This window comes from Eubacterium oxidoreducens, from assembly GCF_900104415.1.
Lineage (GTDB): Bacteria > Bacillota > Clostridia > Lachnospirales > Lachnospiraceae > Eubacterium_C > Eubacterium_C oxidoreducens.
In genome coordinates this window covers 172771-230441 of record NZ_FMXR01000006.1, presented here as the reverse complement: position 1 = coordinate 230441, position 57671 = coordinate 172771, and the positions used below count along the sequence as shown (strand labels likewise).

The following is a 57671-nucleotide window of genomic DNA, read 5'->3' as shown; positions in this document are numbered from 1 at the left end:
CAGGTATAATCAAAGAAATAAAGGTAAAGGTATGTAAAATGGCAACTGTACATAAAATAGGAATTGCCGATTTGGCAGTAGCAAAAAGTCCGGACATTCTAACGACGTTAGGGTTGGGTTCGTGTATCGGGATAGCACTTTACGATCCGGTAAAAAAAGTTGGCGGATTGGTTCATATTTTGCTTCCTGATAGTACACAAATTAAGAATAATGCCAATAAAGCAAAATTTGCGGATACAGGTATCGATTTATTGTTGTCAGAATTGCAAAAGCAAGGAATTGGCAAGACGCGACTTGTGGCGAAGATTGCCGGTGGAGCCAAAATGTTTGAAATGAGCGGAGGTTCTGCAATTGGTAATGTCGGAGAACGAAATGTTCAGGCTGTAAAAGCAAAGTTAAAATCACTTGGTATCCGAATTAAGGCAGAAGATTGTGGACTTAATTATGGACGAACAGTAGAGCTTCATTGTGATACCGGTGATTATTATATCAAGGCGGTTGGAAAACCGGTGAAAAAAATATAAGAGGTTGTTAAATGAAGACAAAACAGATTCCGCTTATTATTATGTTGATAGGCGGTGCTGCATCTAGTTTAATATCTGTCTTAACGGGAGTATCTTCGAAAATAATGCTGGAGAGACTCTTGATTACGCTTGTTGTCTTCTTGGTTTTAGGCGGAGTGATTAAAATCATTGTAGATAAGAATTTCAAAAACATTCTGGAACCGGATGAACAAGAAGAGACGGAAGAAATCTCAACGGAAGACGGCGATATAGCCCCGTCTGAAGCGGATTTAGAGCAAAATGTAAGCGAGCAGTCCGAAGAGCAAACAGGTGCGTTGGAACAAAATCCCGAATCGGTCGATGATGAATGGGGCTAATATTTAGGATAAGGGGAATTTTATGAAGGCTGTTGATAAGCAAAAGTTGTGGGATACTTATCGAAAGAATCCGAGCGCAGCTTTACGAGAACAGATCATAATTGAATATGCATCTTTGGTTAAAATTGTAGCAGGTCGTCTTAGTATGTATCTTGGATACAATGTTGAATATGACGACTTGGTTAGTTATGGCATTTTTGGACTGATTGATGCGATAGATAAATTTGACTTAAATAAAGATGTTAAATTTGAAACATATGCATCGCTCCGGATACGAGGAGCAATTCTGGATCAAATTCGCAAGATGGATTGGATTCCGAGAACGGTAAGAACAAAACAAAAAAAGATTGACGAGGCAATACGTGAAGTAGAAGCTAAGACAGGTTCTGTTGCAACGGATGAAATGATTGCTAAATATCTTGAAATCAGTGAAGATGAACTGAATAACTGGCAATCACAGCTTAAGGTGACGAATGTTGTTTCATTGAACGAATATGTAGAACAAGGTTCTGAACCTGTGATGGATGCAAGAAACAATTCGCATTTTGAACAACCGGAAGAAGTTATAGAAAAAGAAGAACTAAAACAAGTTCTTGCGGATGCTATGAAAACTTTAACAGAAAAAGAACAAAAAGTAATATTACTATACTATTATGAAGATATGACACTGAAAGAAATCAGCAAAGTGTTAGAAGTGTCTGAGTCGAGAGTTTCACAGTTACATACGAAAGCTCTTGCTAAAATGAAAAAGAAGATGGGACCTTACTTTAATATTTTAACGGACTGATATTTTGGAGGGACTGTGATGGATGAGTTTATGAACGTCTACATTCCGGGGGATCAGATGTTGGCTATATGTACATTTGTTCAACCAAATGAAGGTGGAACTTTAATGACGGAAGAAGATATTAGAAAGGTTCTTTCGGAAAATGGTGTTGTATACGGGATTAAAGATGATGCAATTGCAAGATTTTTAGCCGATCGAAAATACGATGAAGAATATATCTTTGCCGTTGGCGATGAAATGGAGCAAGGAAAAAATGGTGAGATACAGTACCATATTTCGACTTCTCATGAAATTGTCCCAAAGATGAAAGCGGATGGTAGCGTTGACTATAAAGATTTGAATCTTCTTAATTCGGTTCAACCAGGATTTGTGTTAGCAACAATGACAGCACCGCTTTCGGGAAAAGACGGAAAGAACGTAGTAGGCGAAGTAATACCGGCAGTCAGTGGAAAACCGGCCGTGTTTTCTTATGGGAAGAATATTAAGGTTTCAGAAGATGGAATGAAATTAATATCTGAAATAACCGGGAATGCATCTATTGTAGGAAATAAAGTTTTTGTTTCGGAAGTGCTAGAGGTTGCCGCAGATGTTGATTTGTCTACGGGAAATATAGACTTTGTCGGAAGTGTTCACGTACATGGTAATGTTAAAGGTGGTTTTTGCATTAAGGCAAAGGGCGAAGTGATTGTAGATGGTGTCGTTGAAGATGCGGTCATTCATTGCGGTGGTAATGTAATTGTCAAACAGGGCGTTCATGGAATGGGGCGCGGTGAGATTATTACAAAAGGAAATATCTGTGCAAAGTTTATAGAAAGCGCAACGGTGTCAGCCGGAGGTGTAATAGAAAGCGAATCTATATTACATAGTCAGGTAGATGCTAAGGAATTTATTAATCTTATAGGGAAAAAAGGGCTTTTGATTGGAGGTAGAGTACAGACTACGGGAAGTATTAGTGCTGTTACCATTGGAAATGAAATGGGTACTACAACATTGATCGAAATTGGATTCGACCCTAAGATGAAAAAAGAATATGATGAAATTAGAGGTCGTAAAATAGAGATTAAGGAAAGTATCGAATCGGTCGGAATGATTGTTGCGAATTATAAGATGAAGACAAAAAAAGGTGTTAAGCTAACGGAAGAACAGACGAAGGAGTTTAAACAGTGTCTTCAAAAACTGCAGTTTCAACAGAAAATACTGGCTGATATGGAGAAAAAAGAAGAGACTATAAAGGAGCTGTTAAAAAAGCAGACAACTGCAGGTGTAAGCGTTACCGGAACCGTGTATCCGGGAACTACAATTTCAATTAAAGATATAGCTTTATCGCTGAAAGCAAAAGAAGATCATACAAAATTTGTATCTGATGGTGGCGAGATTATAAAAAAACCACTATAATAGATATGCGATATTATTCCCCGCTGAGAATATCGGCGGGGAATTTTTAAGATGATGATGAAAAAGAAATCGAGGTGATAGAATGTCTATTAGACCAATTGATTTTAATGGGATGGTTCAAAATTCTCAAGATGTTACAAACTTTCAAAGACAAGAAGAAAATCGAGGAATGGTACAACAGCAAAATGTATCGACTCAGTTTGAGCAACAAGCGCAAGAAAGACCTCATAAGGTAAATGAAAAAGATGATGCCGGTTCGAGTGCGGACAGTGGTTCGATGAAAGATGCGAAAGATAAAGGTAACGGCGCATACAAAAAAAATGAAAATAATAAGAAAAAGAAAAAAGAACAAAAGCAAGATAGAATTGTGCTAAAAAGTCAGGCACAATCCTTTGATATGAAGATTTAGCGAGGCATATATGGTTGTAGTTGAAAGTGTTATGATTGTAATCGGGGTGATTTTTATGATTGGGAGTTTTTTTGTAATGGAAAAACTCTCGCCGAAAGAACTTCAAAAGATTGCGGAAATCAGTGACGAAGAAATAAAAAAAATTGTTGAAAGAGGGATGAATCAAGCACAAACTCAAGTAGACGATAAAGTGGATCTTCTTGTAGAAGAGTCTGTGGAACATGTGGAAGGGAAATTAGACCATTTGACGAATGAAAAGATTATGGCTGTGGATGAATTCTCTGAAACGGTTCTGGAGAAGATTCATGCGAATCATGAAGAAGTCATGTTTTTATATAGCATGCTCAATGATAAACATACAGAATTGATAGACTTTGCAAATGAATTGCAAACATCGATTCAAGACTTGAGGGCAGAGAAAAAAGAACTTGAAGTAATGAAAGTGACTGTGGACACAACATTACAAAATACGATCCAGGAAATATCACAAAAGGATACAAAAGAAGAAGAGGAGCCTAACTTAGAGCAAGAAGAAGCTTGTGAAAATGAGGATTTGGAAGAGCAAAAGAGTAATCATAATGAGGAAATATTGAGGCTGTATAAAGATGGAATGGATGTGACACAGATTGCACGCCAACTAGGAATTGGTCAGGGAGAAGTGAAGTTTGTCATTGATCTTCATCAGATTAACATACAAAGATAGGTAGGAGTAATAATAAATGAAACTTAAATATTACCTTCGAGGACTAGGAATTGGTATTATCATAACGGTTATAATTATGATGATAGCCTTTCATGTTCATGGTAGCGATATGACAGATGAAGAAGTAATAGAACGTGCTAAGCAGCTTGGAATGGTAGAAGCAGAAGATAGCGGAGTTGTAGCAGATCAGACCACAGAAGGCGACACAAGTGATACCTCTACAAATGAGGCTTCGGACTCTACAAGCACATCGGATACAACAAAAGAATCAACGTCAGATACGGACTCGACTTTAGAGGAGGAATCTAAGAGTGAGTCAACAGATGAGGAGGAAACAAAGTCTGATGAATCAACATCAGAGGAAACATCATCTAACACGAATGAAACAAAAAAGTCTAAAACTGTTAAGGTGACGATTAATAGCGGAGCTAGTTCGGATACGATAGCACAGTTGTTATATGAAAAAGGAATTGTAGATGATGCATATGCATTTAATGATTATCTGGTCTCAAATGGATACGCCAATGTGTTAAGGACCGGAAGTTTTGAATTGCCGACCGGAGCAAGTTATAAAAAGATAGCAAAACTGCTTACAAATAAGTAAAAAGCTCTTGCAAATGCACTTAGACCTGTGATACTATATCATAGGTCTTTTTTAGAGGGCCGTAACTATTAATCACATATGTATATGATCTGTTTGGTGCCGGATATGGTTTGGCAGATTGAAAAGCATATGGAAGGAAAACCAATTGGAGGAAAAACAATGAGCGTAATTTCAATGAAACAGTTACTCGAAGCAGGTGTTCATTTTGGACATCAGACAAGAAGATGGAACCCTAAGATGGCTCCTTACATCTACACAGAGCGTAATGGTATTTATATCATCGACCTTCAGAAATCTGTAGGTAAAGTAGATGAAGCTTACAAGGCAGTATTTGATATTGCTGCAGAAGGTGGCAAGATTCTTTTTGTCGGAACAAAGAAGCAGGCTCAGAATGCGATTAAGACAGAAGCAGAGCGTTGCGGAATGTATTATGTAAATGAAAGATGGCTTGGAGGAATGCTTACTAACTTTAGAACAATCCAGAGCCGTATTAAGAGACTTAAGAATATTGAACAGATGGAAGAAGATGGAACATTTGAAGTTCTTCCTAAGAAAGAAGTTATTGAATTAAAGAAAGAACAGGCTAAGCTTGAAAAGAATCTTGGCGGAATTAAAGATATGAAAGAAATTCCGGATGCAATTTTTGTAGTAGATCCTAAGAAGGAAAGAATTTGTATTCAGGAAGCACATACACTTGGTATTCCGTTGATTGGTATTGTAGATACAAACTGCAATCCTGAAGAACTTGATTATGTGATTCCGGGTAACGATGATGCAATCCGTGCAGTAAAACTTATCGTTTCTAAGATGGCAGATGCAGTAATCGAAGCAAATCAGGGTACAGAAGTTGAAGTAGCTGAAGAAGCACAGGAAGCTACAGAAGAATAAGATTGAAATATTAGGAGGAAATAGAAGATGGCAATTAGTGCATCTATGGTAAAAGAACTGCGTGAACTTACTGGCGCAGGTATGATGGACTGTAAAAAGGCATTAACAGAAACTGACGGCGATATGGATGCTGCAGTTGAGTTCCTTAGAAAAAATGGTCAGGCAAAGGCTGAAAAGAAATCAGGTCGTGTAGCGGCTGAAGGTCTTTGTGCTGTTGAGCTGAAAGATGATCAGACAGCAGCTGTTGTTGAAGTTAATTCAGAGACTGATTTCGTTGCAAAAAACGAGAAATTCCAGAACTTTGTTAAAGCTGTTGCTGTACAGGCGGTTAATTCAGATGCAGCTGACCTTGATGCATTCATGGCAGAAGCATGGAATGAAGATACTTCTAAGACAGTTAAGGAAGAGCTTGTAGAAAAGGTTGCAACAATTGGTGAAAACCTTACGATTCGTCGATTTGAAAAAGTAACCGCTGACAATGGTTGCGTTGTTTCATACGTTCACGGCGGTGGAAGAATTGGTGTACTCGTAGTAGCACAGACAGCAACCGTTAATGATACGGTAAAAGAAGCTCTTACAAATGTTGCAATGCAGATTGCAGCTATGAATCCTAAGTTTGTAGACAGAAGCGAGATTAGCGAAGAATATATCAAGCATGAGGAAGAAATTCTTCTTGCACAGATTAAGAATGATCCTAAAGAATCCCAGAAACCTGAAAAAGTTATTGAGGGAATGATTAAAGGACGTATTAACAAAGAAATGAAAGAAATCTGTCTTGTTGATCAGGTTTACGTAAAGGCAGAAGATGGAAAGCAGACTGTCGGCAAATATTTGGAGCAGGTATCTAAAGAAGTTGGTGCAGACGTTAAGGTAGAGAAGTTCGTTCGTTTTGAGACCGGTGAAGGAATTGAAAAGAAAGAAGAAGACTTTGCTGCAGAAGTAGCTGCTCAGATGAATATGTAATATTTTTATTACAGATAAAGATTATATAAAAACCCTTTAAACCGTGATGAAACGTTGTTTAAAGGGTTTTTTCTCAAAAAAATATTTTTAAGGGGGTTCATAATCATGGATATGGATATGGAGTTTAAACGAAAGCTTCCGGTTCCACAGGAAATAAAAAAACAATTTCCGGTAAGCGAGAAAGTAGCAAAACTAAAAGAAGAAAGAGATCGTGAGATTAGAGATATTTTCACTGGAAAATCAGATAAATTGATTTTGGTAATAGGTCCTTGTTCGGCGGATCATGAAGATGCGGTATTGGATTATCTTGGAAGATTAAAAAAAGTACAAGAACAAGTGGAAGATAAGATATTTATGATTCCGCGTATTTATACGAATAAGCCAAGAACAATCGGTGTTGGTTATAAGGGAATGCTTCATCAGCCGGATCCGTCCAAAAAAGAGGACATGCTAAAAGGAATATTAGCTATTCGTTCGTTACATACTCGTGCTGCAGAAGAAATAGGATTTACTTGTGCAGATGAAATGTTATATCCGGAAAATCACAGGTATTTGTCCGACTTGTTATCTTATGTTGCGGTTGGAGCAAGATCGGTAGAAGACCAGATTCATCGATTGACAGCAAGCGGGTTAGGTATTCCGGTGGGAATGAAAAATCCAACAGAAGGTGGACTTACGGTTATGATGAATTCCATTACTGCTGCACAACATGGTCATACCTTTATTTATCGAGGTTGGGAAGTGGAAACAAAAGGAAATCCGTACACGCATGCAATCTTGAGAGGGTATGTGGATAATGAAGGAAAGAGTAGACCGAACTATCATTATGAGGATCTTCAAGAACTTGTAGGCTTGTATGCGCAAAAAGAATACCAAAATCCGGCAGTAATTGTTGATGTAAATCATGCAAATTCCGGTAAGAAATATGAACAGCAGATTCGTATTAGTAAAGATGTAATAAGCAGTTGTAAACAATCGGCCGAAATTAGAAAACTTGTAAAAGGATTAATGATTGAAAGTTATATTGTTGATGGCAATCAATCTGTTGAAGATGGGGTATATGGCAAGTCAATCACAGATCCTTGTCTCGGATGGGAGAAAACGAAAAAGCTTATTTATGAACTGGCAGAACAGTGGTAATGCGAAGAGTATAGCAAGGGTGATTACCTTGCATAAGCTGGCCTCTCATAGTATAATTATGACATAAAAAAAGCTTTGATATTATACTTGTCAGGGGGGTGAAATAATGGCATATAAAGATACGATTTTGATTGTAGATGACCAGAAAATCAATCGAGTTATGCTTAGTGATGTGTTAGAACAAGATTATATGCTGTTATTTGCCGAGGATGGAAAACAGGCAATTGAGATTTTAGAGAATAATGCTTCTGAAATTTCTGTTATGATTTTGGATATTATTATGCCTAAAGTTGACGGATTTGAGGTGCTCAAACGAATGCAGCTTTCCTCTGTCTATTCCAAGATACCGGTAATTGTAATTACAACACAGACCAGTTATGAAAATGAAGTCAAAGCATTAAAGCTTGGTGCTGTTGATTTTATTACAAAACCATTTTCACCGGACGTTTTAACTTATAAATTGCAAAATTTGATTCGCTATAAGAATACGACCAATATGTTTAGCGTTGTCAAAGAGGATTTTTTGACAGGAGTCTTTAGTAAGGATTATTTTTATCAGTTGGTGAATGAACAATTACTGCTGTCAGAAGGTCAAAGCTATGATATGTTGGTTGCAGACATCGAGAATTTTAAATTGATTAATGATTCTTTTGGTGTTGAGGAAGGCGATAAACTCTTGCAATATTTTGCAAATGTTATTCGCGAATGCGCGCGTAGGTATCATGGAATTGTAGGAAGGATTGGCGGAGATCATTTCGCTTTGTTGCTTCCTTGTCATGAGTCCGGAAGAGAAAAGACGGAAAAACTTGAGCATGATATAGCAGATGAGATTACGGCATCTTTAATGGCTTATCCGCTTAAGTTCCGTATTTATGCCAAACTAGGTGTTTATCAATGCAATAATACAATGCTGACGATATCGCAAATCTGTGACAGAGCCATGCTTGCAGCGCAGGAAATTAAAGGGAATTATAATGTCAATATTTCTTACTATGATGATGCGATTAGACAACGTTTACTTCTTGAACAGGAAATTGAAGGAGAGATGAAAACAGCACTTGAAACAGGACAGTTTCAGGTGTTCTTTCAACCAAAGTTTAGTATCAAAGATGAGAAACATGCAGGTGCAGAAGCACTGGTTCGATGGATACATCCGGAAAAAGGAATCATTCCACCGGGACAGTTTGTTCCTATTTTTGAACGGAATGGTTTTATATCAGAACTTGATTTGTATGTAATGCGACAAACTTGTGATTTTATTGCAAATCAAAAACGAAATCATCTGCCCTATGTTCCAATTTCTGTAAATGTTTCAAGACGTGATATTTATAACGAAAGTCTTCCGCAGGTTTTATCTAAAATTGTCGAAAGTTATCAACTTGACATATCGGATATTCACTTGGAAATTACGGAAACATCTTATACGGAAAATTCACAGCAATTGATTGGCGTAATTACCAAGCTTAAACAGCTTGGATTTGTGATAGAAATGGATGATTTTGGGAGTGGATATTCCTCTTTGAATATGCTTTCAGAATTGCCGATTGATGTATTGAAACTGGATATGAGATTTTTGCAAAATTCTTTAAATGCATACAGTCAAAATTCTAGTATTTTGAGTTTTATTATATCACTTGCGAAGTGGATGAATATTTCGGTTGTTGCAGAAGGAGTCGAAACAAAGTCTCAGCTTGAATACCTTAGAAATCTTAATTGTGATTATGCGCAGGGATATTATTTTGCCAAGCCAATGCCGCGAGATGAATATTATGCTATGATGGAGCATGCGCAGGTAACAAAGGTAGAAATAGAAGATGATTTATCAAAACAGGGAATCAGGATCACCGGAGTGCAAGAAGGTGAAGTGATGATGATTGTTGACGATATGAAGATCAACCGGATTATGTTGTCGAATATTTTTCAAGACACATTCAAGATTGTGGAATGTTCCAATGGACAAGAAGCATTGGATTATCTTTCGGATTCATCACATCGGGTAGATGTAATTTTACTTGATTTATTAATGCCGCTTATGGATGGGTATGAAACGATGCGTCTTTTGAAGCTTGATCCTAATCGTAAGCAGATTCCAATTATTATCGTATCGCAACCCGGAGAATCGAATGAAATTAAGGCACTTAAGATGGGGGCTTCAGATTATATTACCAAGCCATTTAATGCATTAGTTGTAAGAAAGCGTGTAAGTAATGCGATAGCGGAGCAGCGCTTTAGAAAAATGATTTCATATGTGAATAAGGATTTTTATAAAGATTGAAGGAGAATAAGATAAAATGAAGGAAAGGGTTGAAATGACAGAAGGTAGAAGCATGATGCTTGATGCGGTTTCTGTTATGGGAACGGAGACGATAGACCTTCTTGAAGCAACAGGCAGAATTCTTGCGGAGGATGTTTTTGCACAGGAAAACATTCCTCCGTTTTCGCGGTCACCACTTGATGGATATGTTTTAAAAGCTGCAGATATTAAGAATGCATCTAAAGAACATCCGGTTACACTTCCGATTTTGGAGGAGGTTCCGGCAGGAAAGGTTGCTACGCAGCCTCTTAAAGAAGGAACTGCGATTAAGATACTTACAGGAGCACCGATTCCGGATGGCGCTGATCTTGTGGTGAAGTTTGAAGATACGGAATTTACCGATGAAAATGTAACTTTTTTCAAGCCGGGTAAAAGCGGTGATAATATTGTTCCTGTGGGAGAAGATCTCAAAGAGGGACAGCTTGTTTTAGAAAAAGGAAGCAAGATTACGGCGCCGGTAAGAGGGATACTTGCGGGACTTGGAAAAAGCAAATTGAAGGTATATAAGAAAGTGCGTATTAAGCTCATTAGTACCGGAAGTGAATTAATTGAAATTGATGCGCCATTAGCACCGGGAAAGATACGTAACAGTAGTGTTTATACGCTGGCTTCTTATCTTAGTATGTCGGGTGCAGAGGTGACAATATGTCCGAATGTAGAAGATACGGTAGAAGCAATTAGCGAAGCTGTTAGAACGGCTTCTTTGGATGCAGATGTGATTATGACCACAGGTGGCGTTTCAGTTGGCGATTATGATCATTTAAAGACCGTGATGACACAGCTAGGAGCAGATATTTTGTTTTGGAAGATGCGTTTAAAACCTGGCGGAGCGTTCTTGGCTTGCGTATATAAGAATATACCGGTGTTTTCTTTGTCCGGGAATCCGGCATCAGCAGCTATTTCGATGATTCTTACTTGCCTTCCGGCGGTAAGAAAGATGAGTGGATATACCCAGTATATGCTTCCGGAAATAGATGGAGTATTGGAAAGTGACTTTAAGAAAAAAAGTCCGAATGGAAGGATGGTACCCGGAAAATTAAGCATTCAAGAGGGAAAGGCGATGATTTGGCTTTCAGGACATTCCGGAAATGGAATGCTTCATCCTTTGCAGGGGTGCAATATAATTGGAGAACTTGCACCTTCCATGGAAGGGGTAAAAGCCGGAAGTATGGTTCATGCATATTATATCGGAGATTTTATTTAACTCAGTCGGAGAAATCCCCCACCTCTAAGCGTTATCGTAGGTGGGGGCTGTGACAAACTATACTCAGTCGGAGATAGGATAAAGTAAAAGATTGGGTATTTTGCGGGGAGAATTTGGGTTCGATAATATGATAAGAATGTAGGATGGTAAAAACATGAAAGACTTATATGGGAGAAATATAGATTATCTGCGATTGTCAATTACAGATCGTTGTAATTTTAGGTGTAAATATTGTATGCCGGCAGATGGGGCACATCTCGTAGATATGGATGAAATACTTACTTACGAAGAGGCGATTCGGGTTTGTGAAATAATGGCTCGTAATGGTCTTAAGAAAATTAAGGTTACTGGAGGAGAGCCACTTGTAAGAAGAGGCGTAGAGGGGATGATTGCAAGCTTAAAGGCAATTGATGGTATTGAACGAGTTACGATGACAACAAATGGTCTTTTGCTTTATGAAAAAATGGAAGATTTGGCAGCTGCAGGAATTGATGCGATAAATATAAGCCTTGATTCACTTAATCGTGATTTGTTTAATGATTTGAGTCGTTCGCCTGCTTCAAGCGATAATTTTGAAAAAGTCGTGAAAACACTGGATTTGCCTGAGCGTTATCCGGATATTATGTTTAAAATTAATTGCGTGCCATTAGGGATAGAAGGGCAGGACTTATTACAAATGGCCGAATTGGCAAAGGATCGACCATTGCATGTTCGATTTATCGAGATGATGCCGATTGGTGTGGGGGCGCAGTTTGAGTTTGTTTCCCAGGAGGATGTATTAAATATCATTAAAGAAAAGTATCCAAATGTGCGTTCCTATGAAAAGAAACTTGGCAATGGTCCTTGTGTTTACTATGAGATACCGGGTTTTGTTGGAAAAATAGGCTTTATTAGTGCTATGAGTCATAAATTCTGTAGTGGATGTAATCGTATTCGTATGACCTCGACAGGCTTTTTGAAGACTTGTCTGCAATATGAAACAGGAGTGGATTTGAGAGAGGCTTTAAGAAATAATGCTTCGGATGAGGTGATCGAAGAGCTTATCGCCCAGGCACTGCGAGTTAAATCAAAAGAACACCAATTCCTTGAGGTTGATAAAAAGGCGGAAGAGAAAAAAGATATGTCGCAAATTGGAGGATAATTACTCTTTTTTATTATGTATTTTATATAAATATATGATACAATAGGTTGTGATTAAAAATATGGGAGAACACTATGGCTAGCAATATTACGGATTCTAATCTCAAAAAGAATCGCGACCGAAGGAAGAGAATCAATCGTATTAAGATTGGAATGCTACTTACGATTTTCATCTGGATAATTGTTTCTATCATATTATGTGTATTTCTTGGGATTCGGGTATATTCTTTAAAAACACGTATCAGTGATATGGAGAATAACCTTACCGTTTTAGAACAACTTATTACAACTGGAGAGATTAACTATAAGACAGATTCGTCAGGAGATGATTCGGCATCCGTGAGTAAAGGTATGGAGACCGAGGATCAGGTAGAGAATATGAAAGTCTATCTTACTTTTGATGATGGCCCAAGTGATAATACGGCAGAGATTCTTGATGTTTTGGCGGAGTATGATGTGAAAGCGACATTTTTTGTAACCGGTAAGACAGATAGTGAATCTAAGAAATTATATAAGAGAATTGTAGATGAAGGTCATACTTTAGGTATGCATTCTTATTCACATAAATACAGCGAGATTTATAATTCGCTTGATGATTTTAAAGCAGATTTTACCAAGATACAGAATTATCTTGAAGAAGTCACAGGCGTAAAGCCGGTATATTACAGGTTTCCGGGAGGAAGTTCTAATCAGGTAAGTAATACAAGTATGACAACTTTTATATCTTATCTGAATGAACAAGGTGTGACTTATTTTGATTGGAATGTCAGCAGCGGAGATGCAACCAGTGAAGCTTATTCAACGGAAGATATTATTACCAATGTTATGGGAGATGTTCCGAATTATTCAACATCAATTGTGTTGTTGCATGATTCCAACAACAAGAGCACCACAGTAGATGCATTACCGTCATTGATTGAAGAATTACAGGCATCTGATGCCCAAATCCTGCCGATTGATGAGGATACCGATTTAGTTCAACATATTTATTACAAGAGTGTTGAATAAATAACTGTATCACACAGGATAGATAATAGAATTAGGAGGAATAAATACAAATGAGCTTTTTTAAAGAGTTTAAAGAAGATTTTGCGCAAGCGGCGAAAGAGTTGATGCCGGGTGAAGAACCGGCGGAGGAAATGGCGCAAGATCAAGAAGATATTGAAATCAACACCTTGGAAAAGGATGTTGATGTCGAATCAGAACTTGCTAAATTAGATGATTTTCTTGAAGAAGTTGATGAGCAGGAGATGCAAGAGTCTTCTGCTAAGACATTTGCAGCACCTCAGGAGGATGTTGCGGCTTACCAGGAAGCAAAAGACAAACAAGATGAGTCTGCTGCTGATCAGGTTGAAGCTGAAAAAATGTCTGATGAGGAGGAAAACGAAACAGATAGTGCAACAGAGCCAGATGCTACTGAAAACGTAGTTAGTATGGCCAGTGAGCCGGATGCTCAAGAGGATGTATTAGATAATGTATCAGAGCAGATGGCAGCAATAAATGAAAATGAATCAGTAACGGAGGAGAAAGAAATGGATTCAATGGAAAAAGATGTAACAGAAGAGATGAAAGAAGAAACAGCAGTTGAGACGGAAGGCAAAGAAGAACAAGTAGATCTTGAAGGTGAGATTTCCGATGAAGAAGCGGTGATCACACAAGGCATGATTATTCGCGGTGATGTTGAAACAGCTGGTTCAATTGAAATTCGCGGAAATGTTACAGGTAATGTGAAGTGCCGTGGCAAACTTGTTGTTACAGGAAAAATTGAAGGAAATTCTGATTCTTCTGAATTCTTTGCTGATTCTGCTAAGATTACAGGAGAGATTAATTCTACAGGAACGGTTAAAGTTGGCTTAGGATCTGTCATCGTTGGAAATATTACAGCAACTTCTGCTGTAGTTGCAGGTGCAATTAAGGGAGACATCGATGTTCAAGGACCGGTAGTGGTTGATACATCTGCTGTTATTAAAGGAAACATTAAATCACGTTCTGTACAGATTAATAATGGTGCAGTAATTGATGGTTTCTGTTCACAGGTTTACGCTGATATTGATATGGATAGCCTGTTTGGAGAAAACTAATATGAAAAGAGTTTTACTGAAATTAAGCGGTGAAGCGTTAGCTGGCGATAAAAAGACCGGATTTGATGAGAATACTGTAATTTCGGTTGCAAAACAGGTAAAGCAGTTGGTTGATCAAAATATAGAAGTTGCAATCGTGATTGGCGGCGGTAATTTCTGGCGAGGTAGAAGTTCGGAAAATATCGATCGTACAAAGGCAGACCAGATTGGGATGCTTGCAACTGTTATGAATTGTATTTATACTTCTGAAATCTTTCGTTCGGAAGGCATGGATACTTCGGTAATGACACCATTTGCATGCGGAGCGTTTACACAGTTGTTTTCCAAAGACGCTGTGAAAGAAGCTTTTCGTTTACATAAAGTAGTATTTTTTGCAGGAGGAACCGGTCATCCTTATTTTTCAACCGATACAGCCACTGTTCTTCGGGCTATCGAAATTGAAGCAGAAGTGATTCTTTTGGCAAAAGCTGTTGATGGAGTTTATGATAGTGATCCTAAGGTGAATCCGAATGCAAAAAGATATGATGCAATTTCGATTGATGAAGTGATTGAAAAACAGCTTGCGGTTATGGATCTTACAGCATCTATTATGAGTATGGAAAATAAGATGCCGATGTATGTATTTGCATTACAGGAAGAAGATAGTATTGTGAAGGCAATTACTGGTAGATTTAATGGTACCGTTGTTACGGTATAAGGAGGCAGATATGGACAGTAGATTAGAACAATATGAATCAAAGATGGGAAAATCTTTAAGCAATTTGTTAAATGAATATGGTTCTATACGTGCAGGTAGAGCGAATCCGCATGTATTAGATAATATTATGGTGGACTATTATGGAACACCAAGTCCGATTCAGCAGGTAGCGAATGTTTCTGTTCCGGAAGCGCGAATGATACAGATTCAGCCATGGGAGTCGAACATGGTAAAAGAGATTGAAAAGGCTATCATGACATCTGATCTTGGAATCAATCCAACAAATGATGGTAAGATGATAAGACTTGTATTTCCGGAACTTACAGAAGAGCGTCGTAAAGAGCTGGCAAAAGAAGTAAAAAAATACGGCGAAAATGCCAAGGTTGCAGTGCGCAATATTAGACGTGATGCAAATGATGCGATGAAAAAGCTTGGAAAATCATCAGAGATTTCTGAGGATGAAGTTGCAGAACTTGAAGATGAGATTCAAAAGCTTACAGATAGTTATATTAAGAAAATTGATGAAGCTGTAGAGTCAAAATCAAAAGAGATTCTTACAGTTTAAGATTGACTTGAAAGAAAAAATGAAACAGAAAAGTGTGCTTTTGGTTGTGAAAAGCACACTTTTCTTTCCATGTGGAGGAAAAGTATGAGTGTACCGGAACATGTAGCAATTATCTTAGATGGTAATGGACGATGGGCTAAGAGCAAAGGCATGCCAAGAAATTATGGTCATGTACAAGGCGCAAAAACTTTAGAGGAAGTAGTTGAATCAGCATGGGATTTGGGTGTAAAATATCTCACTGTATATGCTTTTTCAACAGAGAATTGGAAACGACCGGATAGCGAAGTAGATGCATTAATGAATCTTTTTCGTACCTATTTGAAAAAATGTCAAAAACTTTGCGTAAAACATAATATGCGTATGCGTATTATTGGAGACAGAGCCGGTATGAGTGAGGATATCCAAAAACTGATAGACAAAGTGGAAGATATCTCAAAAGATTTTGCAGGACTGAATCTTCAGATTGCGCTTAATTATGGCAGTCGTGATGAAATGCTTCGCGGAATAAAAAAATTGGCCAAGAGTGTACAAAATGGTGAAATGACAGTAGATGAGATTACAGAAGAAGCGTTTTCGTCCGTGCTCGATACAAAAGATATTCCGGATCCGGATTTGTTGATTAGAACAAGCGGAGAACAAAGAATTTCGAATTATTTACTATGGCAGCTTGCATATGCAGAGCTGTATTTTACGGATGTACCATGGCCTGAATTTCATACGGATGAGTTAAAAAAAGCATTGGATTCATATGGTGCTAGAGAACGACGTTTTGGTGGTGTCGATGAAAATGCTTTAAAATCATAGGAGGATGTTAAGATGTTTAAAACAAGAGCAATCAGTGGAGCAATTATGATCGTTTTATTGCTTCTGTTTCTGATTAGAGGAGGCGATCTTTTACTTTTTGTAATAGGAGCAATTTCTGTAATTGGAATGTATGAGCTCTATAGAGTATTTCACTTTGAGAAGAAACCGCTGGCTTATGTAGGATATGCTACAACTATTGTATATTACTTAAATTTAAAATGGAATTTTTTGCCGGATGTTAAATTTTTGTTTTTGATTTCTTTGATAGTCATGTTGTTTGTGTTTGTGTTTTCTTATCCAAAAGTACATGCAAAACAACTACTTGCTGCATTTTTTGCGATTTTTTACGTAGCTATGATGCTATCTTGTGTTTATGAAACAAGGATGCTTGCGGATGGTAAATATCTTGTATGGCTTATATTTATCTGTTCGTGGGGATGTGATACTTGTGCATATTGTGTTGGTATGCTTTTTGGAAAACATAAGATGGCTCCTGTTTTAAGTCCTAAAAAGTCAGTCGAAGGTGCTGTTGGTGGTGTGGTTGGAGCAGCTGTTTTAGCAGTGATTTTTGGCTTGGTGTTTAATGGGGCACTTCAGATGGAAATGAACCAGATCATGATTTTGCCGATTATTTGTGCAATCGGTGGATTGATTTCCATGGTTGGTGATTTGGCGGCTTCCGCAATTAAGCGTTTTTATGATATTAAAGACTATGGCAAACTGATTCCGGGACATGGAGGAATTTTAGACCGTTTTGATAGCGTTATTATAACGGCACCAATTGTATTTTATTTATGTGCATATCTTCTTTAGAGTATAAGGAGCGAATATTTCATGAGAAAAATAGCGATTTTGGGTTCTACAGGATCAATAGGGACTCAGACTTTACAGATTGTGGAAGAACAACAAGATATTGAAGTTACGGCAATTGCAGCTGGACGTAATATTAAATTATTGGAAAAGCAGATTCGAAAATTTCATCCGAAATTAGTTGCTGTATGGAAAGAAGAATCGGCTAAAGAACTTAAAAATGCAATAAAGGATATGCCAAATGTACGTATAACCTATGGAATGGAAGGCTTGATTGAGGTTGCAACTTTTGAAAAGACGGAAATTCTCGTGACAGCGATTGTAGGAATGCTTGGCATTTTGCCAACGATTGAAGCAATCAAAGCAGGAAAGGATATTGCGTTAGCTAATAAAGAGACGCTTGTATGTGCAGGACATATTATCATGCCTCTTGCTGCTAAATTAGGCGTAAAAATTCTTCCGGTAGATTCAGAACATAGTGCAATCTTTCAGTCGTTAAATGGAGAAAGACATAATCACATTGCGAAAATACATCTTACAGCTTCGGGCGGCCCGTTTCGAGGAAAGTCTCGTGATGAATTGAAAACGATACAACTTGAAGATGCACTTAATCATCCAAATTGGGTGATGGGGAAAAAAGTTACAATTGATTCGTCCACTTTGGTTAATAAAGGGCTTGAAGTGATGGAGGCGCATTGGTTATTCGGTGTAGACGCAGATAAAATCAATGTTGTTGTTCATCCGCAAAGTGTGATTCATTCTATGGTTGAGTATGAAGATGGTGCAGTGATTGCGCAGCTTGGAACTGCAGATATGCGTTTGCCAATCCAATATGCATTGTACTATCCTGCAAGGAGACCGTTATCAGGTGAACGGGTGGATTTTTTTAGATTGAAAGAATTGACATTTGAAGCACCTGATTTAGAAGTTTTTTCGGGACTTAAGATGGCTTTTGAGGCACTGAAAAAAGGGGGAAATGTTCCAACGGTATTTAATGCAGCCAATGAAGTGGCAGTTGCAAAATTTTTGAAAAAAGAAATATCCTATCTTCAAATTACAGAAATGATACAAAAAGCGATAAGCGAGATTACTTATATGCAAGATCCCACGGTAGAACAGATTTTGCAGACGGAATCTATGGTTCGAGAATTGTTGAGGTAATTAAGTGACAATTATTAAGATTATTATAGCAATTATTATTTTTAGCATTATTATTATATTTCATGAACTTGGACATTTTACATTTGCTAAGCTAAACGGTATCCGGGTAAATGAATTTTCTTTGGGACTTGGACCTACAATTTTCGGAATTAAAAAGGGTGAAACTAAATATTCACTTAAATTATTGCCATTTGGCGGAGCGTGTATGATGGAAGGGGAAGACGGTGAAAGCGATGATCGGCGATCGTTTAATTCCAAGTCGGCGCTTGCAAGATTTAGTGTGATTTTTGCCGGTCCGGCATTTAATTTTATAATGGCTTTTCTATTCTCCGTGATCATTATAGGTTGTATCGGTGTTGATCAACCGGTCATCAGCTCGGTTATGGAGGGGTATCCGGCCGAGCAGGCTGGGATTGAAAGCGGAGATGTCATTACCAAGCTGAATAATACCAGAATATATACATTTCGTGATATTTCATTATATACCCTGAAGCATTCCGGAGAGGAGATTGTGGTTACTTATGAGCGAGAAGGAGAAAGCCATGAAACAACAATTGTTCCGGTATTAGATGAAGAATCAGGTCGGTATATGATTGGGTTTTATGGTAGTAGTGCTTATGAAAAAGTTGGACCATTTAAGACAATTCGGTACAGTATACATGAAGTGAAATATTGGATTTCGTATACGTTGCATAGTTTGTTTATGCTTGTAACGGGAGAAGCTAGTATGAATGATATGTCCGGACCGGTCGGTATCATACAAACGATTGGAGATACTTATGAATCTACAGTTACAAGTAGTGGTTATTATTATGCAGTGCTTAGTTTGCTTAATATTTCCGTGTTGCTGGCGGCTAATTTAGGTGTTATTAATCTTCTTCCATTACCGGCTTTGGATGGCGGGAGAATTCTTTTTATCATAATTGAAGCAATAAGACGAAAGAAGATTGATCCGAATAAAGAAGGAATTGTTCATTTTATCGGCTTTATGATCTTAATCGTATTTATTGTCGTGGTAATGTTTAATGATATTAGGAAATTGTTTGAAAGTCTTGGCTAAGGAGGCGTTTTATGGAGCGCAGAAAAAGTAAAGTGATTCGAATTAAAGATCGGATGATTGGAGGCGACAATCCGATTCTGATACAGTCTATGACAAATACGAAAACCTCAGATGTTCAAGCGACTGTTGAACAGATTCTAGAACTTGAAAAGGCTGGATGTGAGATTGTCAGATGCGCGGCATATGATGAGGAAGCAGCTGAGGCTTTAAAAGAGATTAAGAAACAGATTCATATTCCGCTGGTTGCAGATATTCACTTTGATTATAAGCTTGCCTTAAAAGCAATGGAAAACGGGGCGGATAAAATACGGATAAATCCGGGAAATATAGGTTCTAAAGAACGTATTAAAGCGGTTGTTGATATGGCAAAGGAGTACCAGGTTCCGATTCGTGTTGGGGTAAATAGTGGTTCTTTGGAAAAGCATTTGATTGAAAAATATCATGGTGTGACTGCGGAGGGACTTGTTGAAAGTGCGCTTGATAAAGTGAAGATTGTGGAAGATCTTGGCTATGATCAGATTGTTATCAGTATTAAGTCATCGGATGTTATGATGTGCGTACAGGCGCATAAGTTGATTGCCGATAAGACGATATATCCTCTTCATGTTGGAATCACTGAAGCTGGTACGGTATATGCAGGAAATATAAAATCGGCGGTAGGACTTGGATTGATTTTGGGTCAAGGAATTGGAGATACGATAAGAGTCTCACTTACCGGAGATCCGGTCGAAGAGATTCGCTCCGCAAAGATGATTTTGAAGACATTAGGTCTTAGAAAAGGCGGTGTGGAAGTGGTTTCTTGTCCGACCTGTGGACGTACAAGGATTGACTTGATTTCTTTGGCAAATCAGGTGGAAAGATTGTGTGAAAACTATTCAGCCGATATAAAAGTTGCAGTGATGGGATGCGTGGTAAATGGTCCGGGAGAGGCGAAAGAGGCGGATCTTGGGGTCGCCGGTGGAATCGGTGAAGGAATTGTATTTCGCCATGGTGAAGTGCTTCGTAAAGTACCGGAACAAGAACTTTTAAGTGCTGTTCAAGAAGAACTTGATCGAATTACTAAGATGAAATAAATGTGGGTGATTGGATGGAAAAGGCATTTACAGAAGTATTTGCAAGTCTTAAATTAAGTAAAAAAATGCAGGAAATGTTTGAGGAGGTTACGGTTGAACAGTTGTCAATCAATAAATCCAAGACAATGTTTCGAATTAAAATCAGTGCAACACATTTGATTGATAAAGCCGCAATTTTTGCGCTAGAAGAATGTGTGAAGGAGCAGATTTTTAAGGAAGAAGAGACACAAGTTAAGGTCTATGAGCATTTTGTACTTTCTAAGCAATATAATTGTAAGAATTTATACGAGATGTATTTAGAAAGTATGCTTTTGGAACTAAAATCTATCAATCGTTTTTATTATCTTGTACTAAAAAAGGCAAAGGTTTCTTTTGATGAAGAAGACACGATGCATCTTTCGCTGGAGGATACAATGATGTCCCGAGAAAATGCGAACCATTTGATTGCGTATTTTGATAAGGTGTTCTATGACAGATGTGGTTTGAAATTCCATTGTGAGGTAGATTATTTTGAACCTGCTGAAAGCAAATACAAGGAAATTGCTGATCGTAAGATGGATATTGAAATTCAACAAATTCTATCAAGAACAATGCTTTATCAAAACAAAGAACTAGAAGCAGTGGCGGATGATAACACGACAAAGTCTGAGCATAAGGAATCATCCAAACAGTCAACTTCAACCGTTATGCAAAAAAAATACAATGGAGGAGCCAAAAAATCATTTTCTTTTCAGGCTAAAAAGTCAGATAATCCGGATGTCATCTATGGACGTGAATTTGAAGATGAACCCGTATCGATTTCATCAATAGGAGAAGAACCGGGAGATCTTACTGTGAAAGGTAAGATTATAATGGTAGATGATAGAGAACTACGTAGTGGCAAACATTTGTTGACATTTTCTTTAACGGATTTTACGGACACGATTCGTGCAAAACTATTTTTAAAACCGGAGCAACTTGATGATATAAAAGGTGAAATCAGTAGTGGAAAGTTTGTAAAACTAAAAGGATTTGCCAGTATGGACTTATATGATAAGGAAATCATGTTCAGTTCTATATTTGGAATTATGAAAATTGCAGATTTTACAACTTCGAGAGAAGATACTTATCCGCAAAAGAGAGTAGAACTTCATTGTCACACCAAGATGTCGGAAATGGATGCGGTTACGGATGTAAAGGATTTGATTAATCAGGCTAAGAAGTGGGGGCACAAGGCTCTTGCGATTACAGATCACGGCTGTGTGCAGGCATTTACGGATGCGCATCATACAATCAGTCTCGAGGATGATTTTAAAGTAATTTATGGAGTGGAAGCGTATCTGGTAGATGATCTTCAAGATATCGTTATTGATGAGAATGGGCAGAATTTCCATTCTGACTTTGTTGTTTTTGATATTGAGACAACCGGGCTTTCGCCGCTTAATTGTAAAATTATTGAAATTGGTGCTGTGAAGATTTCGGGCGGTAATATTGTGGATCGTTTTTCGAGTTTTGTGAATCCGAATCAGCCGATTCCATTCGAAATTCAAAATCTTACATCAATTACGGATGAGATGGTAATGAGCGCTCCGGTTATTGATGAGGTTCTTGTAAAGTTTCTTGATTTTTGTAAGGATTGCGTAGTGGTTGCGCATAATGCCGATTTTGATATGGGATTTATTCGAAAGAATAGTGAAGATCTTGGGCTTTCTTGTGCATTTACAGTTACGGATACCATGCAAATTGCAAGACTTTTAATGCCGGATGTTGCGAAGTTTACGCTGGATAATGTTGCCAAAAAACTTGGGGTATCCTTAGAGCATCACCATCGGGCAGTTGATGATGCAGAGTGCACCGCCAATATTTTATTAAAGCAGATTGCCATGTTAGAAGATATGGGAATTACCAATCTTAAAGAATTAAATGAATTGGCGGCATCTTCACCGGAACGAGTTAAAAAGCTTTCGACATATCATGCGATTATTATTGCGACAAATACAATTGGTCGTATTAATTTATATCGATTGGTTTCGATGTCTCATCTTAAGTATTATTACCGAAGACCAAGAATTCCGAAAAGTGAATACTTAAAATATTCGGAAGGGTTGATAATTGGATCGGCTTGTGAGGCCGGCGAATTGTACCAGGCTCTTTTGGATGGAAAGTCCAAACAAGAAATCGCCAGATTAGTGAATTTTTATGATTATTTAGAAATTCAGCCGGTTGGAAATAATGAATTTATGATTCGCGGGGATAAACCACGTCTTTCAAGTATTGAAGATATTAAGGATATTAATCGACAAATTGTAAAACTTGGAGAACAATTTAACAAAATGGTTGTTGCCACCTGTGATGTTCATTTTATGAATCCGGAAGATGAAGTATACCGAAGAATCATTATGGCGGGGAAAGGTTTTAAAGATGCGGATGATCAGGCACCTTTATTTCTTCGAACAACAGAGGAGATGATAGAAGAGCTTGAATATCTTGGAAGCGAAAAGGCAATAGAGGTAGTCATTACAAATACGAATAAAATCGCGGATATGTGTGAAAAGATTACGCCGGTAAGGCCGGATAAATGTCCTCCGGTTATTGAGAATTCCGATCAGTTGCTTCGAGAAATCTGTAATAATAAAGCACATGAAATGTATGGAGAACAATTGCCGGAAATTGTACAAGAGCGCCTGGACAGAGAATTGAATTCCATCATATCAAACGGTTATGCCGTTATGTATATCATTGCGCAAAAACTTGTTTGGAAGTCAAATGAAGATGGTTATCTTGTTGGCTCTCGAGGCTCGGTTGGTTCGTCATTTGTTGCAACAATGTCGGGAATTACAGAAGTTAATCCGCTTAGCCCGCATTATCGATGTGAGAATTGTCAATATTCTGATTTTGATTCAGAAGAAGTGAAAAAGTATGCCGGCCGCTCCGGATGTGACTTGCCGGATAAAGATTGTCCGGTCTGCGGACACAAGCTTGTAAAAGATGGGTTTGATATTCCTTTTGAAACATTCCTTGGGTTTAAAGGAAATAAAGAGCCGGATATCGACCTTAATTTTTCCGGAGATTATCAAGGTAAGGCGCATCGATATACGGAGGTAATCTTTGGAGAAGGACAGACCTTTAGAGCCGGAACAATAGGTGCGTTGGCGGATAAGACAGCATTTGGTTATGTGAAAAAATATTATGAAGAGCATGGCGTATCAAAAAGAAATTGTGAGATTGACAGAATTGTGCAAGGGTGCGTGGGGATAAAACGAACTACCGGCCAGCATCCCGGAGGAATTGTAGTATTACCGATGGGGGAAGATATGAATTCCTTTACGCCGATTCAACACCCTGCAAATGACATGACAACGGATGTTATAACCACACATTTTGATTACCATTCCATCGATCACAACTTGCTAAAACTTGATATACTTGGGCACGACGATCCAACCATGATTCGAATGCTCGAAGATCTGACCGGAATTGATGCGACTTCAATTCCATTTGATGATAAAAAAGTGATGTCCCTGTTTCAGGATACAAGTGCTTTGGAAATCAAGCCGGATGATATTAGCGGGGTTCCGTTAGGTTCGCTTGGCATCCCGGAATTTGGTACCGATTTTGTTATTCAAATGTTGATCGACACAAAACCGCAATCGATCTCTGATTTAATACGTATATCAGGACTTTCACATGGAACGGATGTATGGCTTGGAAATGCTCAGGAATTAATACGACAGGGAAATGCAACTATTGCAACCGCAATTTGTACCCGTGATGATATTATGACCTATTTGATTAGTATGGGAGTAGAAAGTGAGCAATCCTTTACCATTATGGAAGCAGTGCGAAAAGGAAAAGGATTAAAACCGGAATGGGAAGAAATCATGAAGGAACATAATGTTCCGGATTGGTATATCTGGTCGTGTAAGAAGATTAAATACATGTTCCCTAAAGCGCATGCTGCAGCTTATGTTATGATGGCATGGAGAATTGCATATTTTAAAGTTTATTATCCGCTGGCATATTATGCCGCTTTTTTCTCGATTCGAGCAACTGCATTTAGTTATGAATTAATGTGTCAGGGAAAAGAACGTCTCGAATATGAGATGGATAAAATCCTGAAAAAAGAAGATCCATCAAAAAAAGAGCTCGATACTGTGAAGGACATGCGTATTGTTCAGGAAATGTATGCTCGTGGATTTGAATTTTGTGATTTTGATATTTATAAAGCGAAGGCTCATTATTTTCAGGTTATTGATGGAAAATTAATGCCAAGTATTTCCTCAATTGAAGGTCTTGGTGACAAGGCAGCGGATGCAGTAGAAGATGCAGCTAAGAATGGTGAATTCTTGTCACGAGATGATTTTAGACAAAGGACTAAGGCAAGTAAGACCGTAATTGAACTTATGGTAGAACTTGGAATTTTAAGTGATTTGCCGGAGACGAATCAATTATCATTATTCGATTTCGTATAATAAAAAGACAAGGGTGTAAATCCTTGTCTTTCAATTTGGCTTGAAAACCTTTACGGTGAGAAGACACTGTAAGCGGTATTGCCGGAAGTTGGAACCATATACATGGTTTTAGAATCGTTATAGTCTTGAAAATAGGTATAGGTGCTGGTACAGTTGATATTCTTGTATTCACCACTAATAATCAAGGTTGACTCTAAAGTAGACAGATCCATTCGATAAAGACCGGAGTTTGTTCCGGAATTTTCATGATATTGATAGAAAAGAATATTACCGAGTGTATTATAGTTTTCTACCCATCCGTTTACAAGCGTTTCTTCGGAATTTTGCGGATCGGATAATAAGACACGTTTTAATTTATATCCATCGGTGTTATCAAGGTAATATAGGAATCCGCCATTTTCCTGAACCAACCAATAATTGCCGGTTTTGATGGTGGTTTTTGTGTTGGTTTCGGTATTTAATTTGTGAATGTCGTGATCATGATCGGTGCCGACATAATAAATAGACTCATTTTTGGTGCTGCAGGTATAATTCGGTTCATTAAAGACTTCTTCAGGATCGTCAAGATTAATGCATACGCGATATGTCTTCGTAGCAACCTCATCATCATAATGCAGATAATAGATATAATTACCGACCAGACTTGCATATAGACAAGGGTTTGCATCCATAACTTTCATATTGGAGCCATCGTGTTCACATCGATATAAGGCATAATTGTTATAATGCATAAAGGACATGTAATCGGTCGATTCGGAGTTGTCACGGATCAGATACAGATAATTGGCATCTGCGTTAATAGAATAGACGGCATCATCACAAAGCTTTTGCAGATTGTTGCCGGTAAAGTCCATGGAATAAAGCCGAAAATTATCGGAAGGATTGGCAAAATAGATGGTATCTTCGTATTCACAAAACAATCCATAATTGTATAAATTACCGTCAGTGTTTCCATTTACATATTCGTCATTAAGCTTCGTGAAATTATGAGTTTCTTTAAAAACCAGTAAGGCAATAACCCCTGCCACAACGATAATAATAATGATTAGAAATTTTCGTACTTCGCTTCTCATATAATGCCCCTCTTCTAAGTATAGCAAGTAACTTTTATGATACTTGCGAGATATCTTACTATAGTAGTATAATCACTTAGGATTATCGTTACTCCTTATAAATATTATAGTATAACGGGTATTAAAATACAAAGAATTATTGGGTCTAAAGGATAGAATGAAGGAGGCTTTTCGGGGCATGGACTTAGAAGAAATCAGAAGGCAAATTGATGAAACAGACGATCAACTTGTGAAACTTTATTGTCATAGAATGAAACTATCAGAGCAGGTCGCATCTTATAAGATTGATGCGTCAATGGAAGTACAAGATCATGCCAGAGAGGAAACGAAGATGAAACAGGTATGTTCTGCTGCAGCAAGTGACTTTGAAAATGAAGCAATCAAAGAGTTGTATGAGCAGATTATGTCTATTTCCCGAAAGCGCCAGTACCAATTGATTCGTGAAAAAAAAGGCGTTTACGATTTGGGATTTCAAAAAATTGATGAACTTGGAATCCATGGAAAGACCATTGTATTTCAAGGAACCGATGGTGCGTATTCGCAGGTTGCAATGAATGCTTTTTTTCATGAGCCGGATAATTCATATCATGTGGAGACCTGGCGGGATGCAATGGAAGCGTTAAAATCAGGCGAGGCTGATTATGCGGTTTTACCGATTGAGAATACAACAGCAGGAGATATTTCGGAAAATTATGATTTAATGACGGAATATGGTCATCATATCGTTGGGGAAATGCTGATTCCTATTAGACATGCACTTCTTGGTTTGCCGGGATCAAAGATTTCAGATATAAAAGAAGTGGTTTCACATCCGCAAGCGCTTAGTCAATGTTCTATTTTTTTGAATAGTAATCGTCAGATGAAACAGGTTAAGGTTGAAAATACAGCTGTGGCAGCTATGCGGGTAAAAGACAGTGGTGATATTACCAAAGCGTCCATTGGCAACAGGCTTAATGCTGATATTTACAATCTTGAAATTCTAAGTGAAGATATTATAAATGTTGATACGAATGCGACCTTGTTTATTATTGTTTCGAAAGATGAAGTCTATACGAAAGATGCGGATAAAGTAACGATCAGTTTTGAACTTCCAAATAAGAGTGGTTCTTTATATTATATGCTCTCACATTTTATTTATAATGGATTAAATCTTACTAAGATTAGTTCAAGACCGATTCCGGGGCGTAATTTTGAATATAGATTTTTTGTAGAAGTCGATGGAACGCTTGAGGATGATGCGATGGCAAATGCGCTGATTGGACTTTTGACGGAAGCAGGAAATGTACAGATTCTAGGTTGCTATAAAATGCATAAACAAACAGAGTAGGTGGAAAAGGAATATGAAGTTAATAACGAAATTTGTAATATTTAAAGAATTCAAACATGGAGATGTGCTTGAGAACTTTTGCACATTGATGGATGAGGGATGTGAAAATCATGAGGCGCTTTTTTATGAATCATTTCATCAATTAATTGAACTGGCTTCATCTTATGGATTTGAAGGTAATATTTGGCATAATTATTTGGCTTTTTTAATCGCTAACAATGAGAATTCTTTTAGCCTTGCTTGCGAAGGAAAAGGAAAAGTGGAGGGAAGCATAAATCCACTTGCGATTCATGATTTTGAGATTTTTAGGGAATTGTTTGCATTTGATTTTAGTACAAAAGGATTTCCGAAAGAATTTGTAGCGGTGATGGAACACTATGAAAATGTGAATGACAATTCTAAGGTGTTTAACAAACGGATTCGGGATCGAATTGTGCAATTATCTAAGGATTTGCCAAAATCAAAAGACGAAATAGAGTTTATGGAGTATGTAACAGAATTTTATAAACGATTTGGCGTTGGCGAACTTGGACTCCATAAAGCCTTTCGTATTACACGGGTGGATGACCGTCCGGTTATCACTCCGATTTCCAATATTGCGCATGTATCGTTAGATGATCTTGTAGGGTATGAGATTCCGAAGAAGAAACTGATTGCCAATACAGAAAGTTTTGTAAAAGGATATAGTGCAAATAACTGTTTGCTGTATGGGGATGCCGGAACCGGTAAGTCTTCAAGTATTAAAGCGATTGTAAATCAGTATTACGATCAGGGATTGCGTCTTATTGAAGTCTATAAGCATCAGTTTAAAGACCTGAACGAAGTGATTGCACAGATAAAAAATCGAAATTATAAATTTATCATTTATATGGATGATTTGTCATTTGAGGAATTTGAGATAGAATATAAATATTTAAAGGCTGTTATTGAAGGCGGGCTGGAAAAGAAGCCGGATAATGTATTGATTTATGCAACATCTAATCGTCGTCATCTTGTGCGTGAAAAATTCTCGGATAAAGAAGAAAGACGTGATGACTTGCATGCATCTGATACCGTACAAGAAAAATTGTCTTTGGTTTCTAGATTTGGAGTGCAGATATTCTTTTGCGCACCGGATAAAAAAGAATTTAAGCAAATTGTAGAGGTGTTAGCACAAAAACATGGTATCACAATGGATACACAGTTGCTTTTGGAAGAAGCTAATAAATGGGAATTAAGTCATGGTGGTTTGTCTGGTCGTACAGCGCAGCAATTTATTAATCATGTTCTTGGAAGCTGTGAGGAAAGATAGATGGCACAGAAATTGTTGGTACTCGATCTTGACGGAACACTTTTGACAGATGACAAGACCGTAACAAGGGCGAATCTGCTTGCAATTGAAGAAGCGGTAAGAGCCGGACATAAAGTTATGATTGCCAGTGGTAGACCTCTATCGAGTGCAAGAAGATGTGCGAAGCAATATCTTCCGCAAGTTCCGGATAGTTTACTTATAGCCATGAATGGTGGCATCTTATATGATCTGGATCGCGATAAGGTTTTGGTAAGGAAAACAATGGATGTATCTCTGGTGCAAAAATTATTTGATTTGGCAGATGAATACGGAGAATATATACAGACATATTCGGATGAGAAAGTATTAACCAGACGAGTAAGAGAACAGTTGTATCAATATGTTCATCTTACAGGAATTCCTTATGAATGCCGTGAAGAATTTCCAGAGGGAATTGAGAATCCAACAAAGGTGTTGCTTTCGAATCTTGAAAATCATGATGCACTTGTACGATTTAAAGAAGAAGGCGATCGCCTTATGGAAGGAAAGTGTTTAAGCTTTTTTTCGACACCGGAGTATCTTGAGTATGTACCACTTGATTCGTCGAAAGGTCATGCTATGCTTGCGGCTTGTGAATTATTGGGGATAAAAAAAGAAGATACGATTGCAATCGGAAATGAGGAAAATGATGTTTCAATGATTGAAATGGCAGGGCTTGGAGTTGCAATGTGTAATTCGAATCAGGATATCCTTAAAAAGGCAGATTGTATTACGAAATCCGACAACAATCATGATGGAATCGCCCAAATCATTCATGAATTTGTAATATAGTAAAAGCAGAAAAAGTACGAAACACTTTTTCTGCTTTTTGTAAGTTAATGTCGCCTGTTGTGATAATTTTTTATGGTTTGTAAAATTTCGTACGAAATAAACATAGAGCCTTTTCCGGTTCCGAGTTTGATGTCCGGTTTATTGGTTCCGTGAAAATCAGAACCGCCGGAGATTAATAAGTCATATTCTTTCGCCAGTCCTTTAAAATAGCGTTCATCTGCTGGCGTATAAGTTGAGTAGATGGCTTCAAGTCCGTCAAGGCCTGCAGCTTTAAATTCAGTAAGAGCATTGCGCATTTTATCATCACCGTAAGAATATAGTCCGGGATGTGCCAAAATAGCAACCCCGCCGGCCTGTTTGATTAGATGAATGGCATTCGTGGTTTTGATTAGTGTGCGGTCTACGAAACAACGACAGTCATTTCCCAGGTACTCATGAAATACGGCTTTGATATTTTTGACATATCCATGGTCGACTAGATAGTTGGCAAAATGTGCTCTTGTTAATACCCCTGTTCCGGCAAATGCAAGAAGTTTTTCCATCGTAATATCAAAACCTTCTTTTTGAAGTAGTTCACACATCTTGGCATTTCGACTGTCTCGTTCATTTACAAATGTGATAAGATTATCGTTTAATTGCTTGTTGGTTGGATCGATATACAGACCAACCACATGTAGTTCTTTTCCGTTATGATCTGTGGATAATTCAATTCCGGGAACAAATTCGATATTTTGTTTCGCGGATTCGTTGGAAGCTTCTGCAAGTCCGTCTATCGAATCGTGATCAGTCAGTGCTATTGCTTGAAGATTATTTTCTTTTGCTAATTTAATAAGTTTAGACGGAGTAAAAGTTCCGTCTGAAGCTGTTGAATGTACATGTAAATCAATACAAGGTGTATTCATAAATCTATGTCCTTTCTCTATGGAATCGAAATTGCCTTGACAGATTTCGAAATGATTCTTATATTATAAAAGATAAGTGATTTTTTCACAAGAAAAATCAGATTAGACGTTGACTTTATATATTATGTATGGTACAGTGATTAAGTTGTTAGAAAAGAAGTAGAGTATCCACTCTCACCTTGGCGTATTAAGCGACCCGGGTTTTTATATCTTAACAGCACTTATTGTGTTCGTTTGATTTGTGGATAGTCTACCTATCCACTTTTTTTATGGAGGTGTAAATCATTAGCGATTTATTTATTAATGAACAGATCAGAGACAGAGAAGTACGACTAATTGGTCAGAATGGAGAACAGCTTGGAATCATGTCTTCGAAAGAAGCATTTAAGCTTGCACAAGAGGCAGACCTTGATTTAGTAAAGGTTGCGCCAACTGCAAAACCGCCGGTATGTAAGATTATTGATTATGGCAAATATCGTTATGAGATGTCTCGTAGAGAGAAGGAAGCTCGTAAAAAGCAAAAGACGGTTGAAGTAAAAGAGATTCGTATGTCTCCTAATATTGAAGAAAACGATCTGAACACCAAAGTAAATGCGGCAAAGAAGTTCTTAAAGAAGGGCGATAAGGTAAAGGTTACATTGCGTTTTCGTGGCCGTGAGATGGCGCATGTACAGCAATCGAAACATATCCTTGACGATTTCCTTGAAAAGCTTGAGGACATTGCACAAGTGGAGAAACCACCAAAGATGGAAGGCAGAAATATGTCGATGGTGTTGGTAGAAAAGAAATAGTTTATTAAGGAGGAATTTATCATGCCAAAGGTAAAGACAAAAAGAGCAGCTGCAAAGCGTTTTAAAAAGACAGGAACAGGAAAGTTAGTTCGTAACAAAGCTTATAAGAGTCATATTCTTACCAAGAAAACTACAAAGAAGAAAAGAGAGCTTAGAAAGTCAGTTGTTACTGATCAGACAAACTCAAAGAATATGAAGAAAGTATTACCATACTTATAAGATTATTTGTTAGGAGGAATTAAATCATGGCAAGAATTAAAGGCGGATTAAACGCAAAGAAGAAACATAATAGAGTATTAAAGTTAGCAAAGGGATACAGAGGTGCAAGATCTAAGCAGTATCGTGTTGCTAAGCAGTCTGTTATGAGAGCTTTAACAAGTTCTTATGCAGGAAGAAAGCAGAGAAAGAGACAGTTTAGAAGTCTTTGGATCGCTCGTATCAATGCAGCAGCAAGATTAAATGGACTTTCATACAGCAAATTCATGTATGGTCTTAAGCTTGCAGAAGTAGAAATCAATCGTAAGATGCTTGCTGAAATGGCAGTTAACGATGCAGAAGGTTTTGCTTCACTTGTAGAGCTTGCTAAGGAAAAAGTAGCTTAATTTAACTTGAATGCCGATTGGTAATGTTTTATAATAAACATTGTTCGGATAGCAATTCTTCAGCCCCGATTTTTCGGGGCTGTTTTTGCATAGTTGTAGATTGTTTGGTTTTCGAAAACCGGATATGGCAACGGGGAATGATTAAAGAGTTTTGATGCGAGTAGGAGGAAACATTATGTCAATTTTGGTTACAGGTGGAGCAGGATATATTGGAAGTCATACATGCGTGGAACTTTTAGATGCGGGATATGATGTGGTTGTTGTAGATAATCTTAGTAATTCCAGTGAAGTATCTTTGCAAAGAGTGGAGAAAATTACGGGTAAGAGTGTTACTTTTTATAAAGGTGATATTTTGGATCGTGATTTTTTGACAGATGTAATGAAAAAGGAAAAAATTACAGCTTGTATTCATTTTGCTGGATTAAAAGCGGTTGGAGAATCTGTTGAAAAACCATGGGAATATTATGAAAATAATATTGCGGGAACCCTGACTTTGATTGATGTAATGAGAAAGAATGGCGTAAAGAATATGATTTTTTCTTCTTCGGCAACGGTATATGGCAATCCTGTATTTGTTCCAATTACGGAAGAGTGTCCGAAAGGACAATGTACCAATCCATATGGATGGACAAAGTCTATGCTAGAACAGATTCTTACAGATGTTCAAAAAGCCGATCCGCAGTGGAATGTGATATTGCTTCGCTATTTTAATCCGATTGGAGCGCATAAGAGTGGTTTGATTGGAGAAAACCCAAATGGAATTCCGAATAATCTTATGCCATATATCACACAGGTTGCAGTTGGTAAGCTAAAGCAGCTTGGCGTATTTGGAAATGATTACGACACCCCGGATGGAACCGGCGTTAGAGATTATATTCATGTTGTTGACCTGGCAAAAGGTCATGTGAAGGCAATCAAAAAATTAGAAGAAGATTGTGGCTTGGAAATATATAATCTTGGAACAGGTCATGGATATAGCGTTCTTGACATTGTTAAGAATTTTGAAAAGGCAAATGATTTAAAGATTCCATATGAGATAAAACCAAGAAGAGCAGGAGATATTGCAACGTGCTATTCAGATGCAAGCAAAGCTAAAAAAGAGCTTGGATGGGTAGCGGAAAATGGTATTTTGGAAATGTGTGAAGATAGTTGGAGATGGCAAAAAAACAATCCAAATGGTTATGATAAATAAAGTTAAAAAAAATCAAAAAAGTACTTGATTTTTATATGACAATAAGATAGAATTATTTTTGTTGTGACGCGAGAGCGATCCTGATGTGAGATGTTAAAGGATAACAACAAAAGATGGCCAGTTGGTCAAGTGGTTAAGACGCCGCCCTCTCACGGCGGAATCACGGGTTCGACTCCCGTACTGGCTGTTAAAAAAAGATTGAGCATTTCGCTCAATCTTTTTTTTGTTTTCAAAGCCGGTAATGGACCGGTAATTAATTGTCGGAATGTTTTTTTACAAATTCTAGAAACTGATCGGCATAGGCCGGAAGGGAACGTTCTTTTTGGTACATGATATAAAATTGGCGGCTAGAGGTATGAAGCGGATAGACAAGAATCTGTCCATTTTCTTTTGCCTGCAGTATCGCCAGATTAGAGAAGATAGAGATTCCCATACCTTGAATTACCATTTTTAAAATCAATTCCGGATCATCAACTGTTGCAATGATGTTTAGCGTATCGAAATAAATATTATCTTTTGCTAGATAGCTTTGAGCTTGAAAGAAGGTATTAGATCCTTTTTCGCGAACAATTATATGTTTTTTCATAAGCTCGCCCAATGGATTTTTAGATAGCAAAATAGTTCGATATTCGGCGGTGTTTGGCATGGCAATGGATAATTCATCTGATGCAAATTGCTCATAAATACAATTGGAATTATAGGAATTAGAGCCAACCAGTCCAAAATCAAGCACACCACGAATCACCTGGTCTTCAATTTCGTTGCTATCACCGGTATGAATGTCGAATCTGACATTCGGGTGTTTTTGGTAGAATTTTGAAATGATTGCAGGAAGCATATGACTACCCGGAAGAGAAGAGGCGCCGATACGCAGTGTTGTATTATGCTCGTGTGAGATGGATTCGAGAGCAGCATTTTTCAGTCGTATAATACGATTGGCATAATTGTATAATTCTTCACCTTCTGGTGTGATTTGTAGAAATTTTGTTGTGCGATTAAATAATTTTATATGAAGTTCTTTTTCGAGAGAATTGATATGCGAACTGACCGTTGGCTGTGTCAAATATAAATATTCGGCAGCTTTAGAAAAACTTTTTAGTTCGGCAACAGCAACAAAGACTTCTAGATGTCTAAATTCCATAATCTATTTCCTCCTTGAATAAATGACTATCTATTTATTTGCATTATAAATAAATATTAGAATATGGTCAAATCCAATATTTCGAATAAATAAAAGCAAAAACGCCTTGCAGGTAGGTGCAAATAGTGTTACAATAATTAAAGTCACAAATGTAATTTTCGAGAGTGGGCGGATTCGTCCACTCTCAGTTTTTGTTCGAATATCATAGCAAAGCTGGAAAAGAGGGTGAGAAAATGTCACAAAGAGAACAGTATGAACAAAAAACAGAGGAATATATTCTTCCTATATTAGAAGAATATGGATTTGAACTTTATGATATTGAATATGTTAAAGAAGGTGCCGATTATTATCTTAGAATTTACATTGATAAAGAAGGCGGCATAACGATTAATGATTGTGAAGTCGTATCAAGAAAGATGAATGAGATTCTTGATAGAGAAGATTATATTAAAGAGCAATATATTTTTGAAGTTAGCTCTCCGGGACTTGGTCGGGTGCTGAAAAAAAATCGACATTTTGAAAAAAGTATCGGAGAAGAAATTGAGATTAAGTTGTATAAAGCACTTAATCATAGCAAAGAATTTACCGGAATCTTGCGTTCGTATGATAAGGATACGATTACAATAGAGATAAATGAAAATGAAACAATGACATTTGCCAAAAAAGAGGTAGCGCTTGCTCGTTTGGCATTGGATTTTTAAGAGGAGGCCTAATAGATCATGAATAATGAATTGTTAAAAGCGTTGGAATTACTTGAAAAGGAAAAAGATATCAGCAGAGATACATTACTAGAAGCAATTGAGAATTCTCTTATTATTGCATGCAAAAATCATTTTGGAAAATCTGAAAACATCAATGTGGAACTCGATGTTAACACAGGGGAGTTTCATGTATGGGCGGCAAAGACTGTTGTTGAGGAAGTTGAAGACGATGTGACAGAAATTTCACTTGCCGATGCGCAAAAGATTGATGGAAAGTTAGCAGTCAATGATGTGGTTAATATTGAAATTAATTCGAAAGAATTTGGTCGTATTGCTGCTATGAGTGCGAAAAATGTAATTACACAGAAGATTCGAGAAGAAGAAAGAAAAACTATTTACGGTATTTATTCGGAAAAGAAAGATGATATTATCACCGGAATTGTTCAGCGTAAGATTGGAACGTCTTATAGTGTGAATTTAGGAAAAGCGGATGCGATTCTTTCTGAAAAAGAACAGGTTAAGGGAGAGGTTTTAAAGCCAACCGAAAGAATCAAGGTATATATTGTGGATGTGAAAGATAGTTCAAAAGCACCTAAGATTTTGGTCTCAAGATCTCATCCAAATCTTGTAAAGAGATTGTTTGAATCAGAAGTTACCGAAATTCGTGATGGCATCGTTGAAATTATGGCGATTTCAAGAGAAGCAGGAAGCAGAACTAAGATTGCAGTTTGGTCTAATGATGACGATGTAGATCCGGTAGGAGCCTGCGTAGGTATGAATGGTGCAAGGGTTAATGCAATTGTAGAGGAATTACGTGGTGAAAAAATTGATATTATCAATTGGGATGAAAATCCGGCTATGCTTATTCAAAATGCATTAAGTCCGGCAAAAGTAATTCTGGTTCAGGCAGATTCGGATGAAAAGACGGCTAAAGTTGTTGTTCCGGATTATCAGTTATCACTTGCAATTGGTCGTGAAGGACAAAATGCTCGTTTGGCGGCTAGACTTACGAAGTACAAGATTGATATTAAAAGTGAAACTCAGGCAAAAGAATCCGGAGAGTTTGATGAAATCTTTGAACAGATGGAAAGTCAAAATGATTTCGATGACTATGAAGAAATGGATGATTTTGAAGATGGAGACTTCTTTGCTGAAGAAAATGATGTAGAAGAAGCTCAAAAGCAGGAAGAGGAATAAAATATGGCAGGAAATGTTCCGATGCGTAAATGCGTTGGTTGTAATGAAATGAAAGAAAAGAAAAGTCTGATTCGAGTTATTAAAAACGAAGAAGGAATCTTTATTGATCAGACCGGGCGTAAGAACGGAAGAGGAGCATATCTGTGCCCTTGCAGGGATTGTTTTCAAAAAAGCATAAAAAACAAAGGTCTAGAACGGTCATTTAAAATGGCTGTTCCGGATGAAGTGAAACAATCTTTGCTTAAGGAAGTGGAAATGATTGAAAGCAAATAAAATATTGTCCATGCTTTCGATAGCAACGAAATCGGGAAATGTTGTCAGCGGTGAGTTTGCCACTGAAAAAGCCGTGAAAAGCGGCAATGGATATCTGGTGATTGTCTCAAAAGAGGCATCAGATAATACAAAAAAGAAATTTCATAATATGTGTGATTTCTATATGGTGCCGATTTATGAATATGCTGGAAAAGAAGAACTTGGACATTGTATTGGTAAAGAATTTCGAGCATCGCTTGCCGTTACTGATGAAGGTTTGGCAAAGGCGATTGTAAAATTGCTCGAATCGGAAAAACTGAATAATGGAGGGAATGAATAATATGGCTAGAATTCATGAAATCGCAAAAGAATTAAACATAAGTGCAAAAGATATCATAGCTTATTTGGAAGAAATAGGTATTGTTGGGAAAAAATCTCAAAGTGGTATAGATGATGATGAGATACAGAAAGTAAAAAAACATTTTGGCGCAGCAAAAACGTCATCTGCTGATGAAGGAGCTCAGGATGAGGAAAAGAAGACTGCAGCTAACAAAGCAGAAGATGATAAAGAACGCCCGAAGAAAAAATCTTCGATTACAGCAGTGTTCAATCCGCAAAATACCAAAAGCGGTGGACAGGGAAGAAGAAATAATAATAATCAAGGAAGAAATTCAGAACGTCGTCGCAGAAGAAGTGAGGATGATGGTTCATTTAGACCTGGGTTCCAAAGAGCGACAGCACCGGTTCCGCGTGCAAATAAAGAACGTAATGCAAATGCTCAAAATACGTCTATGGAGCAGAATAAAACAAAAACACCAAATACCACAGAGCAAAATAAACAAGGTATGCCGGAGAAAAAGAATGTTCAAAAAATTGCAAGTATTGCATCGCAGACGACAAATGTACGTAAGCAAGGTAATATATTTGACAGTTTGAAAAAACAAGAACGTGACGGACAAAGAAAAAATACATCTTCTGAAAGAGGACAAAGAACAGATAGAAATGGTAAAAATGATTTCTCGAACAATCAGCCTCGTCGTGAAAACAATCGAAATGATGGAAATCGAGGCGGTAGAGGTAATTTCGATCGTCAAAAGAATTCGGGTAAATCATTTGGAAAAGATTTAGGCGGATTTTCACAAGGCGCTTCATCCGGTGAGGGAAAGAGAAATGAAAGAGGCCGTGATAATAATCGAAAGAATCGTAAAGATTATGATAACAACAGTCGCAGACAGGAACGTTATGTAAATCTTGAAAAACATGGTGGCAAGAAAAAGCACAAACAGCCACAACAGCCAAAGCAAGAAGTGGATAAGGATGTAATTAGAACCATTACACTTCCGGATTCTATTACCATTAAAGACTTAGCGGATATTCTGAAAGTGCAGGCATCCGCAATTGTAAAGCAGCTCTTTATGCAAGGAAAGATGGTAACGGTGAATCAGGAAGTTGACTTTGATGAAGCAGAAGAAATTGCGCTTGAGTACAACTGTATTTGCGAGCATGAAGTGAAAGTTGATGTGATTGAGGAACTTCTGAAAGAAGAAGAAGAGGATGAAGCATTAATGAAGCCAAGACCGGCAGTTGTTTGTGTAATGGGACATGTCGATCATGGTAAGACATCCTTGCTCGATGCAATTCGTAAGACGAATGTTACGGATCGCGAAGCAGGTGGAATTACACAGCATATTGGTGCGAGCGTGGTTAAAATCAATGATCAGACCATCACATTCCTAGATACGCCGGGTCACGAAGCATTTACGGCAATGCGTATGCGAGGTGCCAATTCTACGGATATTGCGATTTTAGTAGTTGCTGCTGATGATGGTGTAATGCCACAGACAATTGAAGCCATCAATCATGCGAAAGCAGCCGGAGTTGAAATTATTGTTGCAATTAATAAGATTGATAAGCCGTCTGCTAATATCGAACGTGTAAAACAGGAATTGTCAGAATATGAATTGATTCCGGAAGATTGGGGTGGAAGTACAATCTTTGTACCGGTATCTGCACATACAGGAGAAGGTATCGATCAGCTCCTTGAAATGATTCTTTTGACCTCTGAAATTTTAGAGTTAAAAGCGAATCCTAATAGAAATGCACGTGGTCTTGTTATTGAGTCTCAGCTTGATAAAGGACGAGGCGTTGTTGCAACCGTTCTTGTACAAAAGGGAACCTTAAAAGTTGGAGAACCGATTGCGGCCGGAAGTGCTTATGGTAAGGTTAGAGCCATGCTTGATGACAAGGGAAGAAGAGTTCGCGTTGCAACTCCTTCAACGCCGGTTGAAATCTTAGGACTTAGTAATGTTCCAAACGCCGGTGAAATCTTTGTATCAATGGACAATGAAAAAGAAGCAAGAAGCTTTGCGGAAACATTTATATCACAAGGAAAAGAAAAATTACTTGAAGAGACAAAGAAAAAAATGTCGCTTGAAGATTTATATTCTAGTATTCAGGAAGGTAATTTAAAAGAGCTTGATATTGTAGTAAAAGCAGATGTGCAAGGTTCTGTAGAAGCTGTAAAGCAGTCTCTTGAAAAATTATCTAATGAAGAAGTGGTTGTTAAAGTTATTCATGGCGGAGTCGGAGCAATTAATGAATCAGATATAATTTTGGCATCTGCATCTAATGCAATTGTTATTGGATTTAATGTTCGTCCGGACGCATCCGCTAAGACAACAGCAGAGCAGGAAGGTGTTGATGTTCGCCTTTACAAAGTAATTTATAATGCGATTGAAGACGTTCAAGAAGCAATGAAGGGAATGCTAGATCCAATCTTTGAAGAAAAGGTTATCGGTCATGCAGAAATTCGTCAGATTTTCAAAGCTTCTGGTGTGGGTAATATTGCCGGATCGTACATTCTTGATGGTTCGTTCGAAAGAGATTGTCTGATTCGAATCAGTCGTGAAGGAGAGCAGATATATGAAGGTAAACTAGCATCCTTAAAGCGTTTCAAAGATGATGTTAAGGAAGTGAAAGCCGGTTATGAATGTGGTCTTGTATTTGAAGACTTTAATGATTTTGCCGAAATGGACATCGTGGAAGGCTATAAGATGGTAGAAGTGCCTCGATAGATAAGGTGATAAGATGAGAAAAAACAGTATAAAAAACACCCGAATTAACACACAGGTTCAAAGAGAACTTAGTGATATTATCCGAAATGAAATTAAAGATCCAAGGATTCATCCGATGACCTCGGTTGTTTCTGTAGTGGTCGCACCGGATTTGAAAAGTGCAAAGGCATATATTAGTGTCTTGGGTGATGAAAAAGAGCAGGCAGATACGCTTGCTGGTTTGAAGAGTGCCGAAGGATATATCAGAAGACAATTAGCGAACACAGTTAACTTAAGAAACACACCTCAGATTACGTTTGTGTTGGACCAGTCTATTGAATATGGTGTAAAAATGTCAAAATTAATTGATGAGGTGAATCATCAAGCTGGTGATGTAGAATAACATGGTGCTTACAGCCTCAAAACAGAGTATGTTTTGGGGCTGTTTTTAGGAGAAGTAATATGATAAAAATAGATGATTATTTGAAAGACATAAAAACAATTGCAATATCCGGTCATATACGTCCGGATGGGGACTGTATAGGTTCGACATTGGGGGCGTATAATTATATAACTGAAAATTATCCTTTTTTACAGGTGGATTTATATCTGGAAGATTCCTATTCGGATACATTTTTGTTTTTGCATAATATAGATAAGATTAATTCTAAGTATCCAACGCACGAACCTTATGATTTGTTTTTGTCTTTGGACAGTAGTGATTATGAGCGCCTTGGAGATGCTGGAAAATATTTTGATCAGGCAAAAACAACCATCTGTGTAGATCATCATATAAGTAATCAGGGATTTGCGCAGCATAATTTTATTTATCCGGATAAAAGTTCGGCAAGTGAGGTTTTATATGAGATGCTGGATGAAAATAAAATCTCTGAAAAAGTTGCAGAATGTATTTATTTGGGAATGGTTCATGATACCGGGGTCTTTCAGTATTCGTGTACTTCGGCGCGAACAATGGAAATTGCCGGAAAGATGATGGAATTAGGGATTGATTATTCGGAAATTGTGCAAAAGACATTTTTTGCTAAGACATATGCCCAAAATAAAATTATGGCACATGCTGTTTTGAAAAGCGAGTTGCATGCGAAAGGCATGATCATAAGCTCTGTTCTTACACAAGAAGATTTTGATAAGTATCAGGTCTTGCCGAAAGACTTAGAAGGAATTGTGAATCAATTACAAATTACAAAAGGCGTTGAAGTTGCGATTTTCTTGTATCAAAATGCGCCGGATGGATTTAAGGCGAGTTTGCGATCGAATGGAAAAGTGGATGTTGCCAAAATCTGTGGCCTCTTTGGCGGCGGTGGTCATGTCAGAGCGTCCGGTGTATCGATGACGGGCGACGTAAAGAGTATTTTGAATAAGTTGATTGAGGAGATTAAAAAGCAATTAACATGATGAATGGTATAATCAATGTGTACAAGGAAGCTGGTTTTACTTCTTTTGACGTAGTAGCTAAGCTTCGAGGGGTTTTAAAGCAAAAGAAAATAGGACATACAGGAACGCTAGATCCGGATGCGACAGGTGTTTTGCCAATCTGTCTGGGGACTGCAACAAAAGTTTGTGATTTGCTTACAGATCGCAGTAAAGAATATATTGCCACGATGCTTTTGGGGGTGGAGACGGACACTTATGATTGTTCCGGAACAGTTGTCAACAAGAAACCGGTAGAAGTTAACGAAGAACGGATCAGTGAAATTCTACATGGATTTGTTGGTGAATCTATGCAAATTCCGCCAATGTATTCTGCGCTTAAGGTAAATGGAAAGAAATTGTATGAATATGCCAGAGAAGGAATTAAAATAGAACGAAAACCAAGAAAAATTCAGATTTATGATTTGGAAATTTTGCACATCCATCTTCCGGAAGTAGAATTTAGAGTACATTGTTCGAAAGGGACATATATTAGAAGTATCTGTTATGATGCAGGTCGTATAGCACAATGCGGCGCGTGTATGAAAAAACTGATTCGAACACGGGTAGATAATTTTATGCTAGAAGATGCGTATACACTGAATGAAATCGAAGAACTTGTAAAAAGTGGAGATGTTAACACTATTGTAAAACCGGTTGACAGCGTTTTTTCACAATATCCGAAGGCGGTTGTGATGGACGAGTATTCCAAAGTGTTATATAATGGCAATCGATTAAAAAAACAATGGGTATGTCAGGAAATGACACCACCGCAGAAAGTTAGAATATATGATGAATCCGGTGCGTTTATCGGTATTTATCGATATGAGGAAAGTCGAAAGGAATTTAAGCCGGAAAAGATATTTTGGCGTAAAGAGTAGTGATGAAGTTAATAAAAGGGAATATGAATTTTACAATTGAAGAGCCGACTGCAATTTCCTTTGGTAAGTTTGATGGGCTTCATAAAGGGCATAAGTTCTTGATGCAGCTTTTGTACGAAGAACAAAAAAGGGGACTAAAGACGGTTGCTTTTTCATTTCAAACACCGCCGAATACGATTGTAAAAAATGCACATGACAGACTATTGACAACGGAAGAAGAGAAGATCCATGTGTTTAGTCAGACGCATATTGATTATCTGATCGAATATCCGTTTACGGAAACGGTCATGCGTATGCCGGCTGAGGATTTTTTGGATAAAATTGTAAACGATTTACATGTGAAGTCCATTATTGTGGGAAATGATTTTCGATTTGGATTTCAGCGTCAAGGTGATATTTATCTATTGGATAGATTGTCCCAGCGGTATGGTTATCAATTGCATGTTGTGGATAAAGTGTTATTTGACAATCAGGAAATTTCAAGCACTTTAATTCGAACACTTTTGATTCAAAACAAACTTAAGACAGTGGAAGAATTGTTGGGATATCCATATTTTGTTATGGGAACAATAGAAAAAGGAAAACAAATTGGTAGAACAATCGGGTTTCCAACTTTGAATATTTATCCTTTACAGGATAAACTTTTGCCTCCGGATGGTGGTTATGCAAGTCGGATTACCATAAAAGGAAAAAGATATTATGGTATTACCAATATCGGAACGAATCCAACGGTTAGCAATGATGCGACACGCGTGATTGAAACACATGTTTTCGAATTCCATGAAGATGTATATGGAGAAAATGTGAAGATTGAACTATTGGAATTTGTCCGTGAAGAAAAAAAATACGATTCATTAGACGATCTAAAAAAGCAGATTCATCAAGATGTTGAGCAGGTAAAAAAGAGATATTTAACTCAGTCGGAGAAATCCCCCACCTCTAAGCGTTAGCGTAGGTGCTTGTCCTAAGCCCTCAAAGTTAGGGCTTTTTAAAATGTTACAGAAATATTACAAAAGTATTGACAGTTTTATAAAAGGGGGATATACTAGTGTGGATTTAGTGCATAAAAGTTTATGCATGTTTTAGGAGGATAAGATGAAATCAATCTACGTTAGATTTACAATTCTTGGATTGTCTGCAGTTATGATTTTAGGGACTGGAATCACGACTTTTGCTGCCCAAACATCGCTTAGCGCCGGCGCAGGAACGATTGTTAGCAGTGCTCTTTTTGATAGTGAGAATGAGACATCTCTTAGTGCAGGAGCATCATCTGTTTTTTCGGATGCAATTGAAAGCAGTGAATCGCAGGCAGTTAAGACGGCATCTGTTTCCAAGAATGAATCAGATACTTCGGAAAAAGAATCGGATGATACGATATATGGATATACGAATCTGGGAATTGCTGATTGCGAGGATTATATTAATATTCGGAAAAAGGCTTCAAAAGAGTCTGATATAGCAGGAAGATTGGAAAAGGATGCAGCTTGTGAAATTATAAAAACAAGTGGTAGCTGGACAAAAATCAAGTCTGGAGATGTAACAGGCTGGGTAAAATCGAAATATCTTTTGACAGGAGATGCAGCGAAAGAACGTGCGGAAGAAGTCGCTAAAACCGTAGCGACTGTCAACACAAAGACATTAAATATCCGAACAAAAAAAAGCACGGATAGTTCGATTGTAGCTCAGGTTGGAGAAGATACCGAGCTTAAGGTATTAAAAGAAGGTTCGAAATGGATCAAAGTCAAGTATGACGGTGAGAAAGGTTATGTTTCAGCAGAATACGTAACTGTATCGGTAGAACTTGAAGATGCATTGACTGCAACTGAGGTAGAGTATGGCGAAGGCGTTTCGGATGTAAGAAGCGCTCTTGTACAGTATGCACTTCAGTTTGTTGGTAATCCGTATGTATGGGGCGGAACCTCACTTACGAACGGATGCGATTGTTCCGGATTTACAATGCGTATTCTTGGTAGTTATGGCGTTGGACTTCCGCATTCATCATCTGCGCAGTCAAATTATGGAACAAGAATCAGTGCCTCCAAAGCGCAACCTGGAGATTTGTTCTTCTATGGTAGCGGCAGTAGCATTTCTCATGTGGCTATTTATATTGGAAATGGACAGATTGTTCACGCAAGTAATGAAAGAGATGGAATTAAAGTATCTAGTGCGTATTATCGTACACCGATTTGTGTGTGTAGTTATTTTTAAGCAAAAATCAGTTTACAAACCGAATCGTGTATGATATTCTAATAAAGCATGAGTTTGCCCGTATTCGGATTATGGACACTCCGACCATATTCTGAGTACCATGCTTATAGGGCATAATGATCAATTTAGGAGGATAACAGTATGATCGCAAAAGAAAAGAAACAGGCTATTATTGCCGAGTATGGAAGAACACCGAATGATACAGGATCTCCGGAAGTTCAGATTGCAATCTTAACAGCAAGAATTACAGAACTTACAGAGCATTTAAAGGCTCATCCGAAGGATCATCATTCAAGAAGAGGTATGCTTAAGATGGTAGGTCAAAGACGTGGTCTTCTTGCATATCTTAAGAAGATTGATATTGAAAGATATCGTACTTTGATTGGACGTCTTGGAATCAGAAGATAGTGAATTGTTTAATAGAGCGGAGTAGTCCGCTCTATTTTCAGTTGATAAACGTAGATGGGAAAGAAACCGAGACCACTGATGTGCTCATCAGCGGGTGGTCAGATCAGTAGTTTCGGAAATCCCATCACGATTAAGAAAAGGAGATAATATATGTATAAAACTTACTCAATGGAAATCGGTGGGAAGACTTTGACGATTGATATCGGAAGAGTTGCAGCACAGGCAAACGGTGCCGTGTTTATGAAATATGGTGATACAACCGTACTTTCGACAGCAACAGCTTCAGACAAGCCTAGAGATGGAATTGATTTTTTCCCTCTTAGTGTGGAATTTGAAGAAAAGATGTATTCTGTAGGAAAGATACCGGGTGGATTTAATAAAAGAGAAGGTAAAGCATCGGAAAATTCGGTACTCACTGCTCGTGTTATTGACCGTCCAATGCGTCCGTTATTCCCAAAAGACTATAGAAATGATGTTACATTAAACAATCTGGTTTTGGCAGTTGATCCTGAATGCAGACCGGAACTGGTAGCTATGCTTGGTAGTTCTATTGCAACTTGTATTTCGGATATACCGTTTTATGGTCCATGTGCCATGACTCAGGTTGGTATGATTGATGGTGAATTTGTAATCAATCCATCACAGGCACAGTGGGATGAAGGCGATTTAAAACTTACAGTTGCTTCAACTTCTGAAAAGGTCATTATGATTGAAGCGGGTGCCAACGAGATACCGGAAGCTAAAATGATTGAAGCTATCTATAAGGCGCATGATGTAAATCAGGAGATTATTGCATTTATAAATCAAATCGTAGCGGAAGTAGGTAAGGAAAAGCATTCCTATACAAGCTGTGCAATTCCGGATGAAATGTTTGAAAAAATCAAGGAAATTGTTCCGCCGGCTGAAATGGAAGAAGCAGTATTTACTGATGAAAAGCAGGTAAGAGAAGAAAATATCAAAGAAATTACAGCTCGATTAGAAGAAGCTTTTGCTGAGAATGAGCAGTGGCTTGAGGTACTAGGTGAAGCTATTTATCAGTATCAAAAGAAGACGGTTCGTAAGATGATTTTAAAAGATCATAAGCGTCCGGATGGAAGAGCTTTAGATCAGATTCGTAAACTTTCAGCAGAGGTTGATATCGTTCCTCGTGTACATGGATCGGCAATGTTTACACGTGGTCAGACGCAGATTTGCGATATTGTAACGCTTGCACCTTTGTCAGAAAAACAGCGTATAGATGGATTAGATGAGAATGTTACGGCTAAGCGTTATATGCACCATTATAATTTCCCTTCTTATTCTGTTGGAGAGACTAAGCCTTCAAGAGGACCGGGACGTAGAGAAATTGGACATGGAGCACTTGCAGAAAGAGCTCTTCTTCCGGTTCTTCCATCGGAAGAGGAATTCCCATATGCAATTCGTGCTGTGTCTGAAACCTTTGAATCAAATGGCTCTACATCAATGGCGTCAACTTGTGCATCTTGTATGTCGTTAATGGCAGCCGGTGTTCCGATTAAGAAGATGGTTGCAGGTATCAGTTGCGGTCTTGTAACAGGGGATACAGATGATGATTATGTTGTATTAACCGATATCCAGGGATTAGAAGATTTCTTTGGGGATATGGACTTTAAGGTTACCGGAACAACAGATGGTATTACTGCAATTCAGATGGATATCAAGATTCATGGTCTTACTCGTCCAATCGTAGAAGAGGCGATTGCAAGAACTCGTCAGGCAAGATTATTTATCATGGATGAGTGTATGAAGAAGGCAATTGCAGAACCTAGAAAAGAAGTCGGGGAGTATGCTCCTAAGATCATCTCTATGCAGATTGATCCGCAGAAGATTGGTGATGTGGTCGGACAGCGTGGTAAGACAATTAATGAAATCATTGAAAGAACCGGCGTTAAGATTGATATTACAGATGATGGTAATGTATCTGTATGCGGAACTGATAAGGATATGATGGATCAGGCTGTTGAAATGATTAAAATTATCACAACAGATTTTGAAAAAGACCAGATTTTTAAAGGAAAAGTTATCAGTATTAAAGAATTTGGTGCATTTATCGAGTTTGCTCCGGGTAAAGAAGGAATGGTTCATATTTCCAAGATTTCAAAAGAAAGAATCAACCATGTAGAAGATGTTCTTACTCTTGGTGATGAAGTAACGGTTGTATGCCTTGGAAAAGACAAAATGGGAAGAATCAGCTTTAGTATGAAAGATGTTCCGAAAGCATAACAGTAGGTGTATTTCAGGCTCCTTAGATGTTATAATCTAAGGGGTCTGTTTTTTTTCTTGATAGGAAAACAACCAATCGAAAACGTAAATGGGATATAAGGTTTTTTGGCAAGAGGAGGTGTGACATGACAATCTTAGTTGTTATAATCTGTATTATTTTAATTGGAGTTGTTTTACAAGCAATTGAACTTAGGAAATTTACAATTACCAGCTATCGTATAACAAGTAGTTATGTGACACATCCGGTTCGTCTTGCAGTACTTTCGGATCTGCATGCTAAGCTCTTCGGAAAAGATAATCATCCTCTTTACGAAGCGGTAGAAGCAATTAAACCGGATGCTATATTGTTAACCGGAGATATGATTACAGCCAAGAAAACCCAAAAATATGATGAAGTATTTGAATTTTTGAATTCCTTAACAACGATTGCGCCGGTTTATTATGAACTAGGTAATCATGAACAGCGCGTGATGGATGAGGAGTCAAAGCATTATGAAGCATTTTGTCGATATATGGAAAAGGTGAAAGCGTCAGATATCATAGTACTTGATAATGAGTTTTCGCGGCTAAATGAAGAAGTGGATTTGATTGGACTTACACTTCCACCTGAATGTTTCGATAAAAAAATCGATTGTGAACTAGAAGTTGAATATTTTGAAAAGAATTTTCCGGAATACGAAGAAGAAGGATTTTGTATCCTGATGGCGCATAGTCCAAAATATATGGAAACATATTTAAAATGGCCTTGTGATCTTATTTTATCCGGACATAATCATGGGGGACTCGTTAGAATCCCCGGGGGATCAAGTATCCTATCGCCGGAATTTAAACTTTTTCCGACATATGATGGAGGTCATTATAAAGTAAACGATAAAGATGTGATTGTCAGTAAAGGTTTGGGTACACATACTTTTCATATTCGGATTTTTAACAGAGCGGAAGTGTTAGCGGTTGAGATAAAACCTGAAAAACACTAATTGTAGAAAAGTGGATTCCTAAAAACCACTAAATATAGTGATTGGCACTTGAAAAATCTTAGCCAAGCCGTTATAATAGCATTGGACGAAAATGGAATTATAAACCAAATGGTCACAAAGGTTAACGACGGAGTTTTGCAATGGATTTGAATTTTAAATTGGAAATATTTGAAGGACCGCTGGATTTGCTTCTTCATTTATTAGAAAAAAATAAAGTTAATATCTACGATATTCCGATTGTTGAAATCACGAAACAATATATGGATTATATTAATCAGATGCAGACGGAAGATCTTAATGTTATGAGCGAATTTTTGGTTATGGCAGCAACTTTGCTTGATATCAAGTCTAAGATGCTTCTTCCAACAAATGAATTAGAAGAAGAGGAAGAAGATCCACGCGCACAGCTCGTTGAGAGATTGCTTGAATATAAGATGTATAAGTGTATGTCTTATGAATTAAAAGACAGACAGATGGATGCTGCAAAAGTATTATTTAAATATCCTACGATTCCAAAGGAAGTAGAAGAATATGTGGAACCAATTGATATGGAAACACTTATTGGTGATATGACTTTGGAAAAGCTTAATCATATTTTCCAAAGTATTATAAAGAAACAAAAAGAGAAAATCGATCCGATTCGTTCGAAATTTGGGAAGATAGAAAAAGAAGAAGTTTCTCTGGAAGATACGATGGACAAAGTTAGAATGTATGCGAAAAGTCATAATAGCTTTTCATTTCGGACGCTTTTGGAAAATCAGAAAGGAAAAATGCAGCTGATCGTTACTTTTCTTGCAATTTTAGAATTGATGAAGACGGGTATACTTTGGATTCGACAAGATGATTTGTTTGAAGATATTTATATTGAATCTAAGATTGCTGCATAATAATGATTATGGATCAAAAAAATTATCTGGCTATATTAGAAGCTATATTATTTACAATGGGTGAGTCGGTTGAATTATCAAAACTTGCTCAGGCTTTAGAAATTGATAAGAATGAAGTAAAAAAATATTTAGAAGAACTGACTAAAAAATACGAATCATCAGACAGCGGAGTGCAATTGATAGAACTTGATGGTGCCTATCAGATGTGCACGAAACCGGAGATGTATGACTATTTGATAAAGATTGCAAAACTCCCTCGCAAATATGTTTTAACAGATGTGCAACTTGAGACACTTTCCATCATTGCATATAAACAGCCGATTACGAAAGCTGAAATAGAAAATATAAGAGGCGTGTCTAGCGATCATGTGGTAAATCGTTTGGTGGAATTTAATCTCGTATGTGAGCTGGGAAGGTTGGATGCTCCTGGCAGGCCGATGTTATTTGGGACAACGGAAGAGTTCCTTAGAAGTTTTGGTGTTCATTCGCTAGAAGAACTTCCGGCTTTGAATCAGGATACCATTGAGGAATTTAAGAGAGAAGCGCAAGAAGAACTTGAATATGAAGCGCAAGAAGAAGAAGAAAATATCATTATTTAAAACATCGAAGAAATGAAATAATGGCAATCGTCGGTTATTAGACGATTGCCATTTTGTTGTTTTTATTTTGTTTTGTTGACTTTAATTTCTCCTCGCTCACAGCGATTTCCCCAAGAATCAATAAGCTCACCATCTTTGTATATGCAGATGATTTCGCAATGGTTTGCACATTTTTGACAGACAACCTCTTTGGGTTCAAAAGTTACATCTGCAATATCAAAGGAGAACGGTGCTTCAATTTTGCTACGAAGAGCTAATATAGCAGCACCAAAGGCACCCATCAAATGTCCGGCTTCATCAACAATAATTTCTGCATTTAATGCTTTAGAAAAGGCATCGACAACGCCGATATTTTTGGACACACCACCTTGGAAAACGATAGGAGAAGTGATTTTCTTTCCCTTACCTATATTGTTTAGATAGTTATTGGCAACGGCATGACAAAGACCGGCGATGATATCTTCTTTTTTATGTCCCATCTGAATCTTATGCACGAGATCTGATTCGGCGAATACCGTACATCTTGCAGCAATCGGTGTAGGATTTTTGCTTGAAAGAGCAATTTTTCCGAATTCCTCCACTTCAACACCAAGTCTTCTAGACTGACTTGATAAAAAGGAGCCGGTTCCGGCTGCGCATAGAGTGTTCATGGCATAATCGACAGCAACGCCATCCTCAACAATAATTATTTTCGAATCTTGACCGCCGATTTCTAAAATAGTATGAACATCAGGATGAAGAGTTGTAGTGCCTACCGCATGAGCAGTGATTTCGTTTTTGACAATACTTGCACCAATCATTGCACCGACAAGTTTGCGTGCACTACCGGTGGTGCCGGCAGAAACAACGGTATAGTTGTTGTGATCTAGTTGTTCATTCAGTTGTGCAATGACTTTTTTGGAAGCCTCAATAGGATTACCTTCCGTCCATAAATAAACTTGGGCTAAAATATTACATTCATCATCAATAACGACTCCTTTTGTAGAAATAGAGCCAATATCAATACCTAAATAAGCTTTTTTCATTTAGTAGTTACTTCCTTTCTCATAGCGATCATGTCATAGAACGCCTCAATTCGTGTTTCGATTCCGGTATCGGAAGTTTGAGTGTCATAATTCATATATAAAATAGGCACCTTATAATCCTTGCTGATATTATGAAGAATAGGAACAATACCGGTTTCCGGAGTGCATCCAAAACATTTTACCTGTACAATTCCATCAAAGCCTGCCTTGGCATATTCTTTCGCTTTGTTTACGGTAGCGATAGAAGATCCGCCATTATCATAAACAGCATAATCCGAAATATCCTTTAAATGACTTTTATGCCAAATAGAAGATGGGAATTTTTTGATATCAAAATGCATATATTGAAAAAGTCGTCCAAATAAAGACTTTTCATTCGCTAAAATCACGGAATGAGATAAACTCATCCAGCGGTGAACCTCGGCACCCATTTTGGCAAGTTTTGTTTCAATTTCATGATTAGAATAAGGATCCATAATGGTGAAGTATTCACCAACGATTCCAATTTTTACGGGATGTTCAGGTTTGTTAATTGGAATTCGTTTGAAATTATTTATGGTTGTTTTATAGATCCTTTTAATGTCTCTTAAGGTATTGGCTTTTCTCATAGATTGTAGGAATAGCTTATAAGCCGCTTCAAAATCGCCCTCATGAGTTTCAAATCCCATATTTTGACGGTAATAATCCTCAACTTCATCAAAAACACAAATCATTTTGGCTGTTGCTGGAAGCGCTTTGATCATACGAAACAAGTTTGTATTAGGAGCAAAATGACGCATCCCTTTATAAAGTCCCCAAATATTTTTGTAATTGGCTAAAGTGATATTAAACATTTCGAAATCATAGCCTAAGTCATGCAAAATCTGTTCGTGTAATTCACCATAATAACCAAGTCTGCAAGTGCCACCTGTACCAATCATAACATTAGCACCTTGTTCAAGAGCTTCTATATAGCAGCCCATCATGCATTTAAATGGGGCACATACAAAATCAGGCGAATTTTTTGCGCCAAGTTCAATGGTTCTTTTGGTCATTTGCGGTGGCGCTTTGTATTCTTGATTTAATCCATGATTTACAAAATATTTTATTGGGATATCATAATTGCCAAGTTGAGGGTAGCATAATATATAATTTTTATTATTAGTACGCATCATAAAAAATCTCCCTTCCTGAAACGAATGATATCCACAAAACTTTCTAATCTGGTATCCACACCGGCATTACCGTCTTGACTGTCTTGTAATAAATTGAGAATTGGAAGATCTTTAATTCGTCTGATAATCATCTCGTTCAGCATAGAATCAGGACCGCAAGGGAAGGCTGTCATCAAAATAATACCATCAATTTGATCGTGATAATAAGCGATAGAGCCTAAAAGTTCACGGGACATAATCCATGGAACGTCTTTGCAGATTTCAGTATATTTGCTGCGAGCTATTGCCGGATCTAGATGATCGGCAAAGATTGCAAGAGCACCAAGTTCTTTAAGTTTTTCAACGACCGGCACACCGATGTATTCGTCATATAGGTTATACGCATGTGCTACAACAAGAATCTTAACGGCATCCGGTTGTTTTAATGCATTTTCCTGGAGCAGTTGTTTTTCTTTTTGTGCTTTTAGATGAGCTTTAAGTCCGCATTGATAAGCGCGTTTGGCTTCTCGTTTTGAAAAACCTAGCTCTATTCCTAGATTAATATATCCTTTTTCTTCTGAAATTTTCTGTTGCTCATCTACATTTAATGGAATAAAACGTAGATTTTGTTCACGGAAAGTATTACAGACAATGTCATATAAGCCTTCAAAACGCGTACAAAGGACTCCGTCATTTTGAAAAGTCGCAATGCGAGGAATAAATATGGCATCACATTTTCCGATGAGGGAATCGACATGTCCAAGATAAAGTTTGCTAGATAGACAAGCTTCATCAATCGAATAAAAAGCACCTCGATCCATGATGTTTTTATCTGTTTTCGGACTTAATACGGTCTCTATGCCAAGCTCTTTAAAGAATGTCTCCCATAGAACATCATAACGATAATAGAGCAAGGCTCTTGGAATTCCAAGTTTCATAGTTTTATAATACCGCGTTATAAGCGCGGATTCCTCCTTAGTTTAATCCAAATATCCACTTGATTTAAAGTAATGTAAATATTTGGAAATGAATTTTGTGCCGACAATAGGACAGGTTATATTGCTGTCGCTAAGAAGCATAGCAGTATTTGCGGTGGAATATTTTGTATTTCGACCGGTAAAATGCCTTAATATTCCGGGATTTGATTCGTTTCCTTGCGTAAATAAACAATCAAGCATTGCTAAAACGTTAGTATTTTGTGCCGCATCTAATTTGGTCTTCCATCGTTTAAAGGTAGTATAGCGAAGCGGATATCCACAGCGCCTGATGGAAGAGACAAGCTTTCCAAGAGGTAGTGGTACCGGGTTGATTAAATGGAAGTTTTTGGAAATTGCTTCTTCTTTTTGTGATATATGAGCAATTGCATCTGCGATATAGTCAACCGGTGTCATGTGGAGTTCGTAAATCGCAAAAGGAATGCAGCCAAGCTGGATACAACCAACAATAATGCGGCTTACCATATCCTCGAGATTCCAAATTCCATTTTTGCCGCCGGTGATATCGCCCGGTCTGTAAATGACAGTTTTTAATCCTCGTTTATTAGCGATACCAACCAGTTTTTCCGCAACCCATTTTGTCTCAGAATAAGCCAATGAAAATCCGCTGGAAGTATTAAGCGGCTGTGATTCTGTTACAAATTTTCCAAGATTATCCGGCGTGTCAAAAACGCTGTATGAAGAAATAAAATGGAAATATTTTGGTTTTTTGGCACAAGCAAATCGCAATGCTTCTATAGTGCCATAAACATTTGTATTTTTCAAATAAGAATATGGATAAACAAAATTTAATAAAGCTCCATTATGATACACAACATCGATTTTATTGCTTAATTCATTATAAATCTCCTGATCCATGCCCATATTCGGTTTTGTTAAATCACCGAGTACAGGACGAATGAACTTACTATATTCTTCATTCCAACAGCCAAAATGAATCATTCGATTTTTGATTTTGTTGTATCCTTTTTCAGTGCTTTCTGCACGAACATGGCAATAGATTTCAAGGTCGTCGTGAGGATACTGTTGGATAAAGGATTTTATAAGGTTAGAACCTAAAAATCCGGATGAACCGGTTAAAAATATCTTGCTGCATTCTTGTGGTGACTTCTCATAGCTTCCTTGCGGTACAATGCTTTTATCAAGGCGGCATTCCATCTTTAAATCAATTGGCTTACCACTTGGTTGTTTGCCGGAAAGAACGCGCTTGATATGATTGGTAACTCCGTAAACAGAAGCATCTGCAAGCAATTCACGAAAGTCCATTTTGATGCCAAAATCTTCTTCGATTTTATTTAATAATTCAAATCCCATAAGGGAGTCACCGCCAAGTTCTAAAAAACTATCATGTACATTATAGGAGTCTAGTTTAAGAACACGGTCAAACATTTCTTTAACTTTTGTAAAGATCGCATCATTTTTGTCTTCATTAGCATGTGCGCCGTCAGATTCTTTTGAAGAAACTGTATAATTAGAGTGATTACTTGTGCGATAGCTAAATAGGATCGGAAGTTCTTTCTTCTCATATAACGCACGGGTTTTTAACATTTGCAACTTGTTATTGTCTGTTCGAGGAAGAGAGTTCTTTGGTACAAATAAAATATCATAAAAAGAAAACTCAAATTGCTTTGCAATCAAAGAATTGATTCGAGAAGCATAATTAATATAATTGTCGGTATCCTCGAATTCCATTACGGCATAAATATGTTCTTTCTTACCGTCAGAAATCGAAAAGAAACCGCAGGCATTTGCGGTAATAGACGGACTGTGTCTTTGAAGATATCCGAGCAAATCACCGGGATAGACATTGTGTCCGTTAATAATGAACATTTCTTTTAGGCGTCCGGTAATATAAAGATTGCCTTCATACATAAAACCAAGGTCTCCGGTTCGATAAAAATCGCCTTCTTGATCGGTTAGACGAAAATGGAAATTTTTATTTTCCGGAATTTTGCCCCAATATCCGGATGCTACATTAGGACCTTGCAGACAGATTTCGCCAATATGTAATTCGTCATAGGTTTTTCGCGTTTTAGGATTGACAGCAATGATTTTAAGACCGGTAACTGGTTTGCCAAGGCTGACAATTTCCTTTGCATCCGGAGCATCTGATAATACAATTTTGTTTTTTTGGTAAGATTCATAATCTACGCGTAAGACCTTATAATCAAGACCTGCAACACTTGCAAGACAACAGCATTCGCCGAGGCCATAGCCGGGAGCGGCCGCATGATAAGGCACGTTAAACATTTCGCTGAATTTAGCGATGGTCTGCGGAGAAACGAATTCGGAACCGTTCATAAAGTGCGTAGCACATGACAAATCAATCTTTGAAGCTTCTTGTGGTGAGAAGATTTTCGTGCATGCTTCAAATGCAGAGCCGGGACCAACCGTCAGGTTGCAGCGATATTTATTCATAAGTTTAATCCAAATCTTAGGATTGGATAAAAATTGCATGGTATTAATATGATAAATAACAGCACCATTAACGCAAAGTGGCATTAATACTGTGATTACAAGTCCTAAATTATGGAAAAAAGGAACCCAGGTTGCCATTCTGCTGGTGGAAAAATCATATACATTATCGCATTGCTGCATTTGACTCATTAATTGATGACGACGAATCATAACGCCTTTTGGTGCGCTGGTTGAGCCGGAAGTATATTGGAGATATACTAAATCGTTCGGATTTTGCGAAACGATAACATCCGTATTTTTATATGGAGTTAATTTATCGGTATAAATTCGCTTTAAGGTGATGACATTAAAAAAAGCGTCCTTTAACAAACGAGCCGTTAATTTTGTTTCGCTTTCTTGTTCAAGCGCGTAGTTTGAAATTAACGCCTTAGGACGACATGATTTTAATACCGATATAAATCTCGCAACTTTATTTTCATCGAGCGGTGGTGGAATAATGGTAAATACCACTCCGGCCATCATACATCCAAGTATCGCATAAACAGTACCAAAATCCTGCATAGAAAAAATAACGGCCCGATCCCCCTTTTTTAGACCTTTTCGCTTTAATTCGTATGCCATTTCCAAAGATTTACGAAAAATCAATCGATTGGTACAGTCTTGAAAATGAAATTCATCGTCTCGATAATCAACGAAACGATAAATAACAAGATCCGGATCTTCCTGTGCATGTTTCTCTAAGAGTTTAATAATATTTGAAGATGATAAATTCATAATTCTTTAGTCACGATCCTTTGTAAAATTATTCATATTCCAATGATAATTGAAAAGTGAAAATGGTGCAACATAATCTAAGAAATCTTACAGTATTTAATAATAAATTTATATTTGCATTTTCTTGCTAAGGAAATAGGGCTTTGTTATAATATATCGAACAATGTATACGAGTGGAGGAGCGAAAAGTGAATGCGAATAATTTGCTTACCAGAATGAATGAACAATATGCTTCAATGAGTAAAAATCAAAAAAAACTTGCTGCATATATAACGGATAATTATGAACAGGCAGTGTTTTTTACGGCTGCGAAAATGGGAGAAGTTGTGGGAGTGAGCGAATCAACTGTGGTACGATTTGCCATGAGCCTGGGATATAAAGGGTATCCGCAGTTTCAAAAATCATTAGAAGAAATGGTTCGTCTTAAATTAGAAAAAACACAGAAAATGAATATTACAACAACACGAACGTCCAAAAAAGATGTGTTGCAAAAAGTTCTCGCGTCCGATTGCGATAACATAAAGCGGACGTTGGAAGGGTTAAATCAAAGTACATTTGATCAGGCTGTGTCTTCTATATTAAACGCTGAACATATTTATGTTGTTGGAGTCAGGGCGTGTGCGCCGCTTGCACAGTTTTTATATTTTTATCTGCAGATGATTTTTAAGAATGTCCATCTTGTAACTTCGAGTAATGTGACCGAGATGTTTGAACAGATGGTTCATTTGACAAATAAAGACGTTGTGATCGGGATAAGTTTTCCGAGATATTCGATGCGAACACTAAAAGCTATGGAGTTTGCCAACAATAAAAGTGCTGGGGTTATAACGCTTACAGATTCCGTTCATTCGCCTATGAATCTTTATTCCTCCTGTAATCTGATTGCGAAAAGTGAAATGGCATCTATTGTGGATTCCATGACGGCACCTATGAGCGTGATTAATGCTCTTATTGTGGCGTTAACTATGTTTCGCAAAGATGAAGTAGTAAAAAACGTTGAATTTCTTGAAGATATTTGGGAACAGTATCAGATTTATGAAAATGATGAAATTGATCATATTGATGATGCGTTTAAAAATAAATATAAGCATATAGGTGAGCTGAAGTGAAAAAAGTAGTGATAATCGGCGGAGGTGCCGGTGGAATGATGGCTGCGGCAACTTGTGCGCAAAATTGTGATGTGACGTTGATTGAACAAAATGAAAAGCTAGGAAAGAAACTATATATTACAGGAAAAGGTAGATGTAATATCACAAATAATTCGGATGTCGAAAAACATTTATCCATGGTAAAACGTAATCCTAAATTTTTATATAGTGCCTTTTATTCATTTGATAGTTCTTCGGTGATGCGTTTTTTTGAAGAACATGGTTTGAAATTAAAAACAGAACATGGTGATAGGGTGTTTCCGGTGTCGGATCATGCCTCTGATGTAATAAAGACATTAGAACGCGCTATGAAAGAGGGACAAGTTAAAATTAAGCTAAATGAAAAAGTTACTCAAATCAAAGTAAAAAACGAGCGGGTATGTGCAGTCGTTACTTCAAAATCGTGTTATGAAGCAGATGCTGTAATCATTTCAACCGGAGGAATATCCTATCCGTCTTGTGGGAGTGATGGTAGCGGATATGAACTTGTTAACAAATTAGGGCATACAATAAAAGAATGTGCACCATCGCTTGTCGGTATTTTGACAAAAGAAGAGTGGGTAACTGAATTAATGGGGCTTTCATTAAAAAATGTAAAAGTTTCTTTTGAAAGGGGTAAGAAGTGTCTCTATGAAGAACAAGGCGAGATGCTTTTTACGCATAAAGGAATTTCCGGTCCCGTTGTTTTGACAGCCAGCTCTGTATTAAATGATGAGCTAAAAACAGGAACTGTTGATATTTGGATTGATTTAAAACCAGCTCTTGATAAGGAACAGATGGATAAACGAATTTTGCGGGATTTTCAAACAAATATTAATCGTCAATTTGGCAACAGTCTGAATAAATTATTGCCTTCTAAGTTGATTCCGGTGATTGTTAGGTTAAGTGGAATTGATCCAAAGAAAAAAGTAAATGAAGTGACAAAGAAAGAACGAGAAAAACTAGTTGAATTATTGAAAGGACTACGCCTTACAAGTAAGGAATTGGGTGGATTTTCCGAAGCTATCATTACAAAAGGTGGCGTATCGGTTCGAGAGGTTGATCCATCCACTATGGAATCAAAACTCGTAAAGAATCTTTATTTG

The 57671-nt window shown here is 37.6% G+C and carries 55 protein-coding genes and 1 tRNA gene (2 of these 56 only partly in view); 49 read left to right on the top strand and 7 right to left on the bottom strand.

The genetic code is table 11. From position 1 onward, the window contains the following. The 24 genes from BLS20_RS04045 to BLS20_RS03930 form a co-directional block, all read left to right on the top strand. On the top strand, window positions 1-9 hold the 3' portion of the coding sequence (locus BLS20_RS04045) for a chemotaxis protein CheC (RefSeq protein ID WP_090172465.1). The gene continues 612 nt to the left of window position 1, outside the view; the window shows 9 of its 621 coding nt (coding positions 613-621); its start codon lies off the left edge, out of view; the stop codon is at window positions 7-9. Window positions 10-38: 29 nt separating this feature from the next. Next, complete coding sequence (locus tag BLS20_RS04040) at window positions 39-524, top strand: chemotaxis protein CheD (protein ID WP_090172463.1); 486 nt, start codon at window positions 39-41, stop codon at window positions 522-524. An 11-nt stretch (window positions 525-535) separates the two neighbouring features. Further along, window positions 536-880: a hypothetical protein gene (locus BLS20_RS04035; RefSeq protein WP_090172460.1), complete on the top strand. Its 345-nt coding sequence runs from the start codon at window positions 536-538 to the stop codon at window positions 878-880. A gap of 22 nt (window positions 881-902) precedes the next feature. Beyond that, window positions 903-1667, top strand: a complete 765-nt coding sequence (locus tag BLS20_RS04030) for a FliA/WhiG family RNA polymerase sigma factor (protein ID WP_090172458.1) — start codon at window positions 903-905, stop codon at window positions 1665-1667. Window positions 1668-1685: 18 nt separating this feature from the next. Beyond that, on the top strand, window positions 1686-3062 hold the full coding sequence (locus BLS20_RS04025) for a DUF342 domain-containing protein (RefSeq protein WP_090172456.1): 1377 nt from the start codon (window positions 1686-1688) through the stop codon (window positions 3060-3062). 82 nt (window positions 3063-3144) lie between these two features. Then, window positions 3145-3471, top strand: a complete 327-nt coding sequence (locus BLS20_RS04020) for a hypothetical protein (RefSeq protein WP_090172453.1) — start codon at window positions 3145-3147, stop codon at window positions 3469-3471. 10 nt (window positions 3472-3481) lie between these two features. Beyond that, a complete protein-coding gene (locus BLS20_RS04015) occupies window positions 3482-4174 on the top strand; it encodes a DUF6115 domain-containing protein (RefSeq protein ID WP_090172451.1) in 693 nt (230 codons plus the stop codon). 16 nt (window positions 4175-4190) lie between these two features. Next, window positions 4191-4778, top strand: a complete 588-nt coding sequence (locus tag BLS20_RS04010; protein WP_090172449.1) for an MltG/YceG/YrrL family protein — start codon at window positions 4191-4193, stop codon at window positions 4776-4778. 159 nt (window positions 4779-4937) lie between these two features. Next, window positions 4938-5666 carry a 30S ribosomal protein S2 gene (rpsB, locus tag BLS20_RS04005; RefSeq protein ID WP_090172621.1) on the top strand — a complete coding sequence of 243 codons (729 nt, stop codon included), beginning with the start codon at window positions 4938-4940 and terminating at the stop codon, window positions 5664-5666. Window positions 5667-5693: 27 nt separating this feature from the next. Continuing rightward, entirely contained in the window at window positions 5694-6629 is a 936-nt protein-coding gene (gene tsf / locus BLS20_RS04000; protein WP_090172447.1) for a translation elongation factor Ts, read from the top strand. 111 nt (window positions 6630-6740) lie between these two features. Continuing rightward, window positions 6741-7769 carry a 3-deoxy-7-phosphoheptulonate synthase gene (locus BLS20_RS03995; RefSeq protein WP_341443187.1) on the top strand — a complete coding sequence of 343 codons (1029 nt, stop codon included), beginning with the start codon at window positions 6741-6743 and terminating at the stop codon, window positions 7767-7769. 106 nt (window positions 7770-7875) lie between these two features. Continuing rightward, window positions 7876-10044 carry an EAL domain-containing protein gene (locus tag BLS20_RS03990; RefSeq protein ID WP_090172443.1) on the top strand — a complete coding sequence of 723 codons (2169 nt, stop codon included), beginning with the start codon at window positions 7876-7878 and terminating at the stop codon, window positions 10042-10044. Window positions 10045-10060: 16 nt separating this feature from the next. Continuing rightward, window positions 10061-11287, top strand: coding sequence for a molybdopterin molybdotransferase MoeA (locus tag BLS20_RS03985; RefSeq protein ID WP_090172441.1), 1227 nt, complete (start codon window positions 10061-10063; stop codon window positions 11285-11287). Window positions 11288-11441: 154 nt separating this feature from the next. Beyond that, the gene (gene moaA / locus BLS20_RS03980) at window positions 11442-12428 is read left to right on the top strand and encodes a GTP 3',8-cyclase MoaA (protein ID WP_090172439.1); all 987 of its coding nucleotides are present in this window, start codon (window positions 11442-11444) and stop codon (window positions 12426-12428) included. A 74-nt stretch (window positions 12429-12502) separates the two neighbouring features. After that, a complete protein-coding gene (locus BLS20_RS03975) occupies window positions 12503-13435 on the top strand; it encodes a polysaccharide deacetylase family protein (RefSeq protein ID WP_090172436.1) in 933 nt (310 codons plus the stop codon). Window positions 13436-13485: 50 nt separating this feature from the next. Further along, on the top strand, window positions 13486-14508 hold the full coding sequence (locus tag BLS20_RS03970; protein WP_090172432.1) for a polymer-forming cytoskeletal protein: 1023 nt from the start codon (window positions 13486-13488) through the stop codon (window positions 14506-14508). Between the two features lies 1 nt (window position 14509). Next, window positions 14510-15205, top strand: coding sequence for a UMP kinase (gene pyrH / locus BLS20_RS03965; RefSeq protein ID WP_090172430.1), 696 nt, complete (start codon window positions 14510-14512; stop codon window positions 15203-15205). Window positions 15206-15215: 10 nt separating this feature from the next. Then, complete coding sequence (frr, locus tag BLS20_RS03960; RefSeq protein ID WP_090172426.1) at window positions 15216-15770, top strand: ribosome recycling factor; 555 nt, start codon at window positions 15216-15218, stop codon at window positions 15768-15770. An 84-nt stretch (window positions 15771-15854) separates the two neighbouring features. Then, window positions 15855-16574, top strand: coding sequence for an isoprenyl transferase (locus BLS20_RS03955; RefSeq protein WP_090172424.1), 720 nt, complete (start codon window positions 15855-15857; stop codon window positions 16572-16574). A gap of 12 nt (window positions 16575-16586) precedes the next feature. Then, entirely contained in the window at window positions 16587-17387 is an 801-nt protein-coding gene (locus BLS20_RS03950) for a phosphatidate cytidylyltransferase (protein WP_090172421.1), read from the top strand. 21 nt (window positions 17388-17408) lie between these two features. Beyond that, window positions 17409-18545, top strand: a complete 1137-nt coding sequence (locus tag BLS20_RS03945; protein WP_090172419.1) for a 1-deoxy-D-xylulose-5-phosphate reductoisomerase — start codon at window positions 17409-17411, stop codon at window positions 18543-18545. A 4-nt stretch (window positions 18546-18549) separates the two neighbouring features. After that, window positions 18550-19605, top strand: a complete 1056-nt coding sequence (gene rseP, locus BLS20_RS03940; RefSeq protein WP_341443183.1) for an RIP metalloprotease RseP — start codon at window positions 18550-18552, stop codon at window positions 19603-19605. 11 nt (window positions 19606-19616) lie between these two features. Beyond that, on the top strand, window positions 19617-20678 hold the full coding sequence (gene ispG, locus BLS20_RS03935) for a flavodoxin-dependent (E)-4-hydroxy-3-methylbut-2-enyl-diphosphate synthase (protein ID WP_090172417.1): 1062 nt from the start codon (window positions 19617-19619) through the stop codon (window positions 20676-20678). A 14-nt stretch (window positions 20679-20692) separates the two neighbouring features. Next, on the top strand, window positions 20693-25129 hold the full coding sequence (locus BLS20_RS03930; protein WP_090172616.1) for a PolC-type DNA polymerase III: 4437 nt from the start codon (window positions 20693-20695) through the stop codon (window positions 25127-25129). Between the two features lie 50 nt (window positions 25130-25179). Here the strand turns inward: BLS20_RS03930 and BLS20_RS03925 are convergent, their stop codons facing one another. Further along, window positions 25180-26202 carry a DUF5050 domain-containing protein gene (locus BLS20_RS03925; protein WP_090172414.1) on the bottom strand — a complete coding sequence of 341 codons (1023 nt, stop codon included), beginning with the start codon at window positions 26200-26202 and terminating at the stop codon, window positions 25180-25182. Window positions 26203-26380: 178 nt separating this feature from the next. Here BLS20_RS03925 and BLS20_RS03920 point away from each other — a divergent pair, with 178 nt between their 5' ends. From BLS20_RS03920 to BLS20_RS03910, 3 genes are read left to right on the top strand one after another with little or no spacing between them, the layout of a single operon-like run. Beyond that, window positions 26381-27529, top strand: a complete 1149-nt coding sequence (locus BLS20_RS03920) for a bifunctional chorismate mutase/prephenate dehydratase (protein ID WP_090172412.1) — start codon at window positions 26381-26383, stop codon at window positions 27527-27529. A gap of 13 nt (window positions 27530-27542) precedes the next feature. Then, window positions 27543-28820 (top strand): ATP-binding protein, encoded by a 1278-nt coding sequence (locus BLS20_RS03915; RefSeq protein WP_090172410.1) that lies wholly within the window; start codon window positions 27543-27545, stop codon window positions 28818-28820. After that, a complete protein-coding gene (locus BLS20_RS03910; protein ID WP_090172408.1) occupies window positions 28821-29630 on the top strand; it encodes a Cof-type HAD-IIB family hydrolase in 810 nt (269 codons plus the stop codon). A gap of 44 nt (window positions 29631-29674) precedes the next feature. Here BLS20_RS03910 and BLS20_RS03905 read toward each other — a convergent pair whose 3' ends face one another. Further along, window positions 29675-30532, bottom strand: a complete 858-nt coding sequence (locus BLS20_RS03905) for a PHP domain-containing protein (protein ID WP_090172406.1) — start codon at window positions 30530-30532, stop codon at window positions 29675-29677. A gap of 299 nt (window positions 30533-30831) precedes the next feature. On the opposite strand from BLS20_RS03905, the gene infC reads away from it, so the two are divergent. From infC to BLS20_RS03880, 5 genes are all read left to right on the top strand, one after another. Continuing rightward, window positions 30832-31323: a translation initiation factor IF-3 gene (gene infC, locus BLS20_RS03900; RefSeq protein WP_090172404.1), complete on the top strand. Its 492-nt coding sequence runs from the start codon at window positions 30832-30834 to the stop codon at window positions 31321-31323. Between the two features lie 21 nt (window positions 31324-31344). Continuing rightward, on the top strand, window positions 31345-31542 hold the full coding sequence (gene rpmI / locus BLS20_RS03895) for a 50S ribosomal protein L35 (RefSeq protein ID WP_090172402.1): 198 nt from the start codon (window positions 31345-31347) through the stop codon (window positions 31540-31542). A gap of 26 nt (window positions 31543-31568) precedes the next feature. Beyond that, window positions 31569-31925 carry a 50S ribosomal protein L20 gene (rplT, locus tag BLS20_RS03890; protein ID WP_090172400.1) on the top strand — a complete coding sequence of 119 codons (357 nt, stop codon included), beginning with the start codon at window positions 31569-31571 and terminating at the stop codon, window positions 31923-31925. Window positions 31926-32100: 175 nt separating this feature from the next. Then, on the top strand, window positions 32101-33117 hold the full coding sequence (galE, locus tag BLS20_RS03885; protein ID WP_090172398.1) for a UDP-glucose 4-epimerase GalE: 1017 nt from the start codon (window positions 32101-32103) through the stop codon (window positions 33115-33117). A gap of 115 nt (window positions 33118-33232) precedes the next feature. Next, window positions 33233-33304: transfer RNA gene (locus BLS20_RS03880), tRNA-Glu, on the top strand. A 66-nt stretch (window positions 33305-33370) separates the two neighbouring features. Here the strand turns inward: BLS20_RS03880 and BLS20_RS03875 are convergent. Further along, window positions 33371-34258, bottom strand: a complete 888-nt coding sequence (locus tag BLS20_RS03875) for a selenium metabolism-associated LysR family transcriptional regulator (protein WP_090172395.1) — start codon at window positions 34256-34258, stop codon at window positions 33371-33373. 233 nt (window positions 34259-34491) lie between these two features. Here BLS20_RS03875 and rimP point away from each other — a divergent pair, with 233 nt between their 5' ends. The 15 genes from rimP (at window position 34492) to scpB (ending at window position 49093) form a co-directional block, all read left to right on the top strand. Beyond that, the gene (rimP, locus tag BLS20_RS03870) at window positions 34492-34959 is read left to right on the top strand and encodes a ribosome maturation factor RimP (protein ID WP_090172392.1); all 468 of its coding nucleotides are present in this window, start codon (window positions 34492-34494) and stop codon (window positions 34957-34959) included. A gap of 18 nt (window positions 34960-34977) precedes the next feature. Continuing rightward, the gene (nusA, locus tag BLS20_RS03865) at window positions 34978-36156 is read left to right on the top strand and encodes a transcription termination factor NusA (protein ID WP_090172390.1); all 1179 of its coding nucleotides are present in this window, start codon (window positions 34978-34980) and stop codon (window positions 36154-36156) included. 3 nt (window positions 36157-36159) lie between these two features. Further along, window positions 36160-36429, top strand: coding sequence for an RNase P modulator RnpM (gene rnpM, locus BLS20_RS03860; RefSeq protein WP_176762278.1), 270 nt, complete (start codon window positions 36160-36162; stop codon window positions 36427-36429). Then, window positions 36416-36748 (top strand): L7Ae/L30e/S12e/Gadd45 family ribosomal protein, encoded by a 333-nt coding sequence (locus BLS20_RS03855; RefSeq protein WP_242870520.1) that lies wholly within the window; start codon window positions 36416-36418, stop codon window positions 36746-36748. Before rnpM ends, BLS20_RS03855 begins: the two co-directional genes overlap by 14 nt. Window position 36749: 1 nt before the next feature. Further along, window positions 36750-39482 (top strand): translation initiation factor IF-2, encoded by a 2733-nt coding sequence (gene infB / locus BLS20_RS03850; protein ID WP_090172388.1) that lies wholly within the window; start codon window positions 36750-36752, stop codon window positions 39480-39482. Between the two features lie 13 nt (window positions 39483-39495). Further along, window positions 39496-39864 (top strand): 30S ribosome-binding factor RbfA, encoded by a 369-nt coding sequence (rbfA, locus tag BLS20_RS03845; protein ID WP_090172386.1) that lies wholly within the window; start codon window positions 39496-39498, stop codon window positions 39862-39864. Window positions 39865-39923: 59 nt separating this feature from the next. Beyond that, window positions 39924-40877: a DHH family phosphoesterase gene (locus BLS20_RS03840; RefSeq protein WP_090172385.1), complete on the top strand. Its 954-nt coding sequence runs from the start codon at window positions 39924-39926 to the stop codon at window positions 40875-40877. Beyond that, the gene (gene truB / locus BLS20_RS03835) at window positions 40874-41773 is read left to right on the top strand and encodes a tRNA pseudouridine(55) synthase TruB (RefSeq protein WP_090172382.1); all 900 of its coding nucleotides are present in this window, start codon (window positions 40874-40876) and stop codon (window positions 41771-41773) included. Before BLS20_RS03840 ends, truB begins: the two co-directional genes overlap by 4 nt. A 23-nt stretch (window positions 41774-41796) precedes the next feature. Then, window positions 41797-42723 carry a bifunctional riboflavin kinase/FAD synthetase gene (locus tag BLS20_RS03830; RefSeq protein WP_176762277.1) on the top strand — a complete coding sequence of 309 codons (927 nt, stop codon included), beginning with the start codon at window positions 41797-41799 and terminating at the stop codon, window positions 42721-42723. A 145-nt stretch (window positions 42724-42868) separates the two neighbouring features. Next, a complete protein-coding gene (locus BLS20_RS03825; protein ID WP_242870519.1) occupies window positions 42869-43981 on the top strand; it encodes a C40 family peptidase in 1113 nt (370 codons plus the stop codon). Window positions 43982-44122: 141 nt separating this feature from the next. Further along, on the top strand, window positions 44123-44389 hold the full coding sequence (gene rpsO / locus BLS20_RS03820; RefSeq protein ID WP_090172378.1) for a 30S ribosomal protein S15: 267 nt from the start codon (window positions 44123-44125) through the stop codon (window positions 44387-44389). A 150-nt stretch (window positions 44390-44539) separates the two neighbouring features. Next, complete coding sequence (locus BLS20_RS03815) at window positions 44540-46630, top strand: polyribonucleotide nucleotidyltransferase (protein ID WP_090172375.1); 2091 nt, start codon at window positions 44540-44542, stop codon at window positions 46628-46630. A gap of 125 nt (window positions 46631-46755) precedes the next feature. Beyond that, window positions 46756-47607 carry a metallophosphoesterase gene (locus tag BLS20_RS03810; RefSeq protein ID WP_090172373.1) on the top strand — a complete coding sequence of 284 codons (852 nt, stop codon included), beginning with the start codon at window positions 46756-46758 and terminating at the stop codon, window positions 47605-47607. Between the two features lie 140 nt (window positions 47608-47747). Then, window positions 47748-48494: a segregation and condensation protein A gene (locus BLS20_RS03805; RefSeq protein WP_090172371.1), complete on the top strand. Its 747-nt coding sequence runs from the start codon at window positions 47748-47750 to the stop codon at window positions 48492-48494. Window positions 48495-48502: 8 nt separating this feature from the next. Then, the gene (gene scpB / locus BLS20_RS03800; RefSeq protein WP_090172607.1) at window positions 48503-49093 is read left to right on the top strand and encodes an SMC-Scp complex subunit ScpB; all 591 of its coding nucleotides are present in this window, start codon (window positions 48503-48505) and stop codon (window positions 49091-49093) included. A 62-nt stretch (window positions 49094-49155) separates the two neighbouring features. On the opposite strand, the gene BLS20_RS03795 is transcribed toward scpB, so the two are convergent. The 4 genes from BLS20_RS03795 to BLS20_RS03780 are packed head-to-tail and all read right to left on the bottom strand — an operon-like array spanning window position 49156 to window position 55438. Next, window positions 49156-50118: an acyl-CoA dehydratase activase gene (locus tag BLS20_RS03795; RefSeq protein WP_090172369.1), complete on the bottom strand. Its 963-nt coding sequence runs from the start codon at window positions 50116-50118 to the stop codon at window positions 49156-49158. After that, a complete protein-coding gene (locus tag BLS20_RS03790) occupies window positions 50115-51272 on the bottom strand; it encodes a hypothetical protein (protein WP_090172367.1) in 1158 nt (385 codons plus the stop codon). The genes BLS20_RS03795 and BLS20_RS03790 overlap by 4 nt, the downstream gene beginning before the upstream one ends. Further along, window positions 51269-52189: an acyl-CoA dehydratase activase-related protein gene (locus tag BLS20_RS03785; RefSeq protein ID WP_090172365.1), complete on the bottom strand. Its 921-nt coding sequence runs from the start codon at window positions 52187-52189 to the stop codon at window positions 51269-51271. The genes BLS20_RS03790 and BLS20_RS03785 overlap by 4 nt, the downstream gene beginning before the upstream one ends. Before the next feature lie 42 nt (window positions 52190-52231). Further along, window positions 52232-55438, bottom strand: a complete 3207-nt coding sequence (locus tag BLS20_RS03780) for a non-ribosomal peptide synthetase (protein WP_090172364.1) — start codon at window positions 55436-55438, stop codon at window positions 52232-52234. A 188-nt stretch (window positions 55439-55626) separates the two neighbouring features. Here BLS20_RS03780 and BLS20_RS03775 point away from each other — a divergent pair, with 188 nt between their 5' ends. Together BLS20_RS03775 and BLS20_RS03770 are read left to right on the top strand one after the other, a co-directional pair. After that, on the top strand, window positions 55627-56547 hold the full coding sequence (locus BLS20_RS03775) for a MurR/RpiR family transcriptional regulator (RefSeq protein WP_278286154.1): 921 nt from the start codon (window positions 55627-55629) through the stop codon (window positions 56545-56547). Then, window positions 56544-57671, top strand: partial view of a BaiN/RdsA family NAD(P)/FAD-dependent oxidoreductase gene (locus BLS20_RS03770; RefSeq protein WP_090172361.1) — the 5' portion only. Its footprint extends 117 nt past the window's final position; only the first 1128 of its 1245 coding nucleotides appear in the window; the start codon lies at window positions 56544-56546; its stop codon lies beyond the right edge, outside the window. Before BLS20_RS03775 ends, BLS20_RS03770 begins: the two co-directional genes overlap by 4 nt.

Excerpts from the sequence above, each read along its gene's own strand:
- BLS20_RS04040 (WP_090172463.1), top strand. The coding sequence starts at position 39 with ATGGCAACTGTACATAAAATAGGAATTGCCGATTTGGCAGTAGCAAAA.
- BLS20_RS04035 (WP_090172460.1), top strand. The coding sequence starts at position 536 with ATGAAGACAAAACAGATTCCGCTTATTATTATGTTGATAGGCGGTGCT.
- BLS20_RS04030 (WP_090172458.1), top strand. The coding sequence starts at position 903 with ATGAAGGCTGTTGATAAGCAAAAGTTGTGGGATACTTATCGAAAGAAT.
- BLS20_RS04025 (WP_090172456.1), top strand. The coding sequence starts at position 1,686 with ATGGATGAGTTTATGAACGTCTACATTCCGGGGGATCAGATGTTGGCT.
- BLS20_RS04020 (WP_090172453.1), top strand. The coding sequence starts at position 3,145 with ATGTCTATTAGACCAATTGATTTTAATGGGATGGTTCAAAATTCTCAA.
- BLS20_RS04015 (WP_090172451.1), top strand. The coding sequence starts at position 3,482 with ATGGTTGTAGTTGAAAGTGTTATGATTGTAATCGGGGTGATTTTTATG.
- BLS20_RS04010 (WP_090172449.1), top strand. The coding sequence starts at position 4,191 with ATGAAACTTAAATATTACCTTCGAGGACTAGGAATTGGTATTATCATA.
- rpsB (WP_090172621.1), top strand. The coding sequence starts at position 4,938 with ATGAGCGTAATTTCAATGAAACAGTTACTCGAAGCAGGTGTTCATTTT.
- tsf (WP_090172447.1), top strand. The coding sequence starts at position 5,694 with ATGGCAATTAGTGCATCTATGGTAAAAGAACTGCGTGAACTTACTGGC.
- BLS20_RS03995 (WP_341443187.1), top strand. The coding sequence starts at position 6,741 with ATGGATATGGAGTTTAAACGAAAGCTTCCGGTTCCACAGGAAATAAAA.
- BLS20_RS03990 (WP_090172443.1), top strand. The coding sequence starts at position 7,876 with ATGGCATATAAAGATACGATTTTGATTGTAGATGACCAGAAAATCAAT.
- BLS20_RS03985 (WP_090172441.1), top strand. The coding sequence starts at position 10,061 with ATGAAGGAAAGGGTTGAAATGACAGAAGGTAGAAGCATGATGCTTGAT.
- moaA (WP_090172439.1), top strand. The coding sequence starts at position 11,442 with ATGAAAGACTTATATGGGAGAAATATAGATTATCTGCGATTGTCAATT.
- BLS20_RS03975 (WP_090172436.1), top strand. The coding sequence starts at position 12,503 with ATGGCTAGCAATATTACGGATTCTAATCTCAAAAAGAATCGCGACCGA.
- BLS20_RS03970 (WP_090172432.1), top strand. The coding sequence starts at position 13,486 with ATGAGCTTTTTTAAAGAGTTTAAAGAAGATTTTGCGCAAGCGGCGAAA.
- pyrH (WP_090172430.1), top strand. The coding sequence starts at position 14,510 with ATGAAAAGAGTTTTACTGAAATTAAGCGGTGAAGCGTTAGCTGGCGAT.
- frr (WP_090172426.1), top strand. The coding sequence starts at position 15,216 with ATGGACAGTAGATTAGAACAATATGAATCAAAGATGGGAAAATCTTTA.
- BLS20_RS03955 (WP_090172424.1), top strand. The coding sequence starts at position 15,855 with ATGAGTGTACCGGAACATGTAGCAATTATCTTAGATGGTAATGGACGA.
- BLS20_RS03950 (WP_090172421.1), top strand. The coding sequence starts at position 16,587 with ATGTTTAAAACAAGAGCAATCAGTGGAGCAATTATGATCGTTTTATTG.
- BLS20_RS03945 (WP_090172419.1), top strand. The coding sequence starts at position 17,409 with ATGAGAAAAATAGCGATTTTGGGTTCTACAGGATCAATAGGGACTCAG.
- ispG (WP_090172417.1), top strand. The coding sequence starts at position 19,617 with ATGGAGCGCAGAAAAAGTAAAGTGATTCGAATTAAAGATCGGATGATT.
- BLS20_RS03930 (WP_090172616.1), top strand. The coding sequence starts at position 20,693 with ATGGAAAAGGCATTTACAGAAGTATTTGCAAGTCTTAAATTAAGTAAA.
- BLS20_RS03925 (WP_090172414.1), bottom strand. The coding sequence starts at position 26,202 with ATGAGAAGCGAAGTACGAAAATTTCTAATCATTATTATTATCGTTGTG.
- BLS20_RS03920 (WP_090172412.1), top strand. The coding sequence starts at position 26,381 with ATGGACTTAGAAGAAATCAGAAGGCAAATTGATGAAACAGACGATCAA.
- BLS20_RS03915 (WP_090172410.1), top strand. The coding sequence starts at position 27,543 with ATGAAGTTAATAACGAAATTTGTAATATTTAAAGAATTCAAACATGGA.
- BLS20_RS03910 (WP_090172408.1), top strand. The coding sequence starts at position 28,821 with ATGGCACAGAAATTGTTGGTACTCGATCTTGACGGAACACTTTTGACA.
- BLS20_RS03905 (WP_090172406.1), bottom strand. The coding sequence starts at position 30,532 with ATGAATACACCTTGTATTGATTTACATGTACATTCAACAGCTTCAGAC.
- rpmI (WP_090172402.1), top strand. The coding sequence starts at position 31,345 with ATGCCAAAGGTAAAGACAAAAAGAGCAGCTGCAAAGCGTTTTAAAAAG.
- rplT (WP_090172400.1), top strand. The coding sequence starts at position 31,569 with ATGGCAAGAATTAAAGGCGGATTAAACGCAAAGAAGAAACATAATAGA.
- galE (WP_090172398.1), top strand. The coding sequence starts at position 32,101 with ATGTCAATTTTGGTTACAGGTGGAGCAGGATATATTGGAAGTCATACA.
- BLS20_RS03875 (WP_090172395.1), bottom strand. The coding sequence starts at position 34,258 with ATGGAATTTAGACATCTAGAAGTCTTTGTTGCTGTTGCCGAACTAAAA.
- rimP (WP_090172392.1), top strand. The coding sequence starts at position 34,492 with ATGTCACAAAGAGAACAGTATGAACAAAAAACAGAGGAATATATTCTT.
- nusA (WP_090172390.1), top strand. The coding sequence starts at position 34,978 with ATGAATAATGAATTGTTAAAAGCGTTGGAATTACTTGAAAAGGAAAAA.
- rnpM (WP_176762278.1), top strand. The coding sequence starts at position 36,160 with ATGGCAGGAAATGTTCCGATGCGTAAATGCGTTGGTTGTAATGAAATG.
- infB (WP_090172388.1), top strand. The coding sequence starts at position 36,750 with ATGGCTAGAATTCATGAAATCGCAAAAGAATTAAACATAAGTGCAAAA.
- rbfA (WP_090172386.1), top strand. The coding sequence starts at position 39,496 with ATGAGAAAAAACAGTATAAAAAACACCCGAATTAACACACAGGTTCAA.
- BLS20_RS03840 (WP_090172385.1), top strand. The coding sequence starts at position 39,924 with ATGATAAAAATAGATGATTATTTGAAAGACATAAAAACAATTGCAATA.
- truB (WP_090172382.1), top strand. The coding sequence starts at position 40,874 with ATGATGAATGGTATAATCAATGTGTACAAGGAAGCTGGTTTTACTTCT.
- BLS20_RS03830 (WP_176762277.1), top strand. The coding sequence starts at position 41,797 with ATGAATTTTACAATTGAAGAGCCGACTGCAATTTCCTTTGGTAAGTTT.
- BLS20_RS03825 (WP_242870519.1), top strand. The coding sequence starts at position 42,869 with ATGAAATCAATCTACGTTAGATTTACAATTCTTGGATTGTCTGCAGTT.
- rpsO (WP_090172378.1), top strand. The coding sequence starts at position 44,123 with ATGATCGCAAAAGAAAAGAAACAGGCTATTATTGCCGAGTATGGAAGA.
- BLS20_RS03815 (WP_090172375.1), top strand. The coding sequence starts at position 44,540 with ATGTATAAAACTTACTCAATGGAAATCGGTGGGAAGACTTTGACGATT.
- BLS20_RS03810 (WP_090172373.1), top strand. The coding sequence starts at position 46,756 with ATGACAATCTTAGTTGTTATAATCTGTATTATTTTAATTGGAGTTGTT.
- BLS20_RS03805 (WP_090172371.1), top strand. The coding sequence starts at position 47,748 with ATGGATTTGAATTTTAAATTGGAAATATTTGAAGGACCGCTGGATTTG.
- scpB (WP_090172607.1), top strand. The coding sequence starts at position 48,503 with ATGGATCAAAAAAATTATCTGGCTATATTAGAAGCTATATTATTTACA.
- BLS20_RS03795 (WP_090172369.1), bottom strand. The coding sequence starts at position 50,118 with ATGAAAAAAGCTTATTTAGGTATTGATATTGGCTCTATTTCTACAAAA.
- BLS20_RS03790 (WP_090172367.1), bottom strand. The coding sequence starts at position 51,272 with ATGATGCGTACTAATAATAAAAATTATATATTATGCTACCCTCAACTT.
- BLS20_RS03785 (WP_090172365.1), bottom strand. The coding sequence starts at position 52,189 with ATGAAACTTGGAATTCCAAGAGCCTTGCTCTATTATCGTTATGATGTT.
- BLS20_RS03780 (WP_090172364.1), bottom strand. The coding sequence starts at position 55,438 with ATGAATTTATCATCTTCAAATATTATTAAACTCTTAGAGAAACATGCA.